This window comes from Okeania sp. SIO2C9 (assembly GCF_010672455.1).
GTDB lineage: Bacteria > Cyanobacteriota > Cyanobacteriia > Cyanobacteriales > Microcoleaceae > Okeania.
The window spans coordinates 91,734-134,846 of sequence record NZ_JAAHGO010000020.1; the positions used below are offsets into that span (position 1 = coordinate 91,734).

Genomic DNA, 43,113 nt, shown 5'->3' on the forward strand with positions numbered 1-43,113 from the left:
ATCAGTTAAGAGTGAATAAATGATAGCTGAATACCGATCAATTACATTCTTTCTAAAACAGAAATTCCGAGCAAAGACAATCCAAACTTTAGAGTTCTGGCGGTTAAGTCACATAATAATAATCTAGAAGTACGCAAAGGTTCTTCTGAAGTTAAAACTGGGCAATTCTCAAAAAATTGATTAAACTTTCCACTCAATTCATATAAGTATTCACAAAGACGATTAGGCAATAATTCAACAGCCACCATATTTAACACTTCATTCAACAATAATAGATGTTTTCCTAGTACCAACTCTTGCTCATCTTTCAAGATAATTTTGCCATCCTCTCTTAACTTTTCAAACTCAATTTCTCCCTTTCGAGCAATTCCTTTAACCCGCACATAAGCATATAATAGATAAGGAGCAGTATTTCCATTCAAAGCCAACATTTTATCGAAACTAAAAACATAATTACTATTCCGATTTTGACTCAAATCTGCATACTTAACCGAACTCAAACCAACAACTTTAGCTATATTTTCAATAAACTCATCACTCTCCGAACGATTCTCCTCTTCCAACCTCTTTTCCAAATCATTCCGCGCCCTATTTATAGCCTCATCTAATAAATCTTTTAACCTCACAGTTTCCCCAGAACGAGTCTTTAACTTCTTCCCATCTTCTCCTAATACCAAACCAAAAGAAACATGAACAACTTCCACATTTTCTGGAATCCAACCAGCACGTTTTGCCACTTGCCAAACTTGAGCAAAATGATTAGCTTGACCAGCATCCGTAACGTAAATTAATCGCTTTGCACCCTCCTTTTCAATCCGATGACATAAAGCAGCTAAATCAGTAGTTGCATAATTATAACCACCATCAGATTTTTGTACAATTAACGGTAAACGCTCGCCTTCCTTATTAGTAAATCCCTCCAAAAATACACATTGAGCACCATCATTCTCTTCCAATAAACTTAACTTATTTAACTCTTCCACAACCCCAGACAACATAGAATTATAAAAAGATTCTCCCCGCTCATTTAACTCAATATCAAGTAAGTCATAAATAACTTGAAATTCCCGGCGAGATTGATTACATAAAAGTTGCCAAGCATAACGACTATCCTCCGCACCAGCTTGCAAATTTACTACTTCTTCTCTTGATTTTTCCTTAAAAATTTCATCCTCATCAAACCTTTTTTTTGCCTGTCGATAAAAAGCAACTAAATCTCCTATATCTAAAACATCAGCAGTTTTTAAAGCTTCCGGAAAAGCTTCTCGTAAATAAGTAATTAACATTCCAAACTGAGTACCCCAGTCTCCCACATGATTTAACCTGAGTACATCATGTCCCTGAAATTCTAGAACCCTTGCCAAAGAATCTCCAATAATTGTTGAACGTAAATGTCCAACGTGCATTTCTTTCGCAATATTGGGACTAGAAAAATCAATGACAACCTGCTGCGGATTTTTTGTAGGGGAAATATTAAGTCGTTCATCTTTGATAATCTGTTGTAAATGAACTTCTATATATTCTGGTTTGAGGGTAATATTTATAAAGCCTGGTCCAGCAATTTCTGGAGGCTTACATATATCGGTAATATCCAGCTTTTCAATAATTTGAGTAGCGATCGCTCTTGGTTTATTCTTTAATTTCTTAGCCAAAGACATTGCTACGTTACATTGATAATCTCCAAATTTGGGATTACTAGCTGGAACGACCATTGGATCTGTATTGGCTAAATCTTGACCAAAAGCAGCAACTATAGCTTTGTCGAATTTACTTTTGAGTTGTTCAAGAGTAGAGTTAATCATTATGTTTAATGTTGAAGATTTTAAACTTTTATAGATAATAACTTTCTGCTGTGGAAAAAAGTACTGATATCTGATAGACTCATTCTGAATATTTAAGTAGGTAGGTAAAATCATTTGTAGATTTACTACTCATACAAAATATGTCAGACTAGGGTGATTTTCAAAAAAATTGAAATTTAGTTCATTAATGGATAATGGATAATTACCTCTGGTTAAAACCGTTACGGAATTGAATATAAAGAAATATTATTTCTTCACAGGAGTCGATTGGATATGGCGCAGGTTTCCTCGCCATCCCACCCAACGGGGAAGCTGCGAAGATCGACCGCTTTTTTCCCTTTGAAAGGGGAGGCAGAGTAAGCTGAATTATTTAATTAACAATTATTAATTATTAATTATTCGGTAATTAGGGGATAATAACTAGATTTAGTATTCAGATATATTTTCTGTTCCCAGATTTAGTATTTTATACCTCGATTAAATGTTAAATTAATTTGGCACAGATACTTATCTAATCCAATTAATTTTTCTTGGCAGCTAGTATTTCAAATGTAGCATAAGTGTAGTTATTAAATCTATATGGATTCTGGATGTAGAATCTCCAATTTGACTTGAGATATTTAGATTAGCAATAATTATCTTATAGTTTTGTAATTTTAATAATGAATATAAAAAAATTATAAGCGTACCATTTTAAGAAATGTTAAGATGGTAGGTAATAATACTTGAGGACATTAATTATGTTATCTAAGCCAACCTTTGACGATCATTCCCTAAGTGAATCTTTCTATCAAGCACTCATTAATCTTTTCTATGAATCTTTAAGTCTTTCCACTCAATCCTTATTAGGCGAATGTAGTTTTGGCTTTGCTCCCGACTCCCTTGGAGCCAAAACTTTTTTTATTATCGCTCCTTCTATATTGGAAGCAGATCGACTAATTCAAGATATTGACAGTCTCAAAAGTCGAGTAATTTCTTTAATGGGAGGAGTAGGAAAACTTGCTATTTGTGTCAATCCATTGAAAGAGCAAGAAGAGACTAATTCTCAGAATCACAAAGAGGAAACATTTGGAGACTGTCTTGATCAAACCCAAGAATTTTTACCACAGTATATGATGTGTAAAATTTTTCCTATTGATAAAAATCTAGATTGATTTTTCTATCCATCTTCATACTTGATACCATTTATTTTTCTTTTTTGTAAGTACACTTGAAACCTCTTCTATAGAAACCCACTGTATTTATATTTATTTGAAAAATTAAGTGTAGCTTTATGGAGAAATGGTCTAAGAATAAGCAACAAGTAATGTTGTTAAAACAGTGGTTCTAAATCAACAAAATTATCCACAAAAAAAACTGCATCATAATTTAATTAAACGCTTAGTTAATCGTGAAAATTGATTTAGAGCCAACAATGTATTTTCTTGATACATCATTTTATTACAGATAATTCCCTATCCATTTGATCAAAGAAAAAAATTTATATATTTTCCTATACATACTCTGTTCCTTAGCTTCATAACTAACATACGAAAAACTGGATTGAGTATAATTTTCTCTTAGGGAGTAGTTAAAAATTTTGTCATATTACTATTTATTATTATCGCAATTTCCAAGAAGCGTGATGTAAAAAATTCGTTGGTTTTAGGGAGTAGAGAGTATTCAACAATGAATAATGAATAATGAATAATGAATAATTACCTCTCTTTGAATTGAAGAGGATTAACTAATAATGAAAATTTTTCTTCACAGGAGTCGATTGGATATGGCGAGGAGACCTGTTCTTGCAGACCCGCTCCGAAGATCGCCATCCCATCCTAACGGACTGCTCCGCAAACGACCGCTTATTATCCCCTATCCAAGGGGAGGCGCATACCCACAATTTTTCGGTAATTCGGGAAATTAGGTTGCACATTATCGAATGATATTGTCAAAAATTAGTTTAGACTTTGACTAAAAAAAACTAATATTAATCATTCTAGCAATTCTCAAATCCAAAATCCAATTCTATCAAAAATATCAAATGATTTGTCACTGTGCAACACCCAAGAAATAGGGAATAGAAAACAAGAAAAACAACTTTACCTCAGTAACTTGAGAAAAGCTATATAGAGTGAAAAGATTCTGTATTTCCAGTATATTCTCGAATATCTATATTTTTTTTATTTATGTCACTCTAAAAGTTGTAGTTAAAGAGAATAAAAAAATATATACTAGAAGGAAGAAGGTATTTGGTTATCTAGGCGATTAGTTATCTACAACAGAATGCTTTAGAGAACTAGGATAAGACCGAAATTGGAAAAATCTGGCGTTGTCTGAGTTTTAAGCTTTTGATATGTCATAACCTTTCCTTCAACTGCTATAAAATCAATCAGAATAGTCAGGAGATGTGAGATAAATTGTTTAATCTCTATTCCCAGTTAAAAATAATCTTCTATTTTATTTTACTTACTGATTAATACCAATTTGAAAAAAGAATCCTATAAAAAGTGTATATCGGATCGATATGCTTAAAAATAGCTTCTCCAGTTCATTTTAGATGGTTATATCTATCGTTTTACCTTTTTTTCAATATTTATCAAAATAACATGGGTCGCGCAATCCCGCCTTTTACAGAGGTTTTCATTTGGGTAGACCACAGTAGGGACGTTCCATGGAACGTCCCTACAAGGTATTATTTGTGAAGATGTGGTTCATCAACTTGAAAAGCGCTGTAAGGCGATCAGATTTTTGGAGAGTTGCTCAAAGTCAGGAGGGAAGAATAACGAAGAGGATAAGAAAGTTTTTGATCACTAATTAAGCGGACATAATATTAGTTATCTAGGAGAGAAGGAAGAGGGAAGGACTGAAATTGGAAAAAGTGAATGGGGATACTAAAAAGTTGCTGCGACCCTCGATCTAACCCCAAACAATTGTAGAAACCCTGTAGACTGTAGAGTATTAAATCCGTAAATAAGAAGATAAAATCTGGTTGATTATTATCGGGTATTCAACTAAATCCTCAAATCCTATTCAGGTAAATATTTTGACTTTTTTGAATATAAATTTAACTAAATAAAATTTGGTATAATACCAAATCAGATTACTTAGAGCTGATTTATAAAGTAAATATCAAGAGGCTTAATTCCTTGCAATACAAAGGTTTTGGGAGTTACAACCAAACAATACTTAAATCCCTGAAAATTAGATTAAATCAGGGTTTTAGCTAAGTTTACAAATCAGCTCTTATAGACCACAATATATTATTGAGAAAAGCTTGATATATATGAATTGTAGTTTACTTACTTATGGTTTAGCTAAACTGGATTTGATATTTAGATATCAAACGAAAAAACGCTTATAGGATTTATCCATGAAGCTGCCCTTAATATAAAGATGAAGATAGGCAAGATAAGTACCTGGACAGAATTAATTGTGCATTTTTGATAGCTATATGAAAGAACTATCAAAGGATCGACAACAAATTTATATACAAATAATTTTGTCTACCTACTTAGTAAAGTCACCACAAAAATTATTAAGTGCATCATTACACAGAAATGGTATTTAAAGAAAGAAATAAATAAATAAATAAAGAGAAATAAAGAAGAATAATTTTTGATAAATATTTCTGAGTCAAGACTTAAGCATAAGTTTTTTCTACCACCTCGATCAATAATTTCCAGAAGGATTATTAAAAACTCTTGACCAACAAAAAAAAAAGTTGATAGAAACGATATTCACATCAGAGCAATAAAAAAAAGAATCTACCTATCAATACAGAATAACAGTAGTATTTTTTTCTCTGGAGTCCTCCTTTTTCTCTCTTCCCTTGCCAAACAACTATTAAAAAACTAAGACATAAAGAAATTCCTTCCTAAAGCCTAGAAATGCTCATTGAAAACTTAAGATTAACTACGATGACACTAAAATCTAGAACTCAAAACTTAGAACAAACCTAACATGGTAGAACTAACACCTAATCCTTCATTTAGCCTAACAATTCGCCTCGAAACTCCTAACCGCACCGGAATGTTGGCCAACATCACCCAAGCCATCGCATCAGAAGGAGGCAATATAGGCCACATTAACTTACTAGAACAAAGTCGCCGAATTACACTTAGAGAAATTACAGTTGATGCCTATAGTACCGAACATTCCGAGAAAATTGTCCAAGCGGTTAAAGCATTAACAGAAATAAAAGTAGTTGATGTCTACGACCGTACCTTCAATTTACATCGTGGTGGTAAAATAACAGTTCAAGGTAAAATACCACTAAAGTCTCAATCTGACCTATCAATGGCCTATACCCCAGGAGTAGGCAGAATATCCAAAGCTATTGCAGAAGACCCCGAACAAATCTATAAACTTACCATTAAACAAAATACAGTAGCCATTGTTACAGATGGTAGTGCAGTTTTAGGGCTAGGTAATCTAGGTCCAGGAGGAGCTTTACCAGTAATGGAAGGTAAAGCAATGCTATTTAAAGAATTTGCTGGGGTAGATGCTTTTCCTATCTGTCTCGCTACTCAAGACACTGACGCTATTATCGAAACAGTTAAAAATATTGCTCCTGTATTTGGAGGAGTAAACTTAGAAGATATTGCTGCCCCTCGTTGTTTTGAAATAGAAGCCAAACTACGCCAAATATTAGATATTCCAGTATTTCATGATGACCAACACGGTACTGCAATAGTCAGTTTAGCCGCATTAATTAATGCTTTAAAGTTGGTCAAAAAATCTATAGAAGATATTCGTATTGTCATTAATGGAGCTGGTGCTGCAGGAATAGCGATCGCTCGTTTGTTACGCAAAGCAGGGACTAAGACAATTTGGTTATGTGACTCTAAAGGTATAGTATCAAAAGATCGTACAGGTTTAAACCCAGAAAAACAAGAATTTGCTGTTGAGTCTTCAGGTACTCTAGCAGATGCTTTAATAGGTGCTGATGTATTTTTAGGTGTGAGTGTACCAGGAGTTGTTACCCCAGAAATGGTGAGGTCTATGGCCAAAGACCCTATAGTATTTGCTATGGCTAATCCTATTCCAGAAATACAACCAGAATTAATTACAGGAGATGTGGCAGTTATGGCCACAGGTCGCAGTGATTACCCAAATCAAATTAATAATGTTTTGGCATTTCCCGGCATATTTCGCGGTGCCTTAGACTGTCGGGCCACTACCCTGACATCTACAATGTATTTAGAAGCTGCTAGAGCGATCGCCTCATTAGTCAAAGCTTCAGACCTAGACAAAGAACATATTATTCCTTCGGTCTTTGATACTAGGGTCGCTACTGCTGTGGCTGGAGCAGTGGCCCATGCTGCTCGCCAAGAAGGAGTAACCATTTAAAAGCTTTTAGATTTTTAAAATATAAATATCTTTAAGAAGTAAACCTAAAAAAATAACGGGAGGAAGTTAGCCAGGCGGATTTATCCCCTGGTTGAATAACGACACGCGGGTTTCAACCCGGAGTAAAAGCCTGATATACTAGAAATAGCAAGTAAGAACAAGGTTTGTCGCCATGACAAGACCGCGCTTTGCGGTGAAATTCCGGCGGACAGGAGACGGGGACTTGATTTCCTACGACGGCTGTTTGCGCAGCATTCCGCAGGAAAAGCAAGCAGGCAGCTAAAGCAGTGATTTATTGCTCCAACATCTTGAGTAAAACCACTCGTGAAAGCTAACAAAAAAAAGTAAACTCACAGCTAGATTTCGGTCTAAGTCGAGGAGTTTAGGAGTCTGTTGACAGGCTTAAGCAAATGTGGATTTATGAGGGGCTGCCTGCGGAATTTACTTCCGCACTTTAAACGCCCCGTCCCATTTGCGGTAGATTTACTACAGAATCCAGGGTGTTTCAACCCCTGGAGATGTCAAATATCGCTATCTGTGCCAAATATTGAGTAGTGAGACCCCAGGGTCTCATTTTTTCTTGAATTTTTTTTTGATTATTTTTTTTCAGAAAGTTACCAATAGTACTAATTTTATCAATATTTGCTGCAAATAACTAGGTTATTTTTTAGGAATCAGTGGTAGAGGAGCTGTCGGATTGGCAACGTACAGAATGAATAGCTTTGATACCATTTACTAGGTCAGAATTTATCTTTGTAGTCCAAAGGACATCTCCTCTCAAGTCTTTTAACTGCCCTTATTATTAATAACATTCTTTTTCCACCCTTGATATAAAGTGTGATTTATCAAAAAATTAAATATTATAGAGCAGTTTCAAACCTGCCCCAATCTGAAAAAATATAAAATATAACAGGGAACAGTGGGAAAAACATTTCCCCTTATTTCGATTCATCTCATCATCACTCTATATCCTAATCTACCTGTCTATTGCTTGCTATATATCAAAATAAATAAATCAAATCATCAATGGCAACTACAAAAAAGATTCGTCGGAAAACTCGCAAAGTTCCAATATTTGAAAGAATCATGGCATTTTTAGCCCTAGTAAATTTTATTCTAGTGCTATTTAACATGACCTATATTACCTTTCGTGATTTTTATTTTGAGCAAATCCCAATGCTCACAAAAATATACGACCCAATAAAGGGAATTGAATCTAATAGAGATACAGAAAAATACTTAGATCATTTGGAACAACTGGAAACGAAAATACCTCAAGGTGCTGATTCTTTAATAGTACAAGAAGAGTTGGCAGAATTACGAGAACTTAGTGTAGAAATGATCGTTCAAAATCCTTTTGCAGTTGCCAACAAAAGCGGCTCTTTAGAAAAAATAAAAAATCGAATGAGAGATAAAATTGATAATGATTCTGCAAAAGAATCATTTAAAACCTTCTGGAGTCAAGAATACTTAACAAAAAATGGATGGATTGAAGAACTGGAATGGTTTGAAACAGAAATCAAACCATTAATTGCTAAAAACTATTATCGTGGCATCGGTGAAAGTGGAGGACTAGCTGATTATTTTGGCATAATCGACCTACCATTTATAATTATATTTGGTTTAGAATTTTTAGGCAGAACATTTTTAATTAGTCGTCGTTATCCTAGCGTAAATTGGCCAGAAGCGATGCTCTGGCGTTGGTACGATATTTTTCTACTATTACCATTTCTACAGTTTTTACGGATAGTTCCTCTAACAATTCGCCTCAATGATGCTCAAATTATAGACCTAGAAACAATTAGGGCACAAGCTAGTCGAGGTTTTCTTGCTTCTATTGCTCAAGAACTAACAGAAGTAGTAATAATGCAAGTAATTAATCAAGTGCAAAAAGATGTCAAAACAGGAGAATTAGCAAAGCAAATATTTTCCTCTCAAGAAAAAACTTATATCGATCTAAATAACATTAATGAAATTGAAGCGATCGCCACTAGATTAGTACAAGTAACTGTTTGCAAAGTCATACCTCAATTACAACCAGATATAGAAGCTCTAATCCGTTACAATGTAGAGAAAATAGTTGAAGAATCACCAGTTTTTCAGAGATTTCAGCAAATACCAGGAGTAGAAAATTTAGCTAATCAACTATCAGAAAGATTAGTCCAAGAATTATCCAATCTTGCTACTGAAGGACCCCAAAATGCTTATGAAACAGTTAAAGCAGCAATGGCAGATCCAGTAGGAACACAATTATCTAACCAGCTCGTTCAACACTTCGGTCAAGCACTAAGTACAGAATTACAACAAGAACACACATTAGAAGAACTTCAATCCTTAGTATCAGCCCTTCTTGAAGAAGTAAAAATTAACTATGTGATGCGAATGAGCGAGGAAGATGTCGAAAAAATTCTAGAACAAACCAGACAACTACAGCTTAAAGCTAATCAACCTCAAAATAATATCAGCTAATACCGTTTCACGGAATTCAAAAGTTAAAAGTAATATTTAATAGACAGAAAACTTTGACGTTTCAAGACTTTTAACGGATTATTTGACATTATAACTTTGAAGCTATTTGTGACATCCTTAAAAGTGAAACGGCATAACAAAATTAATTGCAATCGGAGAAAAAATCAACTTGCTGATCAATAAAAAATATGATATAAATAATTACTTACAGTTTAATAGAACTAATTAAGTAGGGAAAACCTATCCCAATTTAAACTTCTATAATAAAGATTGTAAACAAATATGTCAGATATAGTTAAATATAGTCTTTTGTCTCCAGAAATCTGGGCGACTATTGAGATAATTTAACTTTTGCTTGCTAGAGCTAAAAAACATAGACTATCCAAGACTTATATCTACAAAATTTCCATGTTTTTACGCCATTAATTTGTGTTATTATCACTTATGTCTGCTAAGACCAGAGGATTTTAGCAACGATTATGGAGTGTTTTGCACTCGACTGTTCATAAGGATGAAAACCCCAGAGGGAATCCTAAACTCAATGTGTTTGAGCGGAACATTAGCCTTCTTTGCCAGTATACTTATGGACGGGTGAGCCGGAAAATCGCTTTTAGTCACCGATGAAGAGCGTGTCTAGGATTGTCTGGATTTTTAGAAGGTGTAAAGGATTTAAGTTAATGTTAACAGTTGTTAACAGGGAGTGGGTGAAGCCCACTTTTTTTGTTGCATTTGTCCTATGAGTCATCCATTAATACCACAAATCATCAAATTTGCTACCCCTATTGCCGAGTCCCTAGGATTGGAATTAGTAGGAGCAGTATTTCATACAAATCAGCATCCTCCAGTGCTGCGTTTGGACATTCGGAACCTTCATCAAGACACAGGTTTAGATGATTGTGAACGGATGAGCCATGCTATAGAAGAATCACTAGATGCAGCAAATATTATTTCTGAACCATATTTACTAGAAATATCCAGTCCTGGTATTTCTAAATTTTTGGATAATGACCGAGATTTTATTGCCTTTAAAGGGTTTAGCGTAATTGTTAATACTTCCGAACCGTATAAAGGTAAAAATCAATGGATGGGACAACTGGTTGGTCGCGATCTAACAGCAATTTACATTAACCAAAAAGGACGACAATTGACTATTCCACGCTCTCTAACTATGACTGTTGAATTACAAGAAGGAAAGTAATTAAATAACACTAGAAAATATCAAAGAATAAATATTAATTACTGTTTTAAATTTATTGTTTGATTGCTCGTCAGACTTAAATATCAACAACTAAAAGGAACTTAAAATTCCTATAGTGTTATAACTGGAGATCAAGTCGAAGATCATACTTTATACTTGTTATTCTTTGCTTATTGTTTCAATTATCAAATTATAAGTTCTCGAAAAAACAAAAAATACTTCACTTGAATACCTAAATTATGTAAGCATTTCCTGCGGAATGCTTACTAAATAATTAATATCCTAATCTCATAAGGATGAAAAAACTCGCCTCGAAGTAAAAAAATTTAGAAAAATAAAAATATAGAGGATAAAAAATTATGTCAATGGTCAATTTGCCTGGACTTAAAGATATGATCGAAGGTATTAGTAAAGAGCGCAATTTACCAAAACAAGCAGTTCAAGCTGCTTTACGTGAAGCTCTACTAAAAGGATATGAACGCTACCGACGCACTCAACGTCTAGATGGAATTCATTTCACAGATGACTACTTTGACAACTTTGAAGTAGAGTTGGACGTAGAAGAAGAAGGGTTTCGAGTATTGGCCACTAAAACCATTGTTGAAGAAGTGACCAATCAAGACCACCACATAGCTCTGAAAGAAGTTATAGAAGTAGCTCCAGAGGCCCAGTTAAATGATACCGTATTCTTAGATGTCACACCAGAACAAAATGAATTTGGTCGTATGGCTGCTATCCAGACCAAACAAGTATTAGCTCAAAAACTACGAGACCAGCAGCGCAAGATGATTCAAGAAGAATTTCAAGATTTAGAAGGCGAAGTTCTTCAAGCCAAAGTCCTAAGATTTGAAAGACAATCAATTATCTTATCTGCAAGTAGTGGTTTTGGTAGACCAGAAGTAGAAGCTGAACTACCTAAGCGAGAACAATTACCCAACGATAACTACCGTGCTAATGCCACATTCAAAGTTTATCTCAAGCGAGTATGTGAAGGCTCAACTCGTGGGCCTCAGTTACTCGTGTCCAGAGCTGATGCTGGTTTAGTAGTTTATTTATTTGCAAATGAAGTCCCAGAAATTGAAGATGAGATAGTGAGAATTGTAGCAGTAGCCAGGGAAGCAAATCCACCATCCCGATATGTTGGCCCTCGGACTAAAATAGCAGTTGATACTCTTGAAAGAGATGTAGATCCTGTCGGGGCGTGCATTGGTGCTAGGGGGTCGAGAATTCAGGTAGTTGTGAATGAACTGAGGGGAGAAAAAATAGATGTGATTCGCTGGTCTCCAGATCCTGCAACTTATATTTCCAATTCCCTTAGTCCAGCTAGAGTAGACGAAGTTCGTTTAATTGATCCAGAGGAAAGGAGAGCGCATATTTTGGTATCTGAGGATCAACTTAGTTTGGCGATAGGTAAGGAAGGACAAAATGTCCGTCTGGCCGCTCGCCTCACTGGCTGGAAAATTGATATTAAGGACACTGATAAATACGATCATGCTGAAGAAGATAGTAAAATTGCACTTGAAGTTTCTCATCGGCAAGCATTAGCTGAACAAGAAGAAGCTGAACAAGCATTAGCTGAACAAGAAGAAGCTGAGCAAGCATTAGCTGAACAAGAAGAAAACGATACTGAGGAATTAGAGTTAGAGAATACAGATTTTGACGATCCAGATAATTATTCTGAAGTTAATGCAAATGAAGAAGTTAATGAAACTGAATATCCTGTGGAATTAACTTAAAATATTAAAGATTATAATTTCAGAGATAGAGTTAATTATTTACCATCAAAATCATATCGGTTTGCAACTTCAAAAAGCAAGTATTCATAGAGTTGTATGGCATAAAAAAAATAAAACTGTCAACCAAATTCATATGAAGTTGCATAGAATAATATTTTAATCAGAGTTGACTATAGATTAAGACAGACGAATTAATAAATTTCATAATTCTGTGCAGCCTCACATAAAATTGGTATAAAACCTAAAACCTCATTTTGTGCAACATAACATAAAATTGGTGTAAGTTGTTAACTATTGCTAATTAAGAAGTTATCTGGATTTTGCTATACCAGGCGCGATCAATGTTTGTTTGTTACAAATACTTAGGGTGTTGATAGTAATCAGTAGTTACCGAGGTTAGGTCTTAAGCATTTCTTGGAATGAGGCTTGATTTTTAGTTCTTTAATACATTATGGGTAAAGTTCTTACTTCACTTTGATTGTTTGTATAGCAGAAGGAACAAGAAAAGACCTAAGGACCGAAAAATCTTGCGTTGTCTGAGTTTTAAACTTTTGATATGTCCGCCCCCTTTCCTTCGACTGCTATAGCATTCATAATGAAAATTGGTATTGTACCAATTTTCATAATTAATTTATCCGCAAACCGCTATGATTACAATTCATTTAATCTACTATCATAGAATTAAATAATTAAAAACTTTTATTCAGATAAACTGTTGACTTTAGATTGATAAAAGTAGCTACTCTTAGTATTAATTTGTGCAATAATTTATTGGCAGATATCAAAATTAGAGGTTTTCAGCACAATGTCATTATTTTTAATTAATCAATGGGATTTAATGAAGAGTAAAATGAATGATTTTTATAACTTTAATTGAAAATTTTAAGTATGATAAAATCAAAAATTTAAGTAAAAAAATAGGGAAAATATCTATAAATAGATTGGTTAATATTTGCCAATTTATTCTGAAAAAACAAAAAGTAATTGAGTAAAGTTTTAATCAACGAAAAAATAAAAATGAAGCCAAATTACCGTCGCTGTGTTAGTTGTAAAAAACTTGCTCCTAAAGAAGATTTTTTGCGAGTTATTCGTCTTAAAAAATCTTCTACCATTAGATTAGATGAAGGAGAAGGACGTTCAGCTTACATTTGTCCACAAACAGAATGTTTTCAAATTGCTCGTAAAAAGAATAAATTAAGCCGTTCACTTAAAACCCATGTATCACCAGAAATATATCAAGCATTATGGCAAAGATTGAAAAATTATTCATCGAAAAAATGATCCCTGAAAATAATTGTACAACAGAATAATATTTGGATTATCCACAAATTAACTATGAATTACTAAATAAATCGAATACCACAACTAATTTTGTGTATCTTCTCTAGGAATTAGATATTTCATTTCTAAAATTAATATATACCTATAAGTTACCGAAAAATTGTGGGTATGTGTCTCCCCTTGGATAGGGGATAATAAGCGGTCGAGGGATGGCGAGGTCTCGGAGCTGTCCGACCATCGACTCTTGTGAAGAAAAATTTTCATGAATTTGTCAATCCTCTTCAATTTATTCTCAAGGAGAGGTAATTATTAATTATTAATTATTAATTATTAATTATTAATTGTTGAATGAGCTATGGTGCATTTTAATTTTAGATAGCTGAACAGCTTAAGACAGCATTGAGACCGCAGAAAAATTATAAATCCTGCTAAGATAGATATTCCGAGGACAATAAATGTCTTAGGAAACTTAAACTATGATTGAAATAAATATATCTATAAAAGTCAAACCCTTGACTCAAGTACCACAAAGATTATATGTATAAAAAATAACAAACTTAAATTGTGAAATTGCAATTAATAAAATTGCTTAAAACTTTAACTTATATGTATAATTTTTAACCTATGCCAAAAAATCAAGTCTAGTTAATAAATGGAGCAAGTAGACTTTCAGGGAACTACTCTGAAATACTCATTTATCCAATCTAAATAGTGATGGGTTTTAAGTAAAATATAAACTTAATCTAGACAGTAGCTAAACAATTCATAAACTGAAAGCAGTAAAAATAAAAAAAAAGCTTTTAAGTAGCTAAACTGAGCCTAAAACTAGTATGATTGTAGTGTAGTCGTTAAATCAACATTATAACAATGTAAAATTATAGATTTGTAAAAGAGAGGGTAGAGTGGATGAACAACGGAAAAGTAAGAATTTACGAATTATCAAAGGAATTGAATTTGGATAACAAAGATATATTAGCAGTTTGTGAACAGCTCAACATATCTGTGAAGAGTCACAGCAGTACTATTACAGAACCAGAAGCAGAACTAATCCGCAAAACGGCAGAAAGCTTACCCCACTCTCCCAGTAGGTCTGCTGTTCCAGAAAAAAGTAACTCTCAAAATCAAGAGTCAACTTTTAATCATAACGAGGGTAAAAAACAGCAGATATTAGAAATACGCAAACCAAGACCAAAACCATTGGAAGAAAGAGCTAAACTTAAAAATCAAACCCAAACCCATAATAATAACGTTCAATTAGTGGCAACTCCTCCAAAACCTCCAGCACCGGAAGCATTAGATCGGCAAATTCAACCTCTCAGTAAACCAAGGCCCAACCTGTCCCTAAAGCTAGAGGGAGAAAAAGGTAAATCTGTATCAGCAGTAGATAAAAAGTCTACAGATATAGCTCCAGACATATCATTAGAAAAAACTGTCACAGAAGTTCCCCAGTTAGTAGGACCACCTGTAAGACCAGCACCTCCTAGCATAAATCGAAATCTACAAAGTCCCTCCACAACAAAGCCTAATCAAAAAAATAAAAAAACAAAGCAGGAAGCTAAAAAAAGAAAAGATAGAGAAGAAAAACCTTCTCAAAAGCCTGCAATTAATAAAAAGGAAAACAAAGATACTTCTCAAAAAGAAAGTGTTAGACCACCTATTCCCGCCCCTGAAACTTCAAGTCAGTCAAAGCAAAAACATCGAGATAGACCTACGGTTAAACCAAAGCAAGTTCAAGAATTACAAAAACCTCAACTTGCACCAAAACCGAAACTAAAAATATCAGTTGATTCTCCAAAAGATACAGATATTGATTTAGACATAACAGAAGAAAAAGAGCCAGAAGAAAAAGTAATAGAATTAGATTATAATGAGGTAGAAAAACCAAGACGAAAAATAATATCCCCAACTAAGCCTTCATCAGCGAAATTAAAGAAAGGTCCAACTTGGGAAGAAGAAGAAGAAGATTCAAGCGAAATTGCTCAGAAAAATGCTAAAGCTAGTGCAAAAGCTAAACGTCTTCGTCCAAAACCACTCCTAGAAGATGATGATGAAGATTTAGAAGAACTTTTAAATAAGCCAGAACCAGTAACAATGAGCTTATCTTTAGCTCGCCCACCAAAACCAAACAGTAGTCCTGGCAAAACTAAATCCAATTCTGGTAACAACGCTCCCAGCATCAAAAAGAAATCTAGTAAATCACAGCAACCTGTCAAGTCTGAAATTGCTGAACAAAATCAATCTGTTGAAGCTCAACCTTTAGAAAAGCTAGTAATTAATTCGAGCATGACAGTTCAAGAATTAGCAACAGCTTTGGCAGTATCAGAAACAGAGATTATTAAAAGACTGTTTATGAAAGGCATAGCAGTCAACATTACAGAAAGCTTAGATATTGCCACCATAGAAATGGTAGCAGAAGAGGAAGGAATTCCTGTAGAAGCCCTAGAAGAACAATCAGCAGCTAAGAAAACTACTGAAATGCTAGAAGATGCTGATCTAGAAAACCTTCAACGTCGTCCTCCAGTAGTAACAATTATGGGGCACGTCGATCATGGAAAAACCAGTCTTCTAGATTCAATCCGTGCAACTAAAGTGGCAGCAGGGGAAGCAGGTGGTATTACTCAACATATTGGAGCTTATCATGTTGATGTTGAACATGAAGGTAAGATGCAACAAGTAGTATTCTTAGATACTCCTGGTCACGAAGCTTTCACTGCAATGCGAGCAAGAGGAACAAGAGTTACAGATGTCGCAGTGCTAGTTGTGGCAGCAGATGATGGGGTACAACCACAGACGATAGAAGCTATCAGCCATGCGAAAGCTGCAGGAGTACCACTTATAGTAGCAATTAACAAAGTTGATAAAGAAGAAGCCAACCCAGATCGTGTTAAGCAAGAATTGATGGAACATGGCTTAGTTCCTGAAGAATGGGGTGGTGACGCTATTATGGTTCCAGTTAGTGCGATCAAGAAACAGAATCTGGATAGCTTACTAGAAATGATTCTTTTAGTGTCTGAGGTAGAAGACTTACAAGCCAACCCAGAACGTTTGGCCAAAGGCACCATAATTGAAGCTCACTTAGATAAAGCTAGAGGACCAGTAGCTAGTTTGTTAGTACAGAATGGGACTTTGAGAGTAGGAGATATTGTAGTTGCTGGCTCTGTCTACGGAAAAGTGCGGGCAATGATTGATGACCGAGGCGACCGGGTGGAAAAAGCAAGTCCATCTTTTGCAGTAGAAGTTCTTGGTCTCAGAGACGTGCCTCAAGCTGGCGATGAGTTTGATGTGTTTGAAAATGAAAAAGATGCTTCATCAATTGCTACAGATAGAGCAGATGCTCAAAGAGAATCTCGGATTATGCGTAGGACAACTCTTGGTGCTGTTTCAGCTCGTGCCCAAGCAGGAGACCTCAAAGAACTAAACTTGATACTGAAAGCAGATGTTCAAGGTTCTGTTGAGGCTATTGTTGCAGCTCTACGACAACTACCTCAAAAAGAAGTGCAACTAAGGCTATTATTCTCTGGAGCTGGGGAAGTGACAGAAACAGATATTGACTTAGCAGCTGCTAGTGAAGCTGTGATTATTGGCTTTAATACAACCATGGCATCAGGAGCACGTCAAGCAGCAGATGCCGCAGGAGTAGATGTCCGGGAATACAACGTTATATACAAACTCTTGGATGATGTTCAAGGAGCAATGGAAGGTCTATTAGACCCTGAACTAGTAGAGGAGCCATTAGGTGAAGTAGAAGTACGTGCTGTGTTTACGATTAATCGTGGTGCTGTTGCAGGTTGCTATGTACTTTCTGGCAAAGTTATCCGTAACTGTAAGGTGCGAATACGTCGCAAAGGAGAAGTCATTCACCAAGGTGTACTGGACTCCCTAAGGCGTATTAAGGATGATGTAAAAGAAGTCAACGCAGGTTATGAATGTGGTATTAGCTTAGACAACTTTAGTAATTGGGCTGAAGGTGATATAGTTGAAGGCTACCAAATGGTAACTAAGCGCCGGAAACTGTCTATTTAAAATACTCATTATCAGGCAGAAGTAATATCCCTCTTTTGTTACTCTCCGGTTTTTTCTATGATTTGAACTTCCACCGAAAGGAGCTATAACAAGAAATACAAAGTTTGACGATCGAATTTTGGCAATTTAACAGCTATCTGGAATTTCTAGGAAGAAAAAAGCTGGCGATCATCCTGATATACAAAAGCTCTAGAATTTAGAAATTACAATAGTTTTAGGAGAGTTACCGAAAAATTGGGTTTAAAGCCTCGCCCTTGTAGGGCGACTTTTTATTTTTATGTTAAGTCAATTGAATATATGCTATAGTGTTATTAGTTGCCGGGGGACACTCGGAAACTCGTGCGCGGACGTGGAGGGAAGCGTTAGACTACCGCCAAGGAAGCAGCACCCTGTGAAGCGTCAACCCGCCGAGGAGCTATGGCTCAGTAGGAATCCTCGTGCCTTTAGGCCGGGGAGGATGTCAAAAAAGAGAGTTATATCAAGTCACATTAATTAACTCACATATAGGGACTTTTTATGCAATATCTCTACGGGTTAGGAGAAGCAATGTTTATTACAGTTGTTTGATCATAAAAAATCGGTAAGTGGGAAACCACCGTCTTTTAAGCGGTGGATGGAAATGACGGGCGCGGATTTTAATCCGTAGTCAAAAATTGCAGTAAAAGCAACCTGAATGGGTTTACCCCGGACAGACTAGAGGCATCTTTGGCTATGCCATTAAGGGTAAAATTTGACGTGAATTTATCCCGGCAAATTTGTTCCGCTTAAGAATCCACGCGGATTTATCCCGTGGAGTGTCAAGAGACATGATATTACTAGCAAATAATTTGAGAAATAGGTAGGTTTAATACCTACCTATCTTAATGTTTGAATAAATTAAAGATGGGACGTTGCTGATGCGTGGGTATGATATCATGTCCGGCAGCATCGGTCTTGTATAGCAAAGGTAAGGAAGAAGGAAGAGGGAAGAAGGAAGAGGGAAGAGAGAAGAGGAAGAAAGGCTACCCTCGCAAGAAAAAAACCATTATTTCCTGTAGATATTCACCCTTGGGTTTACACAAACGATATAAACGGACATGATATGATTTGTATTTTTTTGCGATTGCTAAACTATTGAATGACAAATATTTGAGATTCTTCAGTTTTGATTTTCATAACTTGATTCAGCAATGCCAAAAATGCCAAAGATGATATCTACAAGTCAAGATTTGATGACATATATAGTCATACTAATACCTGGTTTGTGAATAGTGAGCTATCTTTAAAGAAGTAGAAGCTGTAAATCTCAGGAACTTTATCACTAACTCAGGTAAGTATTATGAATAAATTTAATGTTACCTCTTGGAATAATAATTCAGCCAGAGTAATTACCAAAAATGAATCAGAATCTAGAATGTGGGATAGTTTGAAGCAAGCGATCGCTGTAAGTTCAGGTTTTCAGAGATGGCAATTAGAGCGTAAGATTAATGAAGGTCAGCAGCAAAATATATCCTTAGATCGGCAAGTTAGTATATATTTACGGGAAACTTTAGAAACACTAGCTTATTAAAACAGTAGTCTATATTACAAATCTTCTTGTTCATTTTTTACCGAAAAATTGGGTTTAAAGCCTCGCCCTTGTAGGGCGACTTTTTATTTTATTTGTAAGTCAATTGAATATATGATATAGTGTTATTAGTTGCCGGGGGGCACTCGGAAACTCGTGCGCGGACGTGGAGGGAAGCGTTAGACTACCGCCAAGGAAGCAGCACCCTGTGTTAGCGGCAGCTATGCGAAGCAAAGCGTCAACCCGCCGAGGAGCTACGGCTCAGTAGGAATCCCCGTGCCTTTAGGCCGGGGAGTATGTCAAAGTAGTTTTCTACTTGATAAGAGACAAGGTTTCATTGCTCTTACAGACAGGAAACAGATAGTAAGATTTAACTTTATCTTATACCATCACAAAAAGTATTCTAGTTTTGTAGCACTCTAAGGAAAGGATAGGACAAATCAAAAGCTTAAAATTCAGACAACGTAAGATTTTTCCTTCTTCCTTCTGCTATACCATAATTCTGAAAACAACTCAAATTACAAAACGCCTAATCCTAATATATTTAGAAGTAGGCGTTTTGCTTTTAAAAAGGGTTTTTTATATTTAGGGTCTTTATCTTAGCTGACCCAACTTAAATATTTAAGGTCTTTATTTTTAGCTGACCTCAATTTATAGTCATTTACTATTTGACAACAACTTGACAGGGATCGAGGATTTCGTAATATTTTCTTTATTTTTTTGTATTTTTATGGCCAAATATATATCCACATTACAAAATTTAAACTTTTGTTACTTAGACGAAGAGGACCGATTACTGGCTTTTTGCTCCAAACGAAATAGGAAAATCATCAGGATGACAATTCCGACTTGTAAAGCAAAATTAGGTAAAGTAGAAGCAATATTTTGGCCTGCAATAATTTTTGCTAAAAAAATAAAAGCTCCGATGAAACCAGAAGCTCCGAAAGCTATATATATAAATTGCCGTAGTCCTCGATAAGGTGCATCCAGTTCACCTTTGAGGCGAGCATATTTTTCTGGGCTAAGTTTAGTTTGAGAGGAATTATTATTTGAGTGTGGAGTTGACATAGTATTTTAGATACAAACTTGAAGAAGTAAGTAGGTCGGTATTAAAAATTATAGTGACGATCAGGCAGGGGGCGAAATATAAGAAGTTTTTGAGCAACTTTACTGTTCATTACATACTTTGGTTTTTTCATGCCTAACTACTTAGTTAATAATTAGTAGTTAATATTTACAAAAACTAATCAATTCCAGCCAAATATTTACAACTTATTCAATGAACAAAAACCTATATATTAAAAACATTAACAATAATTTTGAACTTACCTTTGTAGCAACAACAATATTGTCTGAAATAAACCAACCACAACACCTAAAACACCCCCCAAATTAACAATAGCTTGCAACTCATTTTTGACAATTACATTGACAGCAACTTCCAATTCTTCAGGAGAAGTACCCTTAACACGGTCAATAATTACTTGGTCAATGTTTAAAATTGGAATTGCTTGAGCCACAATATTTTCTAAATCCCGTTCTAAATAGCGTTCTAAAACCAAAGCTAATTCTTGACTCACCAACTCTAGAGAACTATTCATTATTGATGAAGCTTGTAAGCGATTAATAATTAAATCGGCAATATGCTCCCAATCTATAGATAAACTTAAACCTTGAATTAAATCAGCACCACGTTCTTGCAAGTATAGACGTACACTATCACCCATTGTATTTCTTAACTGGCGTACCGTAGAAACAGGTAAATTTTGCATGGAAAGATTTTGTAACCATTCCTGAATTCTTTCTCTAACACCTAATGCTCTGATTAATTCTTTTAAACGCTGATTAGTTAATTCTTTATCATCTAAACAGAAAGTTCTTAATCTAATCAAAGTATTACGCAACCCAAACAAATTAGCTACTACCCAATAAGTACCACTAGCTTTTTCGCGAAAATCTTCATCAATAATTGAAATATTTTGATCTGTGAGAAAATCAATTAAAGTCTGCCTTAATATATCTGGTGGTAGTACAATTTTAAGCAACCAATCTGATAGTTGAGTTGCCTGCATTTCTGTTAGTTGAAACTCTAGCAAGACTTGGTCAAAAATTTGGTTGAGTTGAGCTTCCAAAAAATCTTCTTTTTTTGCCCAAACTTTGAGAAGTCTTGGCAAAGATTGACCTAATAGATCCCGTAGAATATTTGCTAGAATTTTAGCAGTTTTCTTACTTGTATCGATTTTAAATTGTTCTAAAGACATTTGTAACAGCCAAAGAATAGCTGCCTCCATTCGCTCCGTTTGCAACAAACGACGTGCTAAATTCTGCAACTCTGAAGGAGTTAACAAAGAACCCATTATAGTATCAGCAACTCGCTTTGCTAAACGTTCTTGGTTCGCAGGAATTAAGCCAGGAGTAAAGGGTAACTTTTGCCCAAAAGCATAGTAAGGACGATAAGGGCGAAATAGCATTTTAATCGCTATATCATTAGTGAAATACCCAATAATTCCACCTGCGATTGGTGGTACAAAATAAAGCCAGATATTAGACAACTTTAATTATTTCAGACTATCTACTTTTGACAAGACTAATAACAATTATAAGATTATAAGTTGAAAAAATTATTTTGTAATTACTAATATTCCCATCATACCCCCAGCAATAGGGTAATGTTTGGCATTGACAAATCCGGCTTGATGTGCTATATTTACTTGCTCTAGCCCAGTGGGAAATTTTGTCAGACTTGGACTAATATAGGCGTATTCCTGAGTTAGCTCCAAATTGCGAGCCACAGGAACTACTACTTGATCCAGATACCACTGTTGAAAACTTCTGACTAAAGAAGTACTTGGACGGTGCATATCCAGAATCGCTGCCTTAGAATTAGGCTTGAGGACTCGATATAACTCTTGTAAACAGAGAGGAATATCCAAGACATTACGCAAACCATATCCCATGGTAGCACAATCGAAATAATTATCTGCAAAGGGTAAATTCAAGGCATCTGCTTCTACCCAATTAATAGGACTAACCTGACCAAATAAAGTTGATTTGCGGTTACGAGCGATCGCCAATTGTTGTACAGAAAAATCTACTCCATATACTAGACCTTGACTACCCGCACATTTGGCCAGCATCCAAGCCAAATCTCCACTACCACAACATAAATCCAAGCAGGTATTGCCATAATTAGCTTCACTCCACATTACAGCCATTTGCTTCCAGATTTTATGTAGTCCCAGACTTAGTGCATCATTAAGTTGGTCATAAACTGGGGCAATTCTGTTAAATATGGCCTGAACTTCTGTGGAATTATTAATCATCGTAGAATTTCGGTAAGTGGGAAATCAGCTAGTTTTAACGGCTGGATGGAAATGACCCGAAGGATTTTAATCCGTAGTCAAAAAAAATATACTATAATTAAAGAATAGCTTAAAAAGTAGCCTCAATGGTCTTTTGACCGGAGAGAGTAGTGGCAATTGGCACCGCCTAGTGGATAGCTGCTGTATCTGTACTACGGTACGGTACTAGCAATGTGAAAATCGTGGTTTTAACCCGATAGAAAGCTCCTAGTCACGAATCCACGCGAATTTATCCCGTGGAGTGTCAAAAGTAGCAGTTTTCATTTTTTTGAAACTCTCCCGTTAAATCGCTTGATTATAACGGGATATTTTAACTATACATATTCTTCAGTAGGTAACAAATTTAGTAGAGTTGTAGAGAGAAGCGGAGCTAGGAAAGTAAATTTATAGGAATATAAATATTTGGCCTACCTAGTTCTCATAAGTAAAGTTTATAGTATGCCTGAAGCTATGCAAAACTATTCAAAGCCAATGCCAGTAGTTGAGTACAGATATTAATTGTATCAAGTTCTTCTGGGCGTATTTTGCTTGGTTGTTGCCACTGTAAGGATATCAAAGCTACAAGTTTTTGCCGATAGGAAACTGGAATGACAATATGAGTCTTTATTTCTGAAATTTGATAATTTGCCACATGAGAAAGCTCAATATCTTCTGATACATCCATCACTGCTTGTAAATTTTGAGAAGCGATCGCTTCAATTGCCAGAGGGTCGTTAGCCAACCAATTGTCCACCTTACCCAAATTACTACTAACTCCTTGAATTGAAGTTAGAGCATTATCCTCAATCAATTGGAAAATACATACATCAGAAGAAAAAGCCTCTCTGTAGACAGATGCAATTTCCTCTAAAGCTTGCTCTATTGTGTCATAATTTTGAGAGATATTAACCACATTGCTCAACAATTCCAATTGATTTTGAGCTTTTAGCAATTCTTCAGTACGTTGATTCAAAAGTTCATAAGTATGTGCTGCCTTTTGTACAACTTCTTTTAGTTCCTTGGGGTCCCAAGGCTTAGTAATATACTTATGTACTTGTCCAGAATTAATTGCTTCCACCAAATCTTCAATATCAGTAAATCCTGTGAGAATAATTCTGATAGTATTAGGAAATTGGGGCAATGTTTTACTTAAAAATTCTGTACCCTTCATTTCTGGCATTCGTTGATCGGAGATAATAACAGCCACCTCTCCCTCTGATGCCAAAATTTCCAAAGCCTGAATCCCACTTTCAGCCTTTAGTACGCTAAAATCTCGTCTGAAGGTGCGGTAGAGCAAGTCCAAGTTATCTGGCTCATCATCTACCACTAGCATTTTAGGCTTTTTTTTTCTAGTTAAGCTCATCAGTTGGCTTTTTATGCTATCTAACTGTTGAGGAATTGCTTCCATTCAAACAAACCTCTGCAATTGTAACCCCGGAATAAAATAATACAATAATTCAATTTTCGACATCTTCCCCAAACTTTTGTGATTTTATGCTTAAGAGTTGATTTGTAAACTGAGCTGAAACCACTTTCTAGCATAGGTTTGCCGAAAATCATCAAAATAAAATGGGTCGCGCCACCCCGCCTTTTAAGGCGCAATATTTTTGGAGATAAGCTCAAATCCTCTACTTCCCCTCCTGGGAGGGGGAGGGGCGAGGGGTGGGTTGACTTCTGACTTCGTTAAGGCCTTGGAGTTTAGAGAGTGCCAAACCCTGACACTGTAAAGTATTTATCCTCTTAATATTTACTTGATAAATTGGCTCTAAGAGTTTTCTCTTATATTTTATTCTCTTATCAAGTCCTAACTAGGCCAGGCATACAAAAAGCCCAAGTCCCATTAGCCAGCATCAACAAGCAATGTGTTTAATGTCCACCAAGTGCCATAATATTAACAGATTGTGGCGTTGTTTTGTGACTAGGCATTATCAATTAAATACCACCTTAATTACATTATCATCTCACAACCGTCTATCTTAAAAGTTGTTTAAAATTGTCAGTTCAGCATTCAATCGAAACCTTGTATAGCCAAAAATTATTCCACTTGATTTTTGGTGTTATGTCTCAGAAATAAATTAACTTATGGCCTTATATCCCTAGTGCCACTATGCGGAAGTCAAAATTCAAAATTAATAAAGTATCGATTAGTAAAGCTTTTAGGATTTTGTAACTGGTTAGTTATTTCTACCATCCTGCACTAGCTGATATATTTTATAGGTAGCATGGCCAAAGGCTTATTCATTCATTTAAAATAAAAAAAGTGCGCCCTCAACTATGATCGAAACACCAGAAAATTCCCCCAACTCTCAAGAAAAATCAACAAACTCAGTAGAAATAGAAAACTTAATTGGTTTACTACGTCGCAAAGAAAGTAATTGGGTAGAGTGGGGACAAGCTTGTGCAAAACTACAAAAAGCTGGATATACTTCTCAGCAAATATTTGAAGCAACAGGATTTGAACCTGTACAACAAAATCAGGTGATAGTTGGTTCTCAAGTATACACCAGTATTGTCAATGCCAAAACCGCAAAAAATGTGCAGTGGCAAAGTGGAACAGATTTTTTATCACGCTTTGAGAGATCGGGCAGCGATATTCTTTACGAATTGAGAATTTTAACTCAAGAGCAAAGAGTTATAGCAACTGAGTTTATAGTTGAGCATAATCTTGATGTTGATGATGCTAAGGACTTAGCAAAGGCCATTAAAGATTTTGCTCGGATGAGAACCATCCCAGAAGGATTTTCCGATCGCCCTGGAGATATAGTAGCTTATCAATGTTGGAAACTAGCTAGGCAACAAAACGACTTACAACAACGGTCTCGTCTTATTGCCAAAGGTCTTAAATTAGCTGATTCTCAAACAGCTAGAAAACAACTTGAACAGTTATTAACTGATTTTACTATTGTTTCCCAGAGACCAGCACCCCGTCTGCCAATTTATCGAATGGAGTCAGAAGAAGAATTGCCCCGTGTCTTACCAGTAGTTGGAAAATTACCACTTAACACGGAAGATTTAAAAGCTGTACCTATAGTTGAGGAGGTGGGGTCTCATGGAATAGTAAAGTTTTCTGGTGGAGCAGGTGCTTGGGTAGGAATACCTGGATGGCGAGTTGTCATGCAAGCAGAAGATCCTGTAGCAGTAATTGAAAATAGCGATCGCTTGCCTACTCCAATACCAGGAGAAAATGAGGAAGTTTTGTTAATTATAGATAGGTCTCAACGTGAATGGCATGAGGATGGTTATTTTATCATAGACCAAGCTGGGAAAATAGAAATGCAGTGCTTTGATGAATTACCTAATATACCTTTACTAGGACGGGTTTTGTTAGTATTAAGACCTAAAAAGATTCTTGATCGAGAATTTGTGAAAGACCTTTTGCAATTTGAGGAATAATAGTTCACTGAAAGGGAGTGGGGAGTAGGGGAGTGTTGGGAGTGTGGGGAATGTGGAGGCAATTTTCTACCTTTTTCTCATATTATATTTCTCTAGCTCCTGACTCTGTCCTACTTTGCCAAAAACTCGTACTGCGGGCTAATATTCCAAATGGTTTCCATAGAAAAGTAGAAAAAAAAGATTAAATATCGGGACTTTGATATTTTTGAGAGCAAAAATAGCTGAAAACCCTACATAGCAAGGAAAATACACCAAAAGGCTAAAATAGCTAAAACCTAGAGATATCAAGCAACAAGCTGATTTGAGGTGAAATTCTTTCTATGTAAGCTTTTAAGGGAATTTTTCAGGTGTTTTTGAATAAATTCCTGCTATTTCACTCAAATTTATAGTCAAACCCCAAATAATTTACTGCTATAGGACTTACGCAGATACGCTATATATAGTACTCATAACTATTGTCCAATAGTTACTGGACTCTATACACAGTGTCTTTGCGTAAGTCCTGTGCTATATATAATTTTTTGCTCCTGTTTATACATATAACAGTCGAAGCAAAGGTTAGGACAGATCAAAAACTTAAAACTCAGACAAGGTAATACTTTTCCTTCTTCCTTCTTCCTTCTTCCTTCTTTCTTCTGCTATACCAATTAAAAAAAAGAATGCTATGAAAAGTGCATCTCTATCAGATATGCTGAAAAATAGCTGCTCCAGTTCATTTTAGATAGTTATATCTATCGTTTTCCCCTTTTTTTTAATATTTACCGAAATATTATGGTTTAAAGCCTCCCCTTTTAAGGGGATAATAAATAAAAATTTTCATCTCTTTGTCAATCCTCTTCTTTTCAAGGAGAGGTAATTCTAAATTCTAAATTCGCGCATTCTAAATTCTTGAACCCTTCTTCCTTCTTGGTTATTCTTTATTTCGTAGGGACGTTGCATGCAACGTCCCTAGCATTTGTAACAAACATTGATCAAATTGGTATTACTTCTTTTTTTCTTCACAAATTATGAGCAAAACAACAGATAAAAAGTTTACTCCTCCTCTGATGAATTTACCTTTGGTAGATTCGCCATTTTTTGAAGAAATTTTTAGCCAGTTAACTTTAGACAAAGATACAAAAAGACTGGTCAAACAATTTGCCGAACAAGGATATATCATCATAGACGACTTAGGCATAGAAAATATTGCAGAAACTACAGATAGAATAGTTAAAGACTTAACTCCCATATATGGAGACAAAGGCAAAGTAGAATCAGCTTGGATTTATCACGACCGAATTCAAGATGCTTGGACATTCAATCAAGATGTAAAAAAAATTGCCACTTCTCCGAAAATTATTAACCTATTAAAAATACTTTATCAGCGAGAACCAATCCCATTTCAAACTTTAAATTTTAAGTTTGGTACTCAACAATCTACTCATAGTGACAGTATACATTTTAGTTCAATGCCAGCTAGATTTATGTGTGGAGTTTGGATAGCTCTTGAAGATATAGATGCAAATAATGGTCCGCTACATTATTATCCTGGCAGTCATAAATTACCAATGTTTGATTTAAACGACTTAGGAATTACAGGTAGTTATCAAAATAAACCTTATGATGTTTATCCAATATATGAAGAGTTTTTGCAGTCATTAATTGAACATAATGGTTTAGAAAAAGTAGAACTTTATGTTAAGAAAGGGCAAGCTTTAATTTGGGCTGCAAATTTACTACATGGGGGTAGTCCAGTTTTAGATAAAAACCGTACCAGATATAGTCAAGTAACACATTATTATTTCTCTGATTGTATGTATTATATTCCTTTACTTTCAGACCCATTTTTACATAGAATTCATCTCAAAGAAGTGAGAAATATTATGACGGGAAAAGTCGTCGATCATTTTTATAATGGAGAGAAAGTTGAAGTTAATCCCGAACAGTATGAAATAGAAAGATTAAAATATCAACTGTTACAATTTCAGGAAGAATTAGAAAAATTACGACCTATGGCAATGGAATCTCAGGATGAACTGAGTATATTAAAACCTCAACTTCAAACAGTTGAGTCAGAACTGGAAAAGTTACGCAGTCAGTTATATGATTATCAAACAAAATTTCAATTATCAGAAGCTCAAAATCAGATCATTGAGGCAGAATTAGAAAGACTAAGAAATCAGTTATATAGAAATTCTCAAAAAGCGTGAGGTAGAAAATTTTAGGTTTGAGGGAACACCGGATATGGGAACAGGGAACAGGGAATAAAAAGACAAAAAGATAACTGTATCTCACTAATTTGAGAAACTCTATATCAATCTGAATTATAGTCAGCATTTCCTGCGGAATGCTGCGCAAACAGCAGTCAGCTATTAGCTATCAGCTCATTATTTTAGAAGGAGAATTAAAAATTATGTTTGCACAACATTCCGCAGAAAAGAAAAAGGTAACAATTTAATCTTAGTAGTCTTGTACATTCATGCATTTGTTTGCCTAGCATGACAAACGGAAATGCTGAATGCTAATAGACATAGGCGTGATAATAAAAAATAAAATCAATTATCACATAGAAATTATCAATTATTTTCCCCTACTCCCTCTTTTGCAGGAGATGTCTAATATTGAATAAATTATAGAATTATAAACAGATATTATATAACAGGATTCTATGTGCAATTAACTGGATTTGATATGAGGAGATCAAGAAAGATTTGGCAATGGCGCTTAGATGGAACATTTTTTGATGGCGAATTAAACGAATTTTATATAAAAGGTATGTTTAACAATTAATAATTATTGAAGAAGGAATAAGGAAGGAATGAAAAAGTAGATGATGATAGTTTTTTGCCGGCAATTTCATGTCTACAAACCACAACCAAAACTAGAAAAATCTTATAGTTATATACAGCAGATTCAGTCGTATATTGAAGTATATATTATGTTCCCAGTGCAAGACTTGCCTGCTATAGTTATACCTCACTCATGATGGAATATATCGAATCTGCTGTAAATAATATTATATTGCCTGGTCATTTCAGTTATCAGTTATCAGTAACTCTGCAATAAGGAGGCTTGACATAAGGAATATTTTTTTTATCCCGTTAAAAGGGGAGGCGAATACCCACAATTTATCGGTAAAAAGAACTCAGCTTTATGATTCGAATAAATCAACTTTAGGAACATAAAACTGGGTTAAATAAGTTACCTAAATTCGCACAAAATTACCGTTAATATGGGAGCGATTGCTAGGTTCTAAATAACCTAAATTATTCATCTTTAGTATAATTTTATCCTTACTTTCAGCAACTGTTTCTAAATCAGTTAGACATTCAACTTCAGGATGAGGAGGTGCTTCATAAGGTGAATCAATGCCAGTAAACTCTTTAATTCCTCCTGCTCTTGCCAGTTGATAAAGTCCTTTTTTATCCCGTGCTTCGCAAACTTCTAAAGGTGCATTAACATACACTTCCATAAAATTACCAATTCTTTTTCTAACCTCCGCCCGAACTTGATTATAAGGAGAAATAGCAGATACTAAAACAATCACACCATTACGAGTTAAAAGATGAGCTAAAAACCCAATTCTGCGGATATTTTCATCTCGGTCAACTTTACTAAAACCCAAACTTTTACCAAGGTCTTGACGAACAACAGTACTATCAAGAACTTCTACCGTATAACCAAGCGATCGCAACTCTTCTGACACAGCTAAACTCAGAGTAGTTTTACCAGCACAGCTTAAACCAGTAAACCATACTGTTAGACCAGTTTGATTGATTTTTTCCATTCACAACATCCTTTCAACAATTAATAATTAATAATTAACAATTACCTCTCCTGGAAAAGAATTAAGATTGACGCGGAGCGTGAAAATTTTTCTTCACAGGAGTCGATTGGATATGGCGAGGAGACCTCGCCATCCCATCCTACGGAATGCTCCGCAAACGACCGCTTTTTCTCTTTTAAAGGAAAGGCTTTAAACCTTAATTATTCGCTAAAAAACAAAATTTAAATCCCGAATAAAAATAGGAATTTTTTAGGAATTTAAAGTTTCATCATTTTCTTGACTTAGAGATTTCTACTATGATATCATAACTATTTAACTTACTCAAAGTCAAACATAGTGTAAAATATAACTGCTCATTTAGTTATAAAAACTATATTAAAAAGTAAAAATTATTTTAATTTCCTCACTGCATCGCCAATAGACATCTCCACAACTTAATTCATATAAATGGAAAATATCAGACATCTTCGTAGTTGGTTACGCATATCTCGTCAACCTCAGTATCGTTGGCTTTGGTTTGTAGCTGCAGCACTAATCTATGTAAGTATTCTCCTGTTTCCAATAGCAGGAATAGAACAAGAGGCAAAAGGAGCTTTAGCAGTATTTGGAGTAACAGCTTTCCTGTGGGCAACGAATACCTTACCAGTAGCAGTCACAGGTTTAATGGTCTTATTTTTAATCCCCCTAAGTGGCAGTATGTCTGCCACAGAAACTTATGCTTATTTCGGCAACAAAGCAGTATTTTTTGTATTAGGAGCATTTATTTTAGCCAGTCCTATTCAACGTTCTGGACTGAGTACCCGTCTAGCATTAACGGTAGTTTCTCGTTTTGGCAATACCCAGAATACTTTAATTGCCTCTATTTTAATTCTTTCCGCCGTAATGTCTTTTGTAATTAGTTCCTACGCTGTGACGGCAATGTTATTTCCAGTGGTGATAGAAGTTATACAAGCAGCAGGAGCTAAACCCGGTGGACGTTTTGGACTAGCAGCATTCTTAGCTTTAGGGTGGGGTTGCGGTATTGGTGGTATTGCAACTTTACTTGGAGGTGCCAGGGCGCCACTAGCATTAGGAGTTCTTCGCAGCACCACTAAAGGAGAATACGATGTCAGTTTTGTAGAATGGTTTATCTGGTCTATTCCTTTAGTCGTATTACTGTTGACAGTGGCTTATGTAATCTTACTCCAAATAGGAAAAGGTACAGTTGTGTCTTTACCAAACGCTCTAAAATTTCTCAAACTTAGGTCAAAAAGTCTGGGAGGAATCTCAACAAGAGAAATTGGTACATTAGTATTAGTGACAGGAATAGTTTTATTGTGGATTTTTCGAGGAACAGTTTGGGGACTAGATACAATAGCTTTTTTTGGAGTGATGTGTAGCTTCATTTTTGGGTTGGCAAGTTGGCAAGAAGTAGAAGAAGATGTTAACTGGGGTATTTTTTTGATGTATGGTAGTGCTATTGCTCTAAGTGCAGTATTACGAGATACAGGGGCAGCACTAGCATTAGCAGAAAGTCTATTGGGATCGTGGATAAATTCTGGCTTAATCTGTTTTGTGGCAATGGTTTTAATTATTACTATCTTGACAGAAGGAATGAGTAATGCTGCTGCTGTGGCAGTTTTGATGCCAGTTGGACTTGCTTTAGCAGCTAAATATGGAATCGACCCTAGAGCAATGACATTGGGTATTACTTTGCCATCAGGTCTGGCTTTTCTTTTGCCAGTAAGTACTCCTGTAATGGCCATTATTATTGGTAGTGGTTATGTGTCGCCTGCTGAAGCTTTTAAGCGTGGCTTATTGCTAAAATTAGTGGGGACTTTGATATTCTTGGCAATGGCGAAATTTTATTGGCCTTTATTTGGGCTGGGAGTTTGAATAATTAATAATTAATAATTAATAATTAATAATTAATAACTGGAGAGTACAAAGTTATTCCCAAGAACAATTAGCATTGAAAGCTGAAATAATTGCCGTAAAAGCCTTACAGTATTTACAGCTCTGAATAAAGAGTTTTTAACCTTTAGATTGCTGAAAGCCTTAGCTAGCAATATTTATTTCAAGAACTTTGCACTGTCTAGTTAATAATTAATAATTACCTCTCCTTGAAAAGAAGAGGATTGACTCAGAGGAAAATTTTTTCTTGTTTCTCCTTTAAAGGAGAGGCTTTAAACTTTAATTATTCGGTAAGATATGAATATTTGGTTAGTGGTTGCAAATCCCTATGCTTACGATAAAGCAATGTGGAAAGGAATTTCAGAAGCTCAACAAAATCAAGCCAAATTGAGAGTTGTGTTTTTTATTAATAATAATTCAATTAATGATGTTATTGGGGAACTGGGGCAGACTGGTTGGTTAGGGTCTAATCCTTTGCATAAACTGCAAAACTCTATGTTAGAGGGTTATCGCGCTCTGGCTAATGATGTTTTGAAGCGGGTAAAGCGTAAAGCTAAAGAAAAAGAAGTAAAATTAGACATTCAGGAAGTAATAGAAAGACCTAGTTTAGAAGAATATCTGTTTGAGCTTGTAGAGCAAGATGCAATAAAAATTATTGTTGCTGGCCCTCAGCTACTGACTGCCAAAATTGGCAACTTACCAAGTATAGCAGAGTATATTGAGGAAGATTAGGAACAATTAATAATTAATAATTAATAATTAACAATTAACAATTACTTCTTCTTTTCAAGGAGAGGATTGACTCAAAGAATTTTTTTTCTTGTTCCTCCTGTAAAAGAGAGGCTTTAAGCCTTAATTATTCGGTCAATAATATTATATTCAAATAATCAGTTATATCAGAAGGAAGAAGGAAAAATCTGGCGTTTTTTTAGTTTTAAGCTTTTGAGATGTCTGCGCCTTTTACTTCAACTGCTATATCAAAAAACATAGCTTATTGCTGATGAACTATCTCCCTCCGGATTTTCTATTACTTACTATTTTAGATAAACTTATTTATCTGAATAAAGCGACAAAATATATATTTTCCTGCTTTTTTTCCTGATTCCTGGCATATACAAAATCTTGATGAAATAAGTGAATCTGATGGTACAAGTTAAACATAAATTTCAAAGTTTTGAAGAATATTTGTCATACAGTAACAATTCAGAAAAACTCTGTGAATTATTTAATGGTGAATTAATTGAAATGCCTCCAGAATCAGGTCTGAATGTTGAAATTGCTACTTTCTTGTTGCTGAGATTTGCCTTACTTTTAGGTCATCGTCGAGTACGGGGTCAAGGATTAGAATTAGAGGTTAGAGGTGAGCCGAAAAACCGCTATCCCGATCTGACTATAATCCGAGAAGAGCATATTCAACAATTATTAAAGCGGAATACAATTCGCCTTTCTATGTCTCCTCCTTTATTAGTTGTTGAAGTCGTTAGTCCTGGAGAAATACAAAGAGAGAGAGACTATATTGCGAAGAGAATTCAATATCAAGATTGTGGTATTCCTGAATATTGGATTGTTGACCCTGAAACTAAAACTATTCTAATATTAGAATTAATAGGCAAAAATTATACAGAAGTCGGTAGCTTTTCTGGTAATGATTTAGTATTATCTCCTGGATTTAGAACGCTTAATTTGAAAGTTTCTACAGTTTTTGATGGTTGAAGAAGGAAGAAGGAAGAAGTAAGGAGGAAGAAGTAGATGGAGGCTCAATTAACAACTAATAGCTGAAGATGACGGCTGTTTCGCAGCATTCCGCAGGAAATGCTTACTGAATAATTTGGGTTTCAAGTCTCTCCTTTAAAGTAGAAACAAGAAAACATTTTCCTCAAACGTCAATCCTCTTATTTTTAAGGAGAGGTAATTATTAATTAGGGCTTATCCATCTAATCTAAAAGTATTTATAGATAAAGGTTTTAGCATTTTTAAGTATCAAAAAGTGCGAGTTTTTAAGTGGTAATGGTTAAAAAATGAGCGGATTTTGGTCAAGATTTGGGCAGAAAAATTAAGGGACAAAACTTAGCTCCTACCTCCTCTAAATTTCCATTTATCCTGTCTCCTGTCTCCTGTTTCCTACCCCTACGAAAAGACCTTTGAGCGCAAACCCTAATTATTAATTATTAATTATTAATTATTAATTATTAATTACTAAGCCCCCATCCCCGAATATTGTTTTAACCCCTTTCGCCACAACCAACGATTTAATCCTAAAAATATCGCACCCCAAGCAAACATAATCAATAAACCCCGTCCAATATCCACAGGCAAATCCACTAAGATAGAAGCAGGAAAATAAATTATATAAGGAAACGGAGTCCATAATGCTATTTGATGCACTGATTCTGGAAACACTTCTAATGGAGCAGTTATTCCCGATAAAAACATATAAGGTAAAAACCAAAGCTGTTCAAGGGCGCTAGATTTTTCTATCCAAAAGGCAAATAAAGCCATTGTATATTGAATTAAAAATCGTAATGCAAATGCTATTACTACTACAATTAAAAATAACAAAAAATTACCCAAACTTGGCAACCAAAATATCCGGGGATATAGAACAAAAAATAATAATATTAAACCTAAAACAAAAGGTCCTCTAGCCAACCTTTCTCCAATATGACCAAAGAAATGATGCCACACCGGATCTATAGGTTGTAATAATTTAGGAGATAATTTCCCTTGAATTACTTCTTTTTCAAAATCCCAAATTACCCAAACAGGAGTAATTGAGCGGACAACAAATACAGCTAAGAAATAATGAGAAAACTGCGATTTATCTAATGCAAATTCACCTACTACTGAAGCTTTTACCCAAACTCCCATCATAATAAAAGGCAAAGAAGATGACAACATCCATAAGAAGAGTTCGGCTCTATATTCTAACATATAGGCGTAGTAAGTAAGTAGAAAAACTTTGACTATTTTGATAAATTTTTTCATTGTTTTTATTTATTTACTATTCATTGAAACAAGAGTTTTGATTAAGTGTATTTCAAGAAAAATAATATTATCAAAAGACGGTAAATGAGTAAAGTAAAATAATAACTTAAGAGGATATCTGAAAAGTTTTTTGATACTGAATTATGCCCCCTAGCCCCCCCAACTTTGGGGGGAAAAAGAATCAATTTGCTTCAAAAAGTCCCCCAAAATTGGGGGATTGAGGGGGTGAGTGATGTAGCAAATAGGACTTCTCAGACAACCTCTAAGAAACAAAAGCTCACTGCTGACTGCTATATCAGCCACAAGCCCAACCAAATGCTACTTGATTTTTATGATGTTTACCGAAAAATTGGGTTTAAAGCCTTGCCCTTTTAGGGCAACTTTATGTTATACTTATAAAAGCGGCAAAGGTATTCAACCGCTCTAAAAACCTAGCTACTAATCGTAGCAAACTAGCACCTTGAAAACTGCGGTCAGACCCCGCGTCGCCGTCAGGCGCAAGGGAATGCTGACCAACAGAAGAGTTAGGGGGTTTTGCACAGGAATGCTTGTGTATGGAAAAGCTCTAAGCAACAAGTATCAGAGAACCAGAGTTTTTTTAAGGTTTAAACTGTACCGTAGGGCATACGGGAACAGGCTCTTGAAATAGAGTGAACGCTTGGGGAGAGAACCATCTCTGGACTAAATGACGTAAAGTGTTTAGTTTAAGTGGATTCATTGAACCAAGAATCCTGGTTTCAGGAGAATCCCCGTGCGTTTACGCCGGGGAGTATGTCAAATTGAGTAATATGACCACAACCAGCATCCCCAAACATAAAAGGTAAATTATCGTTAGAATCAACCTGAAAAACTAACCGCATTCCTTCACCACAAATCGGACAATTAGGATATTCTATTCCCTAGACCCATAGAGGCAAACCTGCTAATTTATCTCCTTCAATTGGGAAATTATCGATAAATAATTCATCTAAATTAAAATCTAATTCTACACCAAATTCTTCTGCTTCTTCATAATTAGGATAATCTTCTAGATATTGCCAATCGACGATTAATTTAGGAGGAAAAATTCCTTGATTTTCAGGAATTTTTACATCTTGTACTTCTGCTTTTGGTTGAATAATTCTAATTAAATGAATATCTGAAAATACTTGGCATCCTGGATAATCGCAATCACAAGGTATTTCTTCATTAGTACAATAAAACATTTGCAAAATACCACTACCAAATTCATTTTTTAATGCTTCTGGTAAGGTATTAAGGTTTAGCTGAAGAAAGAATTGTAAAGGATTTTGGCAATGGGGACATTTCGGCCATTGTTCGTTTTTTGGTAAACCTTGGTTTACCAGCAAATTTAGAAGCAGTTAAATCCCCATCTCCATCAATAGTTATTGGTTTCCAAGCATGACGTTTATAGGGTTGAATTTCTGGGGGAATATTAGTCATTTCAGTTATCAGTTATCAGTTATCATCAACTCGGTAATTGCTGTAATATAATTCAGAAAAATTCCAACTTTTTAATTTTGACTTTTGACTTTTGACTTAAACTAAACTTTTCCTGCCCGAAAAACTCTACCAATAACCTCCTCAATAGGTGGGTCAGTCACAGTTAAATCTTGCACTTCTAATTCTGCCAAAATCTGAGCTACAGTTGCCGTTAAATTTTCCCGGCGTACTAACAAATGCACTGACTGACCTTCAAACATTTCCACCTCCCCATAATTAGATAAATGTTGCTCAAAATTATCTACATCCGTAGCCACAGAATTAAGTAATTCTATTTGTACCTCTCGATAAGGAGCAAAGCGATCAAGTAAACCATCTAAACTGCCATCATAAATTAACTGACCTTGATATATCAATAACACACGCTTACACAAAGCCGTAATATCAGCCATATAATGACTCGTCAATAACACAGTTGCCTCATAACGTTGATTATATTCTTGCAAAAACTCCCGCACTGCCACTTGTGCATTTATATCTAAACCTAGAGTTGGTTCATCCAAAAATAAAACTTTCGGTTGATGCAACAACGCCGCCATCAACTCTGCCTTCATCCGCTCCCCCAGAGATAATTTTCTGACTGGTTGCTTCAACTTTCCCTCTAGGGACAACATTTCTGTTAATTCCATCAACCGCTTATAATACTCTTGATCAGAAAGACCATAAACAGCAGCATTAATTTTCAGGGAGTCTAACACTGGTAAATCCCAGATTAACTGTTGTTTTTGCCCCATAACTAAAGTAATTTGCTCTAAAAATTCTCTTTTGCGCTCAAAGGGTACATAATCTGCTACCTTAACTATACCGTTAGACGGATGAATTAAACCTGTGAGCATTTTCAGAGTAGTAGTTTTACCAGCGCCGTTGGGTCCGAGAAACCCCACTACTTCCCCTGGGTCTATTTCAAATGTAATATCTTCAACTGCCTTAACATATTGGTAAGTGCGACGTATAAAATGACGTAGTGTTCCCTTAATTCCTGGTTCTTTGATGGCTACTGGGTAGATTTTGCTTAGATTTTTAGCGACTATAATAGACATAAGTTTTGAATATTAATTTGAGTTACAGACAACATTCGACATAAATAGGACAGCAGAAAATTTAGCATATTTAGGAGACATACTAAGTTATGGTACTTACTCAAGATTTTTCAGATTCTTTTCCTCGTTTATTGGGAACAAGCGATGATGATAATGAGATTCTCACAGTAGAGCAAGCTACTTCTTTTCCTGGGGGAGTATTAGCTCTCAGTGGAGATGATATCATTACTGGTTCATCTGTCAACGACTTAATTTTTGGTGGTAGAGGAGAAGATGAGTTATTTGGAGAGGGTGGTAATGATAGTTTGTATGGTAACAAGGATACAGATTTTCTCAATGGTGGCTTTGGTGATGATATATTGTATGGAGGTAAGGGTGCCGATCTATTAAATGGTGGAGACGGTAATGATACTCTGATTGGTGATGCTGGTGTTGGTATTTATAAAGGTGGTTTGGGAAGTGATGTGTATGTTTTCAGAACTGAGTTAGCAGGAATAACACAAGATTTAAGTGGTATTAGTTCTGTATTTCCAGGAATTCCCAGTACTATTGAATTGCCTAATGCAATTATTACTGATTTTAATGCTACTGAAGATATTATTGGATTAACAGGAGGGATGACAAAATCTGATTTGATATTTGAAGATTTTAACAGTTTTGAGGAGTTTGGGATTAATACAAATTTGATTTTACCATTTATTGGTGATGAACTTGAACTGTTAGCTAAAGCAGATATTTCAGTGCAGGATTTAGATCCAAATAATGATGGTGTTTTAGAGGGTACTGCGATTAAAATGAGTGGTACAAATCAAATGTTAGGATATGTGTTGAACACAAGTTCGGCAGAAATAGCAGCTTTGCCAGAGTCACAGTTTATTAGTGTTAATTTTTAAGGAAATAGATAAAGAATTTAGGGATGTTTCATGGAACGTCCCTAAAACCTACATTCCACACTTCAAAGCTTAGTATAAAAGGCAAGATGAAAAAGATAAATTACTATATAAAAAAAATTACTATATAAAAAATAGTATCAAACCTATTCATTCTGACTCCTGACTCCTGTATTCCCCTCCTGGGAGGGGTTAGTGGTGGGTTTACTCCTACAGCGCTTTTCAAATTGATGAACCACATCTTCACACATCAAACTTTGTAGGGGCGATTCGCGAATCGCCCCTACTGTGGTCTACCCAAATGAAAACCGCTGTAAGCAGTAACCTAAATATTTGTAGCAAAGATTTATCAAACTGGTATAATTGGACATAAAAAAAATCTTCAATCGTCATAACTACGCTCATCTTTGTGATTCTCTCTCCTCCTGATATCATGTCCGTTTATATCGTTTGTGTAAACCCAAGGGTGAATATCTGCAGGAAATAATGGTTTTTTTCTTGCGAGGGTAGCCTTTCTTCCTCTTCTCTCTTCCCTCTTCCTTCTTCCCTCTTCCTTCTTCCTTACCTTTGCTATGCAAGACCGATGCTGCCGGACATGATATGACTCCTCCTTACTTAACTAATCTATAACTGTTTAACCGGATTTAATATAACTTCTGCTCAAGAATGCACCTTCCCCACAGAAACGATTGTCACTAAGCTGTCTAAAATTAACTGACCAAAAACTTGTTCCATTTCTGTTGCTATACGTCCATACTCTCCTTCATAGGGTGTTGTTTCTCCCCGATGCTTAATTAAGGACTGTAGAACTGTTACTGCGTGTTTTTTAAACTGTGTCGCTCGCCAAAACAAAGCAGCAGTTTCCATATCCCAGGCACTATTTTTCTGGGTACTGCTTTCTAAGATATTAATCAGACTTTTAACATTATCAGTCCTTTCTCCGATTAGCTCAGGGTAATTATAAGCATGATAATCTTCAACATGATGGCAAATCATTAACTGTACTGGGCAAAGCAGTGATTCTGCCTGATGCCGAAGACTGTCTACCAGTAAGGGAGAAGCAAAAAGACTCTGACCCCATTGTGAAGCAGAAAGACCCGAATCGCGCATCAAGCCATAAAGGTTATTAACTTCGTCAATGATATTAATGTCTCTAAGATTGTCTGGAGTTACATATCGATCATTAGACCCGTAGCGAACAATATAATCAGCTTCAGCAGCATACATTTCCAGAAAGGCAAAGCCAGAGCCACCAGCACCCATTGGTACACTGGCAACAAACATATAGTGCCCCTGGTAACTACCTGTGTAGATAACTATGCCCCAACTGTCGGTATGCAATTGAGCTGAAGGAAAATAACGGTTGACTAGACGTTGAGCGCGCTGAGGATTGGAGCAAACAATACCTGCTGCTGGGAGAGGTTTCTTGATAATTACGTTTTCGGATATGGTGAATTTCATGGGAGACTTTACATATAGGGAGGGCGAATACCATTCGCCCCTACAGATGGTGGTTTAAAAGTCAATTTGCGTAAGTTCTGATAATTATAGTTGGGTAAATATTACGAAATTTACCCACCCTATTACTTAGGAATATAACTTAGCTACAGAAACAGTAAGCTCTCCGTTGTTATCATCAGGATAAGTATCAACAAAAAAGGCATACAAAGTAGTCGTTTCCAAAACCTCTAGCGTTAGTGTTTCGTGAGACCCATTCAAAGTTGACCAGGTTTGCCCAACCGGAATATTTGTCTTTTTATTCTTCACTTTTCCACCAAAAATCCAAAGTAAAACAAATGGTTCACCAGAGGGACAGATATTAGAACCGTAACCAAATGTACCACTTTTAATCCGCACAATATAAATCCCTGGTTCAAGGGTTTCAGAGACGCCTGTTTCTTGAAGTCCCTTGATTTGTGCATCATTGAGTGAATAACAATTGTTACGACTATGGACAACAAGATGCTGAATCTCACAGTCACCAGGGGTGATGTTACTTGTTGCGATCGCTGTTTCTTCTTTGCTTCCCGATCTTTGAGATATTAAATCTGCATCAATAGTTGCTTCATCAGGAGGAATTGTTTCTACTGCCTCAATATCATCAGTTTGAGTCAAAACAGGTATTCGCAGTGGGTTAGAACAAGCAATCCTTAGCCACTGCAAATTATCAGTGACATAACCAATCTCTGCTAAATAATCAACATAACTAAGAGAACTAACATTGATAGGTATTTTCTGTTTCTGGATAGACTCCTCACAATCATATTGTTGTATCTTTTGAGCTTTTTGTGATTCTAGATCAACATCTGTAACATCATAAATCCGCAATTGGTATTGCTGACCACCTTGTTGTTTTGCTGCATCCTTAGCAGCTTGAGAAACTACTAAATGAACACAAGCACTCTGGTGATCGTGAGGCACTATAGTAATCCAACTGGATTTCAATGCTTCCTCTGGAATACTTGCTGTAGTGGGAGTTGTGTCTAACTCTGTACTTTTTACTTCATCACTGTCTACAGTAAAGTCAGGTACAGGCATCCGGATACAGTTAGAACGAGCCAATTTTAACCACTCACCGTCATCAGTTACATAACCTATTTCTGCCTGATAATCACGGTCACTCACAAAAACAGGTACTTGCATTTGCTGAGTAGATTCCTCACAATTATAGGCTTGTACATTGTATGCTGGCTGTGTATCCAAGTCAATACCTGTAACATCATAAATTCGCAACTGATATTGCTCTCCCCCCTTTTCCTTCATTGCATTTTTCGCAGCTTGAGGAACTTCCCAAGCTACCATCATATTCTCCGGATTATCAGGAGCAATAGTAATTTTACACGGAGGTAATACCCATTTTACTGGTGTTTTACCTAATATTTCTGGTTCTTGTGCTACATTTTTATCTTCATCTACACGATATTCTGATATCCGAACTCGGTTAGAACGAGCCAATGGTAGCCACTGACCATCATCAGTAGCAAAGCCTATTTCTGCTTGATATTCACAATCATCTAATAAGTTTCCTACTTGCCACTGCTGATTTGACTCTTCGGAATCATAATACCTGGTACTATTAGCTGGTTGTGAGTCTAGGTCAATATTTGTGACATCATAAACCCGCAGTTGATATTGCTGACCTCCATATAATTTAGCTGCATCTTTGTCTGCTTCTGGAACTGACCAAGTTGCTGATGCACTTTTACTATGATTAGATTTCAGATTGATTTTACTATTTAGTTCCCGTTTTCGATTTGCCCATGCTGCTAATAACCCTGCTACTCCTAATCCTCCTACTATTTGCCCTATTCCTATACCATCTGTTGGAGTTGTTTGATTTCCATCAACTGGTGTTGTGTCTGTATCTGTGGTATCTAACTCTGCTTCTGGTGTTGATATCTCTTGGTTTTCATTTTCATCCACGGTCGTGGCAGTTTCTGGTATTGATATCCTGAGTTTTTCTGAACAAGCTAACTTTAACCACTGACCATCATCAGTCACATAACCTATTTCTGCCTGGTAGTCATGTTCTGGTACTAAAGAATCTAGTTCTTTGTCTGTGGTTGATTCTGAGCAATCATACTGCTGCACACTGGGAGCAGGTTGTGAGTCGAGGTCGATATCTGTGACATCATAAACCCGTAGTTGATATTGTTTACCTCCATGGGATTTAGCTGCATCTTTATCTGCTTGTGGAACTGACCAAGTTGCTAATGCCGTTTGATTTGGTTGTGCTGTGAGAGTTATTTCACTATTTTTGGCTTGATTTGCCCATGCTGCTAATAACCCTGCTAATCCTAATCCTCCTACTATTTGCCCTATTCCTATACCATCTGTTGGAGTTGTTTGATTTCCATCAACTGGTGTTGTGTCTGTATCTGTGGTATCTAACTCTGCTTCTGGTGTTGATATCTCTTGGTTTTCATTTTCATCCACGGTCGTGGCAGTTTCTGGTATTGATATCCTGAGTTTTTCTGAACGAGCTAACTTTAACCACTCTCCATTCTCTGTAACATAACCTATTTCTGCCTGGTAGTCATGTTCTGGCACTAAAGAATCTAGTTCTTTGTCTGTGGTTAATTCTGAGCAATCATACTGCTGCACACTGGGAGCAGGTTGTGAGTCGAGGTCGATATCTGTGACATCATAAACCCGTAGTTGATATTGCTGACCTCCATGAGATTTAGCTGCATCTTTATCTGCTTGTGGAACTGACCAAGTTGCTAATGCCGTTTGATTTGGTTGTGATGTGAGAGTTATTTCACTATTTTTGGCTTGATTTGCCCATGCTGCTAATAACCCTGCTAATCCTAATCCTCCTACTATTGGTGCTATTGGTATGCCATCTGTTGGAGTTGTTTGATTTCCATCAGCGGGAGTTGTTGGTGTATCTGTAGTATCTACCCCTACCTCTGGTATTGATATTCCCGTACTGTCATCTCCATCCATTGGAGCAACAGTTTCTGGTATTGATATCCTGAGTTTTTCTGAACGAGCTAACTTTAACCACTCTCCATTCTCTGTAACATAACCTATTTCTGCCTGGTAGTCATGTTCTGGCACTAAAGAATCTAGTTCTTTGTCTGTGGTTAATTCTGAGCAATCATACTGCTGCACACTGGGAGCAGGTTGTGAGTCGAGGTCGATATCTGTGACATCATAAACCCGTAGTTGATATTGCTGACCTCCATGAGATTTAGCTGCATCTTTATCTGCTTGTGGAACTGACCAAGTTGCTAATGCCGTTTGATTTGGTTGTGATGTGAGAGTTATTTCACTATTTTTGGCTTGATTTGCCCATGCTGCTAATAACCCTGCTAATCCTAATCCTCCTACTATTGGTGCTATTGGTATGCCATCTGTTGGAGTTGTTTGATTTCCATCAGCGGGAGTTGTTGGTGTATCTGTAGTATCTA

Annotated in this window: 27 protein-coding genes; 15 read left to right on the top strand and 12 right to left on the bottom strand. The window is 35.8% G+C overall.

The window, feature by feature from the left end; all coding sequences use genetic code 11:
• Nucleotides 1-41: 41 nt before the first annotated feature.
• A complete protein-coding gene (gene argS, locus F6K23_RS17720) occupies nt 42-1,799 on the bottom strand; it encodes an arginine--tRNA ligase (protein WP_293158313.1) in 1,758 nt (585 codons plus the stop codon).
• Between the two features lie 743 nt (nt 1,800-2,542).
• Here argS and F6K23_RS17725 point away from each other — a divergent pair.
• The 8 genes from F6K23_RS17725 to F6K23_RS17760 all read left to right on the top strand — a co-directional run bounded on the left by F6K23_RS17725 (nt 2,543) and on the right by F6K23_RS17760 (nt 19,389).
• Entirely contained in the window at nt 2,543-2,956 is a 414-nt protein-coding gene (locus F6K23_RS17725; protein WP_293158203.1) for a hypothetical protein, read from the top strand.
• A 2,788-nt stretch (nt 2,957-5,744) separates the two neighbouring features.
• The gene (locus F6K23_RS17730; protein ID WP_293158206.1) at nt 5,745-7,133 is read left to right on the top strand and encodes a malic enzyme-like NAD(P)-binding protein; all 1,389 of its coding nucleotides are present in this window, start codon (nt 5,745-5,747) and stop codon (nt 7,131-7,133) included.
• A gap of 1,026 nt (nt 7,134-8,159) precedes the next feature.
• A complete protein-coding gene (locus F6K23_RS17735; RefSeq protein WP_293158209.1) occupies nt 8,160-9,602 on the top strand; it encodes a hypothetical protein in 1,443 nt (480 codons plus the stop codon).
• Nucleotides 9,603-10,338: 736 nt separating this feature from the next.
• Nucleotides 10,339-10,800, top strand: a complete 462-nt coding sequence (gene rimP, locus F6K23_RS17740; protein WP_293158212.1) for a ribosome maturation factor RimP — start codon at nt 10,339-10,341, stop codon at nt 10,798-10,800.
• Nucleotides 10,801-11,159: 359 nt separating this feature from the next.
• A complete protein-coding gene (nusA, locus tag F6K23_RS17745; RefSeq protein WP_293158215.1) occupies nt 11,160-12,536 on the top strand; it encodes a transcription termination factor NusA in 1,377 nt (458 codons plus the stop codon).
• 1,017 nt (nt 12,537-13,553) lie between these two features.
• Nucleotides 13,554-13,817, top strand: a complete 264-nt coding sequence (locus tag F6K23_RS17750; RefSeq protein WP_293158219.1) for a YlxR family protein — start codon at nt 13,554-13,556, stop codon at nt 13,815-13,817.
• A 906-nt stretch (nt 13,818-14,723) separates the two neighbouring features.
• Entirely contained in the window at nt 14,724-17,840 is a 3,117-nt protein-coding gene (gene infB / locus F6K23_RS17755) for a translation initiation factor IF-2 (RefSeq protein WP_293158222.1), read from the top strand.
• Nucleotides 17,841-19,158: 1,318 nt separating this feature from the next.
• On the top strand, nt 19,159-19,389 hold the full coding sequence (locus F6K23_RS17760) for a hypothetical protein (protein WP_293158322.1): 231 nt from the start codon (nt 19,159-19,161) through the stop codon (nt 19,387-19,389).
• Between the two features lie 768 nt (nt 19,390-20,157).
• Here the strand turns inward: F6K23_RS17760 and F6K23_RS17765 are convergent.
• The 4 genes from F6K23_RS17765 to F6K23_RS17780 form a co-directional block, all read right to left on the bottom strand.
• Nucleotides 20,158-20,454 carry a DUF3493 domain-containing protein gene (locus F6K23_RS17765; RefSeq protein WP_293158225.1) on the bottom strand — a complete coding sequence of 99 codons (297 nt, stop codon included), beginning with the start codon at nt 20,452-20,454 and terminating at the stop codon, nt 20,158-20,160.
• Between the two features lie 257 nt (nt 20,455-20,711).
• Nucleotides 20,712-21,938: a DUF445 domain-containing protein gene (locus F6K23_RS17770; protein WP_124145081.1), complete on the bottom strand. Its 1,227-nt coding sequence runs from the start codon at nt 21,936-21,938 to the stop codon at nt 20,712-20,714.
• A 69-nt stretch (nt 21,939-22,007) separates the two neighbouring features.
• The gene (gene ubiE, locus F6K23_RS17775) at nt 22,008-22,709 is read right to left on the bottom strand and encodes a bifunctional demethylmenaquinone methyltransferase/2-methoxy-6-polyprenyl-1,4-benzoquinol methylase UbiE (RefSeq protein ID WP_293158229.1); all 702 of its coding nucleotides are present in this window, start codon (nt 22,707-22,709) and stop codon (nt 22,008-22,010) included.
• Between the two features lie 487 nt (nt 22,710-23,196).
• A complete protein-coding gene (locus tag F6K23_RS17780; protein ID WP_293158231.1) occupies nt 23,197-24,135 on the bottom strand; it encodes a response regulator in 939 nt (312 codons plus the stop codon).
• A gap of 866 nt (nt 24,136-25,001) precedes the next feature.
• On the opposite strand from F6K23_RS17780, the gene F6K23_RS17785 reads away from it, so the two are divergent.
• The 3 genes from F6K23_RS17785 to F6K23_RS17795 all read left to right on the top strand — a co-directional run bounded on the left by F6K23_RS17785 (nt 25,002) and on the right by F6K23_RS17795 (nt 28,309).
• Entirely contained in the window at nt 25,002-26,120 is a 1,119-nt protein-coding gene (locus F6K23_RS17785; RefSeq protein WP_293158234.1) for a RuBisCO accumulation factor 1, read from the top strand.
• Nucleotides 26,121-26,137: 17 nt separating this feature from the next.
• Nucleotides 26,138-26,305, top strand: a complete 168-nt coding sequence (locus tag F6K23_RS17790; RefSeq protein ID WP_293158236.1) for a hypothetical protein — start codon at nt 26,138-26,140, stop codon at nt 26,303-26,305.
• A gap of 822 nt (nt 26,306-27,127) precedes the next feature.
• Nucleotides 27,128-28,309, top strand: coding sequence for a phytanoyl-CoA dioxygenase family protein (locus F6K23_RS17795; protein ID WP_293158238.1), 1,182 nt, complete (start codon nt 27,128-27,130; stop codon nt 28,307-28,309).
• 995 nt (nt 28,310-29,304) lie between these two features.
• Here F6K23_RS17795 and cysC read toward each other — a convergent pair.
• Nucleotides 29,305-29,877, bottom strand: coding sequence for an adenylyl-sulfate kinase (gene cysC / locus F6K23_RS17800; protein ID WP_293158316.1), 573 nt, complete (start codon nt 29,875-29,877; stop codon nt 29,305-29,307).
• Between the two features lie 456 nt (nt 29,878-30,333).
• On the opposite strand from cysC, the gene F6K23_RS17805 reads away from it, so the two are divergent.
• The 3 genes from F6K23_RS17805 (at nt 30,334) to F6K23_RS17815 (ending at nt 33,492) form a co-directional block, all read left to right on the top strand.
• Nucleotides 30,334-31,761 carry a DASS family sodium-coupled anion symporter gene (locus F6K23_RS17805; RefSeq protein WP_293158241.1) on the top strand — a complete coding sequence of 476 codons (1,428 nt, stop codon included), beginning with the start codon at nt 30,334-30,336 and terminating at the stop codon, nt 31,759-31,761.
• Nucleotides 31,762-32,076: 315 nt separating this feature from the next.
• Nucleotides 32,077-32,511, top strand: a complete 435-nt coding sequence (locus F6K23_RS17810; RefSeq protein ID WP_293158246.1) for a hypothetical protein — start codon at nt 32,077-32,079, stop codon at nt 32,509-32,511.
• A gap of 411 nt (nt 32,512-32,922) precedes the next feature.
• The gene (locus tag F6K23_RS17815; RefSeq protein ID WP_293158249.1) at nt 32,923-33,492 is read left to right on the top strand and encodes a Uma2 family endonuclease; all 570 of its coding nucleotides are present in this window, start codon (nt 32,923-32,925) and stop codon (nt 33,490-33,492) included.
• Between the two features lie 483 nt (nt 33,493-33,975).
• Here the strand turns inward: F6K23_RS17815 and F6K23_RS17820 are convergent, their stop codons facing one another.
• The 4 genes from F6K23_RS17820 to F6K23_RS17835 all read right to left on the bottom strand — a co-directional run bounded on the left by F6K23_RS17820 (nt 33,976) and on the right by F6K23_RS17835 (nt 37,307).
• Nucleotides 33,976-34,764 (bottom strand): ABC-2 family transporter protein, encoded by a 789-nt coding sequence (locus F6K23_RS17820; RefSeq protein WP_293158252.1) that lies wholly within the window; start codon nt 34,762-34,764, stop codon nt 33,976-33,978.
• Between the two features lie 899 nt (nt 34,765-35,663).
• Nucleotides 35,664-36,110, bottom strand: coding sequence for a DUF1963 domain-containing protein (locus F6K23_RS17825; RefSeq protein WP_293158319.1), 447 nt, complete (start codon nt 36,108-36,110; stop codon nt 35,664-35,666).
• Nucleotides 36,019-36,207: a hypothetical protein gene (locus F6K23_RS17830; protein ID WP_293158255.1), complete on the bottom strand. Its 189-nt coding sequence runs from the start codon at nt 36,205-36,207 to the stop codon at nt 36,019-36,021. Before F6K23_RS17830 ends, F6K23_RS17825 begins: the two co-directional genes overlap by 92 nt.
• Before the next feature lie 101 nt (nt 36,208-36,308).
• Nucleotides 36,309-37,307: an ATP-binding cassette domain-containing protein gene (locus F6K23_RS17835; RefSeq protein WP_293158258.1), complete on the bottom strand. Its 999-nt coding sequence runs from the start codon at nt 37,305-37,307 to the stop codon at nt 36,309-36,311.
• Nucleotides 37,308-37,396: 89 nt separating this feature from the next.
• Here F6K23_RS17835 and F6K23_RS17840 point away from each other — a divergent pair, with 89 nt between their 5' ends.
• The gene (locus F6K23_RS17840) at nt 37,397-38,200 is read left to right on the top strand and encodes a calcium-binding protein (protein ID WP_293158261.1); all 804 of its coding nucleotides are present in this window, start codon (nt 37,397-37,399) and stop codon (nt 38,198-38,200) included.
• A gap of 657 nt (nt 38,201-38,857) precedes the next feature.
• Here the strand turns inward: F6K23_RS17840 and F6K23_RS17845 are convergent.
• Nucleotides 38,858-39,658 carry a hypothetical protein gene (locus F6K23_RS17845; RefSeq protein WP_293158264.1) on the bottom strand — a complete coding sequence of 267 codons (801 nt, stop codon included), beginning with the start codon at nt 39,656-39,658 and terminating at the stop codon, nt 38,858-38,860.
• 126 nt (nt 39,659-39,784) lie between these two features.
• Nucleotides 39,785-43,113 (bottom strand): DUF4912 domain-containing protein (locus F6K23_RS17850; protein WP_293158267.1); only part of this gene is annotated, 3,329 nt, incomplete at its 5' end.

Excerpts from the sequence above, each read along its gene's own strand:
- F6K23_RS17725 (WP_293158203.1), top strand. The coding sequence starts at position 2,543 with ATGTTATCTAAGCCAACCTTTGACGATCATTCCCTAAGTGAATCTTTC.
- F6K23_RS17730 (WP_293158206.1), top strand. The coding sequence starts at position 5,745 with ATGGTAGAACTAACACCTAATCCTTCATTTAGCCTAACAATTCGCCTC.
- F6K23_RS17735 (WP_293158209.1), top strand. The coding sequence starts at position 8,160 with ATGGCAACTACAAAAAAGATTCGTCGGAAAACTCGCAAAGTTCCAATA.
- rimP (WP_293158212.1), top strand. The coding sequence starts at position 10,339 with ATGAGTCATCCATTAATACCACAAATCATCAAATTTGCTACCCCTATT.
- nusA (WP_293158215.1), top strand. The coding sequence starts at position 11,160 with ATGTCAATGGTCAATTTGCCTGGACTTAAAGATATGATCGAAGGTATT.
- F6K23_RS17750 (WP_293158219.1), top strand. The coding sequence starts at position 13,554 with ATGAAGCCAAATTACCGTCGCTGTGTTAGTTGTAAAAAACTTGCTCCT.
- infB (WP_293158222.1), top strand. The coding sequence starts at position 14,724 with ATGAACAACGGAAAAGTAAGAATTTACGAATTATCAAAGGAATTGAAT.
- F6K23_RS17760 (WP_293158322.1), top strand. The coding sequence starts at position 19,159 with ATGAATAAATTTAATGTTACCTCTTGGAATAATAATTCAGCCAGAGTA.
- F6K23_RS17765 (WP_293158225.1), bottom strand. The coding sequence starts at position 20,454 with ATGTCAACTCCACACTCAAATAATAATTCCTCTCAAACTAAACTTAGC.
- ubiE (WP_293158229.1), bottom strand. The coding sequence starts at position 22,709 with ATGATTAATAATTCCACAGAAGTTCAGGCCATATTTAACAGAATTGCC.
- F6K23_RS17780 (WP_293158231.1), bottom strand. The coding sequence starts at position 24,135 with ATGGAAGCAATTCCTCAACAGTTAGATAGCATAAAAAGCCAACTGATG.
- F6K23_RS17785 (WP_293158234.1), top strand. The coding sequence starts at position 25,002 with ATGATCGAAACACCAGAAAATTCCCCCAACTCTCAAGAAAAATCAACA.
- F6K23_RS17795 (WP_293158238.1), top strand. The coding sequence starts at position 27,128 with ATGAGCAAAACAACAGATAAAAAGTTTACTCCTCCTCTGATGAATTTA.
- F6K23_RS17805 (WP_293158241.1), top strand. The coding sequence starts at position 30,334 with ATGGAAAATATCAGACATCTTCGTAGTTGGTTACGCATATCTCGTCAA.
- F6K23_RS17810 (WP_293158246.1), top strand. The coding sequence starts at position 32,077 with ATGAATATTTGGTTAGTGGTTGCAAATCCCTATGCTTACGATAAAGCA.
- F6K23_RS17815 (WP_293158249.1), top strand. The coding sequence starts at position 32,923 with ATGGTACAAGTTAAACATAAATTTCAAAGTTTTGAAGAATATTTGTCA.
- F6K23_RS17820 (WP_293158252.1), bottom strand. The coding sequence starts at position 34,764 with ATGAAAAAATTTATCAAAATAGTCAAAGTTTTTCTACTTACTTACTAC.
- F6K23_RS17830 (WP_293158255.1), bottom strand. The coding sequence starts at position 36,207 with ATGACTAATATTCCCCCAGAAATTCAACCCTATAAACGTCATGCTTGG.
- F6K23_RS17835 (WP_293158258.1), bottom strand. The coding sequence starts at position 37,307 with ATGTCTATTATAGTCGCTAAAAATCTAAGCAAAATCTACCCAGTAGCC.
- F6K23_RS17840 (WP_293158261.1), top strand. The coding sequence starts at position 37,397 with ATGGTACTTACTCAAGATTTTTCAGATTCTTTTCCTCGTTTATTGGGA.
- F6K23_RS17845 (WP_293158264.1), bottom strand. The coding sequence starts at position 39,658 with ATGAAATTCACCATATCCGAAAACGTAATTATCAAGAAACCTCTCCCA.